Genomic DNA, 57,671 nt, shown 5'->3' with positions numbered 1-57,671 from the left:
GGTAATGCCGCTGTAATCATCAATTCTTTATCATCGACGCGACGCTGTAATTCGGTTTGTTCTTCCTGCGTGGCGACAAACCAACTTCCGCGTCCCGACAATTGTAGCGCATCGCCGTCAACAACTTGATTAAAGTCTGTTTTTTTCAAGCGTTCACTGACTATCTGATTAAACAACGCGCTACGGGCCGCCGACAACCAAAAACTGCGCTTATTGCGATCGCGCACCGGCGCATCGCTTTGCGCCCAACGCAGCGCCCCTTGCAGGTTGCTGCCGCCAATACCAAAACGCTGAGCGCCAAAATAGTTCGGTACGCCGCGCTCGCTAATCGCCTGCAAACGCGCTTCAACGTCCTCTCGCTGGCTCACTTCACGCAGCACCAGCGTAAATTCGTTACCTTTCAACGCCCCTAAACGCAGCTTACGCTTGTGGCGCGCGTACTCCAGCACTTTACAGCCTTCGAGTTCAAATTTGCTTAAATCAGGCATTGCATTGCCCGGCACGCGCGCGCACAGCCACTGTTCCGTGACTGCATGCTTGTCTTTCTGGCCAGCAAAGCTCACTTCACGGGCGTGAATTTTCAGGAACTTCGCCAGCGCGTCAGCCACAAAACGGGTATTACAGCCGTTTTTCAGGATACGCACCAAAATGTGCTCGCCTTCGCCATCCGGTTCGAAGCCTAAATCTTCGACGACGACAAAGTCTTCCGGATTCGCTTTCAGAACGCCATGGCCTTGTGGTTTGCCATGGAGATACGTCAGATCTTCAAACGCAGTCATTTCGTTGCCTTAATGAGTAACGCCACCGCTTCACAGGCAATCCCTTCCCCACGCCCGGTAAAACCGAGTTTTTCCGTGGTGGTCGCTTTCACGTTAACATCATCCATATGGCAGCCGAGATCTTCGGCAATAAACACGCGCATTTGCGGAATGTGCGGCAGCATCTTCGGCGCCTGAGCAATAATCGTCACATCCACATTACCAAGCGTATAGCCTTTGGCCTGAATACGCCGCCAGGCTTCACGCAATAATTCACGACTATCTGCACCTTTAAAGGCCGGGTCGGTGTCCGGGAAGAGTTTACCGATATCCCCCAGCGCAGCCGCGCCCAGCAGAGCATCGGTTAACGCGTGTAACGCCACGTCGCCATCAGAATGCGCCAGCAATCCTTTTTCATACGGGATGCGCACACCACCAATGATAATTGGGCCAACTCCGCCAAAAGCGTGTACGTCGAAACCGTGTCCAATTCGCATTATGCCTTCTCCTGATATACACAACATCCTCCAGGCAGCCTGAAGAATGATGTATCTAGATAGTTCGGGTCAGATAAAATTCCGCCAGCGCCAGGTCTTCCGGGCGGGTGACTTTGATGTTGTCAGCGCGTCCTTCGACCAGCAGCGGATGAAAACCGCAATATTCCAGCGCCGAGGCTTCGTCCGTAATGGTTGCGCCTTCGTTTAGCGCACGGGTCAGACAGTCATGCAACAGCTCGCGAGGGAAAAACTGCGGCGTCAACGCATGCCATAAATCGGTGCGATCGACCGTATGGGCGATGTCTGTTCGGCCCGGCTCCGCGCGTTTCATCGTGTCGCGCACCGGCGCGGCAAGGATCCCGCCGATGCGGCTGGTTTCACTTATTGCCAGCAAACGAGATAAATCTTCCTGATGCAGGCACGGACGCGCGGCATCATGCACCAGTACCCAACTGGCCTCACCTGCGGCTTGCAAACCGGCCAGGACAGAATCGGCACGCTCGTTGCCACCATCCACCACGGTAATTTGCGGGTGCGCTGCGAGTGGAAGTTGGGCAAAGCGACTGTCGCCTGGGCTAATAGCGATGACGACTCGCGTCACCCGGGGATGAGCCAGCAGCGCATCAACCGAGTGTTCGAGAATGGTTTTATTGCCAATAGAGAGGTACTGCTTAGGACACTCTGTTTGCATTCGGCGGCCAAACCCGGCAGCCGGCACCACGGCGCAAACGTCCATTAAAGTGGCTGCCATGTTAAATCCCTGGACGGTTTATCGATTGTTTTGCCCTGCAGTCTGAGCGCGTTTAGACGCGTCAGGCACCAGACGATAAAAGGTTTCGCCTGGCTTAGTCATACTGAGTTCGTTACGCGCGCGCTCTTCGATAGCCTCTTGCCCGCCATTGAGATCGTCAATTTCGGCAAAAAGCTGATCGTTACGCGCTTTCAGTTTCGCGTTTGTAGCTTGCTGCGCCGCAACATCATCGTTGACGCGACTATAGTCATGTATGCCGTTCTTACCGAACCACAGCGAATACTGTAGCCAGACTAATAAAGCCAGCAACAGCAACGTAAGTTTACCCATCCTGCCCCCTGAAAAACGGCATCAACATCCCATAAACTCCGCTGACAACTTTACATCAACGGACGGGAATGCCGCGACAACGCGGGCAAATGTACCACATTTGCTCGTTGTTACGTATACCCCGTGTAAGGAGAACATAATCTCATTGTTGGTTACGGTTTGAATTATGGCCAGACAGTGAACAACAGCGGCGATCGCGTGGAAGGACGTATGCCTAACCCAGTAGCCACAGAAACAGTGCGCCAAACATTGCGCCAACCACCAGCAGGGTACAGGCAATACTCAGCAGCAATCTCCCCTTCAATAGCGAATGCAGGGCAATACCCGCGACAATCGCCACGGGCAACAACGCGAGGAAAAAGGGCCAGGTATAGAGGAAGAAAAACAGTGTGTTAGGGCCATACATCAGACACGGGAATCCCAGCGCCAGCAACCACGCGACAAAACCGACCACGGCTCCTGGGAGTGACCAGGTAGTTTCGTCGTCGGCAGCGAAGGTATCTGATTCTGTAATAGTAATGTTATGGCTGTTACGCATATCTAATCCTGTGACTGTGACTGACCGGGCATGCAAGCTCGGGTGTCTCAGGATCTGATAATATCTTCCTGCCTCAGCAGGTCTAATAATTGAGGAACCAAATTTGTTACCAATTGTTCACCATCAAGATGAATCTCTGGCGATTCAGGCGCTTCGTAAACCGAGTCAATTCCGGTGAAATTGCGCAATTCCCCCGCTCGCGCTTTTTTATACAGCCCTTTTGGATCGCGTGCTTCACACGTTGCTAATGGCGTATCGACAAAAACCTCAATAAAACGCCCTTCGCCCACGCGCTCGCGAACCATTTTTCGCTCGGCGCGATGTGGAGAGATAAACGCAGTCAACACCACCAGGCCGGCGTCTACCATTAGATTAGCCACTTCACCAACCCGACGAATATTCTCCTTGCGATCGGCATCGCTAAACCCAAGATCGCTGCACAGACCGTGACGCACGTTATCGCCATCCAGCAGATAGGTACTCACCCCTAGCTTATGCAGCGCCTCTTCCAGCGCCCCTGCTACCGTGGATTTACCAGAACCTGACAGCCCGGTAAACCACAGCACAACACCACGATGACCGTGGCGTTGTTCCCGCTGTTGCGGTGTAACAGGATGGGCATGCCAGACGACGTTTTCGTCATGCAGCGCCATTATTTTCCTCCCAGCAGATCGCGCGCACCCCAGTGTGGGAAGTGGCGACGCACCAGTGCATTAAGCTCCAGCTCAAACGCGCTGAACTGAGAAGTGGTGGCAAGCTCCTGGACGATTGGCTCACGCACCAGCCCCGCGCCAACGGTAACGTTAGTCAGGCGATCAATGATAATCAGCCCGCCCGTAACCGGATTCTGCTGATAGGTATCCAGCACCAGCGGCTCATCAAAAGTCAGATTAACCAGACCGATGCCGTTCAGCGGTAGCGCTTCAACGTCACGCTGGGTCAGGTTGTTTATATCGACCTGATACTGCACGCTATCAATGCGTGCACGGGTCTTCTTGCCTGCCACTTTGATGTCGTAGCTCTGCCCTGGCGACAACGGTTGTTCCGCCATCCACACCACATCAACGGCAGCGCTTTGTACTGTCGGCAGCGTTTCACCGGCATCCAGTAACAGGTCACCCCGGCTGATATCGATCTCATCTTTCAGCACCAGGGTAATCGCTTCACCTGCATGCGCTTCCTGTAAATCGCCATCAAAGGTCACAATCCGCGCCACGCTCGACTCAACGCCGGACGGCAGCACTTTGACGCGCTGCCCGACCTTCACGCTACCAGAGGCCAGCGTTCCGGCATAACCACGGAAATCCAGATTCGGTCGGTTCACATACTGCACCGGGAAGCGCATCGGCTGAGTATCAACAATGCGCTGGATCTCAACGGTTTCCAGCACTTCCAGCAGCGTCGGACCGCTGTACCACGGCATACTGGCGCTTTGCGAAGCCACGTTATCGCCTTCCAGTGCAGAGAGCGGCACAAACCGGATATCCAGGTTGCCCGGCAGTTGTTCAGCAAAAGTAAGATAGTCTTCGCGAATGCGGTTAAATGTCTCTTCGCTAAAGTCCACCAGATCCATTTTGTTGATCGCCACCACCAGGTGTTTGATCCCAAGCAGCGTGGAGATAAAGCTATGACGACGAGTCTGATCCAGCACGCCTTTACGCGCATCGATCAATAGGATCGCCAGATCGCAGGTCGACGCACCGGTCGCCATATTACGGGTGTACTGCTCATGTCCGGGAGTGTCCGCAATAATAAATTTACGCTTCTCGGTAGAGAAATAACGGTACGCCACGTCGATGGTGATGCCCTGCTCGCGCTCGGCCTGCAAGCCGTCAACCAATAACGCCAGGTCAAGCTTTTCGCCCTGAGTACCGTGACGTTTACTGTCGTTGTGCAGCGATGAAAGCTGGTCTTCATAAATCTGACGCGTGTCGTGCAGCAGACGGCCAATCAGGGTACTTTTCCCGTCATCCACGCTACCGCAGGTTAAAAAACGCAGCAGACTTTTGTGTTGCTGGGCAACCATCCAGGCTTCAACGCCGCCTTCATTAGCAATTTGTTGTGCAAGTGTCGTATTCATGGCGGCTCCTTAGAAATACCCCTGACGTTTCTTCAGCTCCATGGAGCCCGCCTGGTCGCGGTCAATCACGCGGCCCTGACGTTCACTGGTGGTTGAGACCAGCATCTCTTCGATAATTTCCGGCAGCGTCTGCGCATTCGACTCCACCGCGCCTGTCAGCGGCCAGCAGCCGAGCGTACGGAAACGCACCATGCGTTTTTTAATCACTTCCCCGGGCTGCAGATCGATTCTGTCGTCATCAATCATCATCAGCATGCCGTCGCGTTCCAGCACCGGACGCTCCGCCGCCAGATACAGCGGCACGATGTCGATATTTTCCAGCCAGATGTATTGCCAGATATCCTGTTCAGTCCAGTTAGAGAGCGGGAAGACGCGAATGCTTTCGCCTTTGTTAATCTGCCCGTTGTAGTTATGCCACAGCTCCGGGCGCTGGTTTTTCGGGTCCCAGCGATGAAAACGATCGCGGAAAGAGTAAATGCGCTCTTTGGCACGTGATTTCTCTTCGTCACGACGAGCACCACCAAACGCGGCATCGAAACCGTATTTATTCAGTGCCTGCTTCAGCCCTTCGGTTTTCATAATGTCGGTATGCTTGGCGCTGCCGTGGACGAACGGGTTGATGCCCATCGCCACCCCTTCCGGGTTTTTATGCACCAGCAGTTCACAGCCGTAGGCTTTCGCCGTGCGGTCACGAAACTCGTACATTTCGCTGAATTTCCAGCCGGTATCAACGTGCAGCAATGGGAACGGCAGCGTGCCCGGATAAAACGCTTTACGCGCCAGATGCAGCATTACGCTGGAATCTTTGCCGATGGAATACATCATCACCGGATTAGAAAACTCGGCGGCCACCTCACGAATGATATGGATGCTCTCCGCTTCCAGTTGCCGCAGGTGGGTAAGTCGTTTTTGATCCATAACCGTTCCTATGTAATGCCGTTATTTTGCTAACGATGCTCAGATAACCTGACTATAGGGAGGGCAAGAGGGCGAATGAAATTACGAATTGGAATGAGTAGTTCCTCAAAGGAATAACGATCCGGAAAAGCAAATATCAAAAAGTGCTTAAGCTACCGGAATTCGGGCATTTAGGAGCAAATGAAATTGTTTTACCTCGATCACGGTTTCATACTAGCGGCTAAAAATTTCTGCTTGGTATTTAAGGACTCATCATGTTTCTCGCATCGCGCCACCTTCTTGCAGCCATGGCGCTCGGCGCGTGCTTCATCCTTCCCGCACAGGCAACATCTTCGAAGCCCGGAGATATCGCAAATACCCAGGCTCGATATATCGCAACGTTTTTCCCTGGCCGCGTGACGGGATCTCCGGCTGAAATGTTGTCTGCTGATTATATACGTCAACAATTTCAGCAGATGGGCTATAGCAGCGATATTCGGACGTTTAATAGCCGTTATGTTTATACCGCCAAAGATAACCGTAAAAACTGGCATAACGTAACGGGAAGCACCGTTATTGCAGCACATGAAGGTAAAGCGCCGCAGCAGATTATTATTATGGCGCACCTCGACACCTACGCCGCACAAAGCGACGCCGATTCCGATGCCAATCTGGGTGGATTAACCCTGCAAGGTATCGATGACAACGCCGCAGGTGTTGGCGTAATGCTGGAACTGGCAGAAAAACTCAAAAACGTGCCGACGCAGTACGGTATTCGATTTATCGCCACCAGCGGCGAGGAAGAAGGAAAACTGGGCGCGGAGAACATCCTGAAGCGAATGAGCGCCGCCGAGAAGAAAAACACGCTGCTGGTTATCAACCTCGATAATCTGATCGTCGGCGATAAGCTCTATTTCAATAGCGGTAAGAAAACCCCGGAAGCGGTGCGAAAACTGACGCGCGACCGGGCACTGGCTATCGCGCACAGCCGCGGTATCGTTGCCAGCACCAATCCAGGTCTGAACAAAGGCTATCCGAAAGGCACTGGATGTTGTAACGATGCAGAGGTCTTCGACAACGCGGGGATTGCCGTTCTCTCCGTTGAAGCGACCAACTGGAACCTGGGCAAGAAAGATGGCTATCAGCAGCGCGCCAAAAGCGCCTCATTCCCGGCAGGCAACAGCTGGCACGATGTGCGACTGGATAACCAGCAGCATATCGATAAAGCGTTACCGGGCCGGATAGAGCACCGTAGCCGCGACGTGGTACGCATTATGCTGCCACTGGTAAAAGAACTGGCAAAAGCGGGTAAATCCTGAAGAAGGGATCCGGTAGGATGTAAATCTTACCGGCCCCCTTTCCTGTTACCCTTCGTGCAGTCCGCACTCGCGCTTCAATCCGAAGAAACGCGTCTCTTCTTCCGCCATACCCGGCTCCCATTTACGGGTGGTGTGGGTATCACCTACCGACAGATAGCCCTGATCCCACAACGGATGGTATTTCAGGCCATGTTTTTGCAGATATTGATAAACCGTACGGTTATCCCAGTCGATGATCGGCAGAACTTTAAACACGCCGCGCTGGATAGCCAGCACCGGCAAATGCGCACGACTGCCCGATTGCTCACGGCGCAGACCGGCAAACCAGGTCTGCGCGTTCAACTCCTGCAGTGCCCGGTTCATCGGCTCGACTTTGTTGATGTCATTGTATTTTTCAATGCCCTCAACGCCCTGCTCCCAAAGTTTGCCGTAGCGCGCTTCCTGCCAGGCCGCGCTCTCCTGCGCCCGATAGACCTTCAGGTTCAGGTTGAGCTTGTCCGTTAACTCATCAATAAACTGGTAGGTTTCCGGGAACAGATAACCAGTATCGGTGAGGATCACCGGGATATCCGGGCGAACCTGATTTACCAGATGCAGGCTCACTGCCGCCTGGATACCAAAACTTGATGACAGTACATATTCACCAGGCAGGTTTTCCAGCGCCCACGCTACGCGATCCTCGGCGCTCAATTTTTCCAGCTGGGCGTTGGTTTCGGCCAGCGCTAATACGCGATCCACTTTTGGCAGTTCGTTTAGCTTGTTTAGATCGAGTTGGGACATAAGTTCCTCACTGTATGCCTTGCCTGATGGCGCTTCGCTTATCAGGCCTACGCAGGCTGTAGGCCGGATAAGGCATTTATGCCGCCATCCGGCAATTCAGGTTATTCCCAGAAATCACGCGCTGGATCGAGCACCGGGCGAATAATGCCCGCACGCACCGTAAAGTCGCCGAAGCCTTCACCCGCTTCGCGCTCTTTCGCCCAGCGCCCAACCAGTTCGTCGACGGATGCCAGAATTTCCGTTTCCGTAATATTCTCGCGATACATACGCGGAATGCGCGTTCCCATACGGTTACCGCCCAGATGCACGTTGTAGCGGCCCGGCGCTTTCCCCACCAGCCCCAGCTCGGCCAGCATCGCACGGCCACAGCCGTTCGGGCAGCCGGTCACGCGCATCACGATGTGCTCTTCAGGAATGCCGTGTTTTTCCAGAATCGATTCCACTTTGTCAGTGAATGACGGCAGGAAACGTTCGGCTTCCGCCATCGCCAGCGGACAGGTCGGGAACGAGACGCAGGCCATCGAGTTTTCACGCTGCGGAGTAACCGCGTTCATTAAGCCACTCTTCTGCGCAATCTTTTCGATCTTCGCCTTTTCACTCTCAGGAACACCGGCAATGATCAGGTTCTGGTTCGCGGTAATGCGGAACTCACCTTTGTGGATCTTCGCGATCTCAAGCAGACCGGTTTTCAGCGGTCGGCCCGGATAATCGAGGATACGGCCGTTTTCAATAAACAACGTCAGGTGCCATTTATTGTCGATCCCTTTCACCCAGCCGATACGATCGCCGCGACCGGTAAACTCGTACGGGCGGATCGGCTCAAATTTGATCCCCGCGCGGCGCTCAACTTCAGCTTTAAAGGTCTCAACGCCTACGCGTTCCAGCGTGTATTTGGTTTTCGCGTTTTTACGATCGGTACGGTTACCCCAGTCACGCTGCGTGGTCACCACCGCCTCAGCCACGGCCAGCGTATGCTCAAGCGGCAGATAACCAAACTCGCTTGCCGTACGGGCATAGGTTTTCTTATTGCCGTGCTCAATCGACAAACCACCGCCCACCAGCAGATTAAAGCCCACCAGCTTGCCGTTTTCCGCAATCGCCACGAAGTTCATGTCGTTGGCGTGCAGATCGATGTCGTTCTGCGGTGGGATCACGACCGTGGTTTTAAACTTACGCGGCAGATAGGTTTGACCGAGGATCGGCTCTTCGTCGGTGGTCGCGACTTTTTCCTGATCCAGCCAGATCTCTGCATAGGCGCGGGTTCGCGGCAGCAGATGTTCGGAGATCTTTTTCGCCCACTCGTAGGCTTCCGCGTGCAGCTCAGATTCATACGGGTTGGAGGTGCACAGCACGTTACGGTTCATGTCGTTGGCGGTCGCCAAAGCGTCAAGCCCGACGGAATGCAGCATCTGGTGTACCGGCTTAACGTTCTTCTTCAGAATGCCGTGAAACTGGAAGGTCTGACGGTTGGTCAGACGAATGCTGCCGTAAATGGTGTTGTCATGGGCGAACTTATCGATCGCCTGCCACTGCTTGGTGGTGATCACCCCACCCGGCAGACGACAGCGCAGCAGCATCGCGTGACGCGGCTCCAGCTTTTGCTCGGCACGTTCGGCGCGGATATCACGGTCGTCCTGCTGGTACATACCGTGAAAACGGATCAGCAGGAAGTTGTCGCCTTTAAACCCGCCGGTCAGGCCGTCGTTTAAATCTTCGGCAATGGTACCGCGCAGATAGTTGCTTTCCAGCTTCATACGCTCAGCGTCGGACAGTTTGCCTTCGACCACCAATGGTCCTGGATGTTTTTCGCTCATTAGTAGACATCTCGCTGATAACGGCGCTCAATGCGCAGCTCACTTAAAAATTCATCCGCCGCTTCGATATCCATACCACCGAATTCGGCAATCACTTCCAACAACGCCTGCTCAACGTCTTTCGCCATGCGATTGGCGTCGCCGCAGACATAAATGTGCGCACCGTCGTTAATCCAGCGCCACAGTTCCGCGCCCTGTTGGCGCAGTTTATCTTGTACGTAGACTTTTTCTTTTTGATCGCGGGACCAGGCGAGATCGATACGGCTCAGTACGCCCTCTTTGACGTAACGCTGCCATTCCACCTGATACAGGAAATCTTCGGTAAAGTGTGGGTTACCAAAAAACAGCCAGTTTTTGCCTTCGGCTCCGTCAGCCGCACGTTGCTGCATGAATGCACGGAACGGCGCAATCCCCGTACCCGGTCCAATCATAATTACCGGCGTCTGCGGGTTCGCCGGCAGACGGAAGTTGTCGTTGTGTTCAATGAACACGCGAACTTCACCTTCTTCTTCTACGCGGTCGGCAAGGAAACTGGAAGCACCACCAGCACGGGCGCGACCTTCGATCTCATAACGCACCACACCCACGGTAACGTGCACTTCGCTTTCCACTTCCGCCTGGGAAGAAGCAATGGAGTACAAACGCGGCGTCAGCGGACGCAGAAGATCAACTAACGCCTGAGCATCCAGTTGCGCCGGAGAGAAGCGCACCATATCGACGATGGGCGTGGTTGCGGCGTAATGCTGCAACTGTGCTTTGTCACCCACTAACGGCAGCAAAGTTTCGCTGCGGGTTAAGGTGGCATAGTTTTCTACGATATTGCCGGTGTTAACCGTCAGCTCGAAATGCCACTGCAACGCTTCAGCAAGCGACAGGGTTTTGCCTTCAACCGTGACCGGCTCATCACCTTTCAGCCACAGCAGTTCAACCAGTTCTTTAACCAGAGCCGGGTCATTCTGATACCAGACGCCCAATGCATCTCCCGGCTGATAACGCAGGCCGGAATCGCCGAGATCGATTTCGATATGGCGGACATCTTTTTGCGAGTCACGGCCGGTGATTTTTTGATTCACCGCAAGCGACGCCGTCAGTGGCGCTTCTTTGGTGTATGGGCTGGTGTGTACTTCATTTACAGCACCGCTCGCGGCAACTTGCACAGACGGTGCCGCAGGCGCACGCGCTTTCAGGACATCAACCAAACGGGCACGCCACTGCGCAGCCGCGGCCTGGTATTCGACATCGGCATCTACACGATCGAGCAGACGTTCACCGCCCAGCTCAGCCAATTTGGTATCGAAGTCTTTTCCTGCCTGGCAGAAAAACTCATAAGAGGTGTCGCCAAGACCAAACACGGCAAAAGCAGTGTTATCAAGCTTTGGCGCTTTTTTCGAGAACAGGAATTTATGCAACGCCACGGCTTCTTCCGCCGGCTCACCTTCCCCTTGCGTTGATGCCACCACGATCAGCAGTTTTTCATTGGCGATTTGTTTGAATTTATAGTCGCCAGCGTTGATGAGAGTGACGTTGAGCTTCGCGGCGATCAGATCATCGCGCAGGGCTTCCGCCACACGGCGCGCATTACCGGTTTGTGAGGCGGAGATAAGCGTAATGCCTGGCATTTCAGCGACAGGCGCAGGCGCCACCGCGTTGCTGCCAGGCTGCTGATTCAGCACGCCCCAAAAATAGCCAGAAACCCACGCAAGCTGTGCGGGAGTGAAATCGGTCGTGGCCGCCTGAAGGCGTGCCAGTTGCTCCGGGTTTAGCGGTAGCAAAGCAGAAGGTGGGGCCTGTGTCGTCATGCGTTGTCATGTTCCAGTAAGCAAAGCGGATTTCAGCAATAAAACCCAAACTGAAGATAAGGTTAACGGCGGGGATAGTAACAACTAAAGAAGGGATGGAAATAACAAATAACCAAATGGACTAACCTGTTTTAGTTATAGTTATTAACTGCAAAACAGATTATATAAGCATTTGATATATAAAAAATTACCAAATATTAACGTCATGAATGAATCGTTCTGATACTCAGCACCCTTTTAAATAATGATAAAATTTCCTCTTTACGGTACCCTACCGCGGTTTTTCGCATTCTTGAGAGTAAATAATGTCCACCACCTTGTTTAAAGATTTCACCTTCGAAGCCGCTCACCACCTGCCGCATGTACCGGAAGGGCATAAGTGTGGCCGCCTGCATGGTCACTCATTTATGGTGCGTCTTGAAATTACCGGTGAAGTCGATCCGCATACCGGTTGGATCATGGATTTTGCTGAGTTAAAAGCCGCGTTTAAGCCGACTTACGACAGACTCGATCACTACTATTTGAACGATATTCCTGGCTTAGAAAATCCAACCAGCGAAGTGCTGGCCAAATGGATTTGGGATCAGGTTAAACCTGTGGTCCCTCTGCTGAGTGCTGTAATGGTGAAAGAGACCTGCACAGCGGGCTGCGTTTATCGCGGCGAGTGATTGTAGGCTTGCCGGATGGCAAAGCATCTTCTCCGGCCTGCATTGAGCAATAAACTATGGCCGGGTAAGCGAAACGCCCCCGGCACAGTTATCAGGCAATATTCAGATACTTATGGGTTTGCATCGACAGACGCCAGTTTCGCGCAATACAGGTATCAATGCACAAACGCGTCGCATCCTCTTTCTGGCTGATTGGCTGTAAGGCGATGATTCGCGGTTTATCGTCACTCAACGTCGCCAGCAGTTCATCCAGCGCTTCAATATCGCGGACACGGCCAACCGGATGCTTGATTTCATTCGCGCGCTCCAGTGCCTGTGACAGCACATCATAGCCACCGCGCATATTCACCTTCGGCGATACGGTCACCCAGGTATTCGGCGTACAGCGTACTTCGTGCGTGCCGCTGGTCTCAATCTGGCAGCTAAAGCCGTTCTTTTCCAGCAGGTCAGTCAGCGGCATCAGGTCATGAATGCAGGGCTCACCACCAGTGATCACCACGTGACGGGCGGTATAGCCCTGACGCGAAATGACCGCCAGCAGATCTTCGCTGCTCGCAGCGCCCCATTTATCGCTTTCTTTGGTCTTGGCCAGGATGCTGTACAGGGAGACTTCCCGATCCTCAAGCTTATCCCAGGTGTGTTTGGTATCGCACCAGGCACAGCCAACCGGGCATCCCTGTAAACGAATAAAAATGGCGGGGACGCCGGTAAAGTAACCCTCACCTTGCAGGGTCTGGAACATCTCGTTAATCGGGTACTGCATAGCGCTCTCAATATGGGGATAAACGATAATTATCGCAGATCCCCGCCAAAGTATCATGCCCCATCGATGCTTTACGAGGCGATCGCCGCGACAAAGCGTGCCGTTATCTGCTGCGGGCGCGTGATAGCTCCACCAACCACCACGGTATGAGCGCCTAATGCCAGGCATCGTGCAGCACGTTCAGGGGTATCAACGTTCCCTTCCGCCACAACCGGGACGCTGACCGCAGCCAACACATCACGTAAAAAACCGCAGTCGTTTTCCGCCAGCACATGCCCGGCAGTGTCAGCGGTATAACCGTAGAGCGTGGTGCCCACACAGTCAAAACCCAGGCGCTCGGCGGTCGCCGCTTCGTCTACGGTGGCAATATCCGCCATCAGCAGTACGGACGGATAGCGAGCGCGGATTTGCGTGACCAGTTCTTCCAGCGATTGCCCACCGGGGCGCGGGCGCGCTGTCGCATCCAGAGCAATAATTTCCGGCTCAACGGTCATCAGTTCATCGACTTCCTGTAAAGTGGCCGTGATAAACACATCGCTACCCGGATAATCACGCTTGATAATCCCAATCACCGGCAGGGAGACGCTCTCTTTGATCGCGCGAATGTCCACCACGCTGTTCGCACGAATACCTACCGCACCACCCTGCGCTGCCGCCAGCGCCATACGTGACATAATAAATGGGCTATGCAGGGGCTCATTTTCCAGCGCCTGACAGGAGACAATTAATTTACCTTTCAGGGAATCCAGTACAGTTTTCATTACGATAAGATCTCTTCGACTTCGTTTTTAATGATGGTGACATGCGGGCCATAAATCACCTGAACCCCGTTGCCGCGAATAATTACGCCACGGGCTCCGGTCGCTTTCAGCGCCGCTTCATCGACCTTGCTGCTCTCTTTCACCGTCACGCGCAGGCGTGTGGCGCAACAATCCACCTCTTCCAGATTCTCTTTGCCTCCCAGCCCGGCGATCACTGCCGCTGCTCGCTCACTCTGCGGCAGGCCGGATTCAGTCGGCGCTGCGTTTTCACGACCTGGTGTCAACCAGTTAAAGCGGTTAATCAAATAGCGGAAGGTGAAGTAGTAAAGGAAGAACCACGGGATCCCCACCATGGGGACGTACATCCAGTTGGTTTTAGCTTCCCCCTGTAGCACGCCGAAAAGGAGGAAATCGATAAGCCCACCCGAAAAGGTTTGCCCGATGGTGATATGTAAAATATGCGCCATCATAAACGCCAGACCATCGAAGAAGGCGTGAATGACGTATAACACGGGTGCGACAAACAGGAAGGAGAACTCGATAGGCTCAGTGATACCTGTCAGGAAAGAGGTCAGGGCCGCTGACAACAGCAGACCAGCGACAAGTTTTCTGTTCTCAGGCCTGGCGGTGTGGTACATCGCCAGACATGCGCCAAGCAGGCCAAACATCATGGTGATGAAGCGCCCGGACATAAAGCGCGAGGTGCCCGCATAGAACTGCTGCGTATTCGGATCGGCAAGTTGCGCGAAGAAAATACGCTGAGTACCTTCAACTAACTGGCCGTTGACGATTTCACTTCCGCCAAGCGCTGTCGTCCAGAACGGCAAATAAAAGATATGGTGTAAACCCAGTGGGCCAAGCATACGCAGGATGAAGCCATACAACAGCGTCCCCAGATAGCCTGTCGCATCCACCAGACCACCCAGTCCAAAAATGAGTTTCTGGAAATGCGGCCAAACCACCGTCATGACCGCACCCACGACAATCGCGGCAAGGGAGCTAATAATCGGTACAAAGCGCGAACCGCTGAAGAAACCAAGGAACTGAGGTAATGAGACTTTATTGAAACGGCTATGCAGCGCGCAGGTGACAAGCCCAATCACCACCCCACCGAACACACCCGTTTCCAGTGTCTGAATACCCAGCGTCATCCCCTGGCCTACGGCACCGGGATTCTCGTGCGCCAGCGTTCCGTTGAGCGTCAATAAAGCGTTGATGGTGGCGTTCATCACCAGAAATGCCAGCAATGCCGCAAGCCCGGCGGTGCCTTTATCCGTTTTCGCCAGTCCTACTGCGACACCTACCGCAAAAAGCACCGACAGGTTGGCAAACACAATAGAACCTGCGCTGGTCATGATCGTGAAAATTGCCTGTAACCAGTCAACGTCCAAAAATGGATAAGCAGTCAATGTGTTTGGATTCGACAGCGCGCCGCCAATCCCTAACAACAGCCCCGCAGCGGGCAGTACCGCAATCGGCAGCATGAACGATTTGCCGAACCGCTGTGCCTTTTCGAACCATGCGCCCGATGAGGCACCGCTAAACATTTGCATCATTTTTTCATCTCCCCGATTAATGATGAAAATTTTTACCATATTTAATATTGATAGTGAAAATTATCATCAAAATCCAGGAAGCCGATCATACTTTTTTAAAATGACTGGCATCTCTCCCCTGCTTTCCGCCACACTATCAACAGAGAAACGCATTAAGGATTTTGCATGTCAGAAAATGAAAACCTGCTGCTGAGATTGCGCCAGGGCGTTGACGGATATAGCCGAACACAGCAAAAGTTGGGAGAGTTTGTGCTCAGCGATCCGGCAAAAGTTGTCTACCTGACGATTACCGAACTGGCGCGTGAAAGCGACACCAGCGAGGCGAGCGTCACACGTCTGTGCCGCGCACTTGGGTGTAAGGGTTATAACGAATTCAAAATGGCGCTGGCACTCGATCTCCAGCAAGGACAGCCGGTAGAGCACAGCGGGGATGAAATTGACAATGTGGTCAATGAATCCGTACAAGCGTTGCAGGACACAGCAAAATTACTCGACAGGACATTACTGGAATCCGCCGCTTTGGCACTGCATCAGGCCCAGTCGGTACAGATTTATGGCGTAGCGGCCAGCGCTATTCTGGGGGAGTATTTACATTACAAACTCCTGCGCCTCGGCAAACCTGCACAATTGTTCAGTGACATGCATCGTGCAGCCATGAACGCCACAACGCTTAACAAAGACACGCTGGTGGTAGCGATTTCCAGTTCAGGTTCGACGCGCGATCTACTGCATGTCGTTAAACTGGCGCGTAAGCAAGGCGTGCGCGTACTGGCGTTAAGTAATACGCCGCGCAGCCCGTTGGCTTCGCTGAGCGATATTCAACTGGTCGCAGCCAAACCAGAAGGTCCGTTGAGTGCTGGCGCGCTAAACGCCAAGGTGGGAGTGATGCTGTTGGTAGAGCTACTGACTACGTCGCTGATTGCTCTGGATGAAAAGTACAGTGATGTGAGCCAGCAAACCGCCAGCGCAACCCTTCCTCTACTGCTTTAAGGGCATAAAAAAACCCGCCGCAGCGGGTTTTTACGTTAAGAGTTAAAGAACAGGATTACGCCTGACCTTTGATCTCTTTACGACCGTTGTACGGTGCTTGTTCACCCAGAGCTTCTTCGATACGAATCAGCTGGTTGTACTTAGCAACGCGGTCAGAACGGCTCATAGAACCAGTTTTGATCTGGCCTGCAGCGGTACCAACAGCCAGGTCAGCGATGGTAGCGTCTTCAGTTTCGCCAGAACGGTGAGAGATGACAGCGGTGTAGCCAGCGTCTTTCGCCATTTTGATCGCAGCCAGAGTTTCGGTCAGAGAACCGATCTGGTTGAATTTGATCAGGATGGAGTTAACGATGCCTTTTTCGATGCCTTCTTTCAGGATCTTGGTGTTAGTTACGAACAGATCGTCACCAACCAGCTGGATTTTGTCGCCCAGTACTTTAGTCTGGTATGCGAAACCGTCCCAGTCAGACTCGTCCAGACCATCTTCGATGGACACGATCGGGTACTGTTTGGTCAGTTCTTCCAGGAAGTGAGTGAATTCTTCGGAGGTGAATGCTTTGTTGCCTTCGCCAGCCAGAACGTATTTACCGTCTTTGTAGAATTCAGAAGCTGCACAGTCCATCGCCAGGGTGATGTCTTTGCCCAGCTCGTAGCCAGCTGCTTTAACCGCTTCAGCGATTACAGCCAGAGCTTCAGCGTTGGAACCCAGGTTCGGCGCGTAGCCACCTTCGTCACCAACTGCAGTGTTCATACCTTTAGCTTTCAGAACTTTAGCCAGGTTGTGGAACACTTCAGAACCCATACGAACGGCTTCTTTCAGAGTCTTAGCGCCAACCGGCTGAATCATGAATTCCTGGATGTCGACGTTGTTGTCAGCGTGCTCACCACCGTTGATGATGTTCATCATCGGAACCGGCATGGAGTATTTACCCGGAGTACCGTTCAGTTCAGCGATGTGTGCATACAGCGGCAGGCCTTTTGCAGCTGCTGCTGCTTTGGCGTTCGCCAGGGACACAGCCAGGATGGCGTTTGCACCGAAGTTGGATTTGTTTTCAGTACCGTCCAGATCGATCATGATCTTGTCGATGCCAGCCTGATCTTTAGCATCTTTACCCAGCAGAGCCTGAGCAATTGGGCCGTTAACAGCTGCAACAGCTTTCAGTACGCCTTTACCCATGAAACGGGATTTGTCGCCATCGCGCAGTTCCAGTGCTTCGCGGGAACCAGTAGAAGCACCTGACGGAGCTGCTGCCATACCAACGAAACCACCTTCCAGGTGTACTTCGGCTTCAACAGTCGGGTTACCACGGGAGTCGATGATTTCACGACCGATGATTTTAACGATTTTGGACATTAGATTTTCCTCAGTACAAGTTAAACTAAAACTCCAGACAAACAATGCACCCTAATGGGTGCATTGCCGTTCTAACTTATTTACTTCTTACTTCGCCTGACGCTTCTGATGTTCACTGGCGGCTTTCACAAAGCCGGCAAACAGCGGGTGCCCATCACGTGGCGTGGAAGTAAATTCCGGGTGGAACTGACAGGCCACGAACCACGGATGATTCGGTACCTCAATGATCTCGACCAACTGATCATCACCGGAACGGCCTGCAATACGCAGACCCGCAGCTTCAATCTGTTTCAACAGCATATTGTTGACTTCATAACGGTGGCGATGGCGTTCAACAATTGTCGGCGCGCCGTACAGTTGACGAACCAGGCTATCGTCGCTCAACTGACACTGCTGCGCGCCAAGGCGCATTGTGCCGCCCAGATCGCTCTTCTCTGTACGGACTTCGACGTTGCCGTCTTCATCGCGCCATTCGGTAATCAGGGCCACCACCGGGTACTTACAGTCTGGCACAAATTCCGTGGAGTTGGCGTTGTCCATACCCACTACGTTACGTGCAAACTCAATCAACGCAACCTGCATACCCAGGCAAATGCCCAGATAAGGAATATTGTTCTCACGCGCAAAACGCGCCGTCGCGATTTTACCTTCAACACCGCGGTAGCCGAAGCCGCCAGGGATCAGGATTGCATCAAGACCTTTCAGGATCTCAACGCCACGCGTTTCGACATCTTGCGAATCGATCAGCTTGATGTTGACGGTGACACGATTCTTCAGACCACCGTGCTTCAGCGCTTCGATAACTGACTTATAGGCATCCGGCAGTTCAATGTACTTGCCGACCATACCGATAGTCACTTCGCCTGCCGGATTCGCTTCTTCGTAGATAACCTGTTCCCATTCTGACAGATTAGCTTCCGGACAGTTCAAGCTGAATCGTTTACAAATATAATCGTCAAGGCCCTGAGATTTCAACAGGCCCGGGATTTTATAGATGGAATCGACATCTTTCAGAGAAATCACCGCTTTTTCCGGAACGTTACAGAACAATGCAATTTTTGCACGTTCATTAGCCGGAACTGCGCGATCGGAGCGGCAAATCAGGATATCTGGCTGAATACCGATAGAAAGCAGCTCTTTTACAGAGTGCTGAGTCGGTTTAGTTTTGACTTCACCTGCCGCCGCCATGTACGGAACCAGCGTCAGATGCATAAACAGCGTGTGCTCACGGCCAATTTCTACGGCCATCTGGCGAATCGCTTCAAGGAACGGCAGAGATTCGATATCCCCAACGGTTCCGCCGATTTCGACCAGAACAACATCATGACCTTCACCGCCTTCCAGAACGCGCTCTTTAATGGCATTCGTGATGTGCGGGATAACCTGAACTGTTGCGCCCAGGTAGTCGCCACGGCGTTCTTTACGCAGAACGTCGGAGTAGATACGACCCGTAGTGAAGTTGTTGCGGCGGCTCATTTTGGTACGAATGAAACGCTCATAGTGACCCAGGTCCAGGTCGGTTTCAGCGCCGTCTTCGGTAACGAACACTTCCCCGTGTTGGATTGGGCTCATAGTACCTGGATCGACGTTGATGTACGGATCCAGTTTCATCATGGTTACATTGAGGCCACGGGCTTCAAGAATGGCTGCCAGGGAGGCTGCGGCAATGCCTTTTCCCAGAGAGGATACGACCCCGCCGGTCACAAAAATATAGTTCGTTGTCATGCTGGACCTGAGAAGTTAGGGTGAAACGATGGAATTACCAAGACGGGAAAGTAGTATACCCGAACATGACGAGCGCCACAAACTTTCATTATTCCTCCTCTTCACCAGGCTCACATTAACATCGGGAGTGAGAAAATAGCCCCTTTGGGGTAAATGTTTTTGACGTAAATCAAGCGCTTGTTATTTAAAAAATCACACAAATCGCCCTTGACCGACGAAATCCCTTAGAGATCAATTTCCTGCCGTTTTACCTGTTGCCAGACTTCTTCCATAGTTTCCAGATCAACACCAGTCATTTCCAGACCGCGCGAAGCCACAATTCGCTCAACTTCACGAAAACGCCGCTCAAACTTCTCGTTCGCTTTCTGCAATGCGGTCTCTGCTTTAGTGCCTAAATGCCGGGCCATATTGACCGTAGCAAACAGCAGATCGCCCATTTCCTCCTCCAGTTTAGCCTGGTCGACAACAGCCTGCTTAGCCTCAAACATGACTTCGTCGATCTCTTCGTAAACCTTGTCGACAACCGGTCCTAATGTTTTCCAGTCGAAGCCAACATTTGAGCAGCGTTTCTGGATTTTTTGGGCGCGCATTAATGCCGGTAAACTGCGGGGAATATCGTCGAGTGCGGAATGCTGTGCCTTCTGGGCACGTTCTTCACTTTTGATTTTTTCCCAGCGGGTCAAAACCTCAGTACTGTTACTGGCAGAAACATCAGCAAAAACATGTGGATGACGGCGTTCAAGCTTATCGCTTATCGCAGCACAAATATCATCAAAGTTGAAGCGTCCTTCTTCCTGCGCCATCTGGGCGTAAAACACCACCTGGAACAGCAGGTCGCCCAGCTCTCCGCGCAGGTCGTCAAAGTCTTCACGCGCAATCGCGTCCAGCACTTCATAGGTTTCTTCGAGAGTGTAAGGAGCAATAGTGGAGAATGTCTGCTCTTTGTCCCACGGACAGCCGTTTTCCGGGTCGCGCAGGCGCTGCATAATACCGAGCAGTCGGTCGATTTGATTCATTGGAATGTCCTGAAATTTCAATATAGTAGACCGGATAACGCGACAACCGACACCCAGCAACATAGCAATGCCTGATGGCAACGCTAACGCGTCTTATCAGGCCTACAAGGTTATCCGGCCTACAAAATCATTAATTACCGTGCAAGCGACGTGCGTCGATCACATCCGGTACCTGGTTCAGCTTGCCGAGCACGCGCCCGAGCACCTGCAGGTTATAAATTTCGATGGTCATATCGATGGTGGCCAGCTGTTGTTTGGTATCACTTCGGCTGGCAACTCCCAGCACGTTCACCTTCTCGTTGGCGAGGATCGTGGTGATATCACGTAACAAGCCGCTGCGATCGTTGGCCTGGACGCGAACCACCAGCGAATACCCTGCCGAGTAGCTTTCGCCCCAGACCGCATCAACAATACGTTCCGGCGCATGGGAGCGCAGCTCAGCCAGCTGTTCACAATCCGCCCGGTGCACGGAAATACCGCGTCCCTGGGTAATAAACCCGACAATCTCATCGCCTGGAATCGGCTGGCAGCAGCGGGCGATGTGGTGCATCAGGTTACCTACCCCTTCCACCACCACACGACCGTCGTCTTTACGACGACTCTGCGGTGCCTGCGTTTTCTGCTGAAGCTGTTTCAGTGCGGCGGCATCCTGTTCGGCAGCGCTTGGCTTATTAAACTGCGCCTGCAGGAAGTTCACCATTTGGTTGAGGCGGATGTCTCCCCCACCAATCGCCGCCAGCAACTCGTCCAGCTCATTGAAGCTGTAGCGCGGTAGCAGGTGTTTTTCCGCCTCTTTCAGGCTGATGCCTAAATGCGCCAGCTCATCGTCGAGGATCTGGCGACCTGCAAGGATGTTCTTATCGCGGTCCTGTTTACGGAACCAGGCGTGGATCTTCGAACGCCCACGACTGGTGGTTACGTAGCCAAGGTTAGGGTTCAACCAGTCGCGGCTTGGGTTTGGCTGTTTCTGGGTGATAATTTCAATTTGATCGCCCATCTGCAGCTGGTAGGTAAACGGTACAATGCGCCCACCAATTTTCGCGCCAATGCATCGATGCCCCACATCGCTATGAATGTGGTAAGCAAAATCGAGCGGCGTGGAGCCCGCAGGTAAGTCTACAACGTCGCCTTTTGGCGTAAAGACGTACACGCGGTCATCAAAGACCTGGCTACGGACTTCATCCAGCATTTCACCGGAATCCGCCATCTCTTCCTGCCAGGCAATCAGCTTACGCAGCCACGCAATGCGATCTTCATGACCAGAACGCGCCGCGCCTGAAGCGGTACCCTCTTTGTACTTCCAGTGCGCCGCGACGCCCAGTTCGGCATCTTCGTGCATCTGTTTGGTACGGATCTGAATTTCGATGGTTTTCCCGCCCGGCCCCAGCACAACCGTATGGATTGACTGGTAGCCATTGGGTTTCGGATTAGCAACGTAATCATCGAACTCATCCGGCAGATGGCGATAGTGAGTATGTACTATCCCGAGTGCGGCATAGCAGTCCTGTAAACGCTCTGCCACGATACGCACTGCGCGTACATCGAACAGTTCATCGAAGGCTAACTGCTTTTTCTGCATTTTGCGCCAGATACTGTAGATATGCTTCGGACGTCCGTACACTTCAGCTTTGACGCCTTCCGTTTTCATCTCTGAGCGCAAATGACCGACGAACTCATCAATGTAATGTTCCCTGTCGATACGTCGTTCATGCAGCAGCTTGGCTATGCGTTTGTATTCAGCCGGGTGCAGATAACGAAAGCAATAATCTTCCAGCTCCCATTTTAATTGCCCGATTCCCAAACGGTTGGCCAGCGGTGCATAAATATTGGTGCACTCTTTTGCCGCCAGAACGCGTTCATCTTCCGGCGCGTCTTTCACTTCACGCAGATGGGCAATCCGCTCTGCCAGCTTGATGACCACACAGCGGAAGTCATCTACCATTGCCAGCAGCATGCGGCGGACGTTATCGACCTGCTCGGAAGAAACTGAATCGGTATGCGTGGCTTTAAGCTGGCGTATCGCCGCCATATCACGCACACCGTGGATAAGATGAACAATAGATTTGCCCACGCTCTCGCGCAGGATGTCTTCACTGACCACGTTGGCATCAGCCAGAGGGAACAGCATTGCTGCACGCAGCGTGTCGATATCCATGCTCAACATAGAGAGAATTTCTACCATCTCCACGCCACGCCACAGCAGCAGATCCGCATCCGGATGCCCCTGTGTCTGCTGGAGGCAGTACGCCCAGGTTTCGGCTAAGCGTTCACACGACTGCTGGCTGGAGATCCCCAGACTCGCGATCCATTTCTTTGGATCAAACTCACCAGCTTTATTTATATGTGCACTTCTTACCGCAACCATTGTCCTCTCCTTAAGGGGCCAGGCCTGTCGAAGTCGACAAGCCCTACCCATTGTCTTTCATGCTGCATTACAACCCGAAATCCAATGGGTACAAAATTCATTACAAACGCTCAAACAGGACCATTGATTCCAGGTGTCCAGTGTGCGGAAACATATCGAGCATCGCCAGTCGCCGTATGGCGTATCCAGCGTTGAGCAAAGCATCGCTGTCACGAGCCAGCGTTGCTGGGTTACAGGATACATAAACAACGCGTATAGGTTCTAATTTTATAATATGTTGCATCACACCTGCAGCCCCCGCACGCGCAGGATCGAGCAATACTTTGTCGAATCCGTTTTTCGCCCACGGCTGTCGGGTAACATCTTCCTCAAGGTTTTCATGAAAGAATGTCACATTGTGTAATCCGTTATTCAGCGCGTTTTCTCGGCCTTTTTCCACCAACGCAGGAACACCTTCCACACCAACCACGCTTGCTGCCCGAGTTGCCAGCGGTAGGGTAAAATTGCCCATGCCACAGAACAGATCGAGTACACGATCTTCAGGTTGTACATCGAGCCATTCCAGCGCACGGGCGACCATTTGTTGGTTTACCCCTTCATTGACCTGAATAAAATCGCGCGGGCTGAAGGTTAACCGTAGTCCATTTGAGTCATACCAGGGCGATTCTTCTGATATTGATTCCAGTATCTCGCTTTGCGGGGCCAGAAACAAAGACAGCCCCTGAGAATGCGAAAAGCATTCCAGTTTTTCTTTATCCGCAGCACTCAATGGCGCCGTGTGGCGCAAAATCATCAGGGTTCCGCTTCCCACCTGTACCAGCTCAACATGGCCTAGATGGCGTAACCCTTGCAGACTTTCCAGACACGCTCTGAGATGGGGCAATAACGCCTCAAGCTGGGGCACCAAAATAGGGCATTGTTTGACATCGATAATGTCGCTGGAACCGGATTTGCGAAACCCCATCTGCAATTTTTGTTCTTTTGGCCGATAGTTCAGGCTCAAACGTGCGCGACGACGATAGCCCCACGGGGCATCAGCTATAACATCCGACACCTCACATTTCATTAAACGCGACAACGCCGCGCTTTTGCTACGCTGCTGCAATGAGATGCTGGCATGCTGCTGCTGGCAACCGCCGCACACGCCAAAATGCGGGCAACGTGGCACTTCACGCTGTGGGCTGTCGTTTAAACGTCGTTTTACTTGCGCGCGGGCAAACTGTTTTTTATCTTCGGTAATCACCACCTCGGCGCTTTCCTGGGGTAGCAATTCCGGTATAAACAACGCCTTTCCGTTATGGCGAGCGACGCCCTGACCAAAAGGATCGAGGTCATTGACGGTAACGGTTATGATCTGACGCGTCGTCACGCGTCGTTTTGCAGAGTAGAATTGCGCCATCGACGAGATATTTCTCTATTTAACAGTGTGACCCTAATTGTCCCATAACGGAACTCCATGACCAACTACAGCCTGCGCGCACGCATGATGATTCTGATCCTGGCCCCGACCGTCCTGATAGGTTTGTTGCTCAGTATCTTTTTTGTTGTGCATCGCTATAACGACTTGCAGCGTCAACTGGAAGATGCTGGTGCCAGCATCATTGAACCACTCGCGGTCTCCAGCGAATATGGCATGAACCTGCAAAACAGGGAATCCATCGGCCAGCTTATCAGCGTGCTGCATCGTCGCCATTCCGATATCGTGCGGGCAATTTCTGTTTATGACGAAAATAACCGACTGTTCGTCACCTCTAATTTTCATCTCGATCCGTCTGAAATGCAGTTGGCGACCGGTTCACCGTTTCCCCGTAAGCTGAGCGTCACCCGGCACGGGGATATCATGATCCTGCGAACCCCTATTATATCGGAAAGCTATTCACCGGATGAATCCGCCGTAAGCGACGCCAAAAACACCAAAAATATGCTGGGGTATGTGGCGCTTGAGCTGGACCTTAAGTCCGTACGATTGCAGCAGTACAAAGAGATCTTTATCTCCAGCGTAATGATGCTGTTTTGTATTGGTATCGCGTTAATTTTCGGCTGGCGTCTTATGCGCGACGTGACCGGCCCGATTCGCAATATGGTGAATACCGTTGACCGAATACGTAGAGGACAGCTCGACAGCCGCGTGGAAGGTTTCATGCTGGGCGAGCTGGATATGCTTAAAAATGGCATCAACTCGATGGCAATGTCTCTCGCGGCTTACCATGAAGAGATGCAGCACAACATCGATCAGGCCACCTCTGACCTGCGCGAAACGCTGGAGCAGATGGAAATCCAGAACGTCGAGCTGGATCTGGCGAAGAAACGCGCCCAGGAAGCGGCACGTATTAAGTCTGAGTTTCTGGCAAACATGTCCCACGAGCTGCGAACACCGCTGAATGGCGTGATTGGCTTCACCCGTCTGACGCTAAAAACCGAACTCAACACCACACAGCGCGATCATCTGAATACCATTGAACGCTCGGCCAACAATCTGTTAGCCATCATCAATGATGTACTCGACTTCTCCAAACTTGAGGCGGGCAAGCTGATTCTGGAAAGCATTCCATTCCCACTGCGCAGCACGCTGGATGACGTCGTTACGCTGTTAGCACATTCATCCCATGATAAAGGGCTTGAGCTGACGCTGAATATTAAGAATGACGTACCGGACAACGTCATCGGTGACCCGTTGCGTTTACAGCAGGTGATCACCAATCTGGTCGGCAATGCCATCAAATTTACCGAAGGCGGCAACATCGACATCCTGGTCGAGAAGCGAGCCCTTAGTAACACGAAAGTGCAAATTGAAGTACAAATCCGCGATACCGGGATCGGTATTCCTGAGCGCGATCAATCCCGTCTGTTCCAGGCCTTCCGCCAGGCGGATGCCAGTATTTCCCGGCGTCATGGCGGAACCGGGCTAGGCCTGGTCATTACGCAAAAACTGGTCAACGAAATGGGTGGGGATATATCCTTCCACAGCCAGCCGAACCGGGGCTCCACGTTCTGGTTCCATATCAGCCTCGATCTTAACCCTAATGTTCTCGTTGACCGCTCAACCACGCTCTGCCTGGCCGGTAAACGACTGGCCTACGTCGAACCTAACGCCACCGCCGCACAATGCACGTTAGATATATTGAGTGAAACACCGCTGGAGGTGATTTACAGCCCTTCATTCTCCGGGCTGCCGAAGGATCACTACGATATTCTGCTGCTCGGCATTCCGGTCACTTTACGCGAACCGCTCACCATGCAGCATGAGCGGCTGGCAAGCGCAGCGGCGATGACCGACTTTTTGTTACTGGCCCTCCCTTGCCATGCGCAGATTAACGCCGAGAAGTTAAAACAGGGCGGCGCGGCGGCGTGTCTGTTGAAACCTCTCACCTCAACCCGCTTACTGCCTGCGCTGACAGAGTATTGTCAGCTGAACCACAGCGCGGATCCGCTGCTGTTAGACGAGAGCAAAATCGCGATGACCGTCATGGCGGTAGACGACAACCCGGCGAACCTCAAGCTGATTGGCGCATTGCTGGAAGATAAGGTACAGCACGTCGTGCTCTGCGACAGCGGGCATCAGGCGGTGGATCGCGCCAGACAAATGCAATTTGATCTGATCCTGATGGATATTCAGATGCCTGATATGGACGGCATTCGCGCTTGTGAACTTATCCACCAGCTTCCTCATCAACAGCAGACACCTGTCATTGCGGTCACCGCACACGCGATGGCCGGGCAGAAAGAGAAGCTGCTCAGCGCCGGGATGAACGATTACCTTGCGAAGCCTATCGAGGAAGATAAGCTACATAATCTGCTGTTACGTTACAAACCGGGTGCAAGCACATCGCTGCGGGCACTCACCGCAGAACCTCTTGAGCCAGTCGTCAATCCGAACACGACGCTCGACTGGCAACTGGCATTAAGGCAAGCCGCGGGTAAGAACGATTTGGCGCGGGATATGCTGCAAATGCTGATCGATTTTCTGCCTGAGGTGCGTAACAAAATCGAAGAGCAACTGGTCGGAGAGAACCCCGAAGGGCTAGTGGATATGATTCACAAGCTGCACGGCAGTTGTGGTTATAGTGGTGTCCCCCGCATGAAAAACCTGTGTCAGCTCATTGAACAACAGCTACGCAGTGGAACCAAAGAAGAAGAGCTGGAACCTGAGTTTTTAGAGCTTCTGGATGAGATGGACAACGTTGCACGCGAAGCGAAGAAGTTGTTAGGGTAATATTCGCCGGATGCGGCGTAAACGCCTTATCCGGCCTACAGTTTTCACTGTTTACCGTAGAGCCGATAAGCGTCGTGCATCGGTCAGTAAACGCCTTCTCCGGCCTACAGGTTTCGCTGTTTACCGTAGGCCCGATAAGCGTCGCGCATCGGGCACATCGCCGAATGCGGCTAACAACTCAGCGTAATTGCTGCCCTGCTTTAAGCGTTGCGGCTACGTTTCGCGCCGTCATTCGTACGTTGTCGCTCGCGTTCTTCAGCGCCTCATCCAGGGTACAAATGGAGTAGATGACGCTGAAAACCGCATCCAGCCCATGCTCATGGACCACACCGACATCCGCCGTCAGGCTACCGGCAATGCCAATAACCGGTTTGTTGTAACGCTTTGCGACTTTCGCCACGCCAACCGGAACCTTACCGTGAATAGTCTGGCTGTCGATTCGCCCTTCACCCGTCACCACCAAATCCGCATCCTCAACGCAGGCGTCGAGGTGTAACGCATCCGTTACTATCTCAATACCGCAGCGTAGCTGTGCGCCGCAAAACGCATAGAGTGCCGCCCCCATACCACCAGCAGCGCCACCGCCGGCCAGATCCAGCACGTTGACGTCCAGATCGCGAACAATGAGTTGCGCATAGTGCGTGAGTGCCCGATCCAGGCGGGTAATCATCTCCGGCGTCGCCCCTTTTTGCGGGCCAAAAACCGCAGAAGCGCCCTCTTTTCCAGTCAACGGGTTGGTCACATCGCAGGCTACTTCAATACGACACGCGGCAAGTCGCTGGTCTAAATGAGAAATATCAATTCGGGCGAGCGATTCGAGGCCAGCCCCGCCATGGGCAATATCGTTATTTTGCGCATCCAGCAATTTTGCTCCCAGCGCTTGCACCATCCCGGCACCGCCATCATTGGTGGCGCTTCCGCCAATTCCAATGATGATATGCTCAACGCCTGCGTCCAACGCATGACGGATTAACTCCCCGGTTCCCCAGGATGTCGTTTTCAGCGGATCGCGTAATCCCGCAGGAACCTGTTCCAGTCCGCTGGCGGCCGCCATTTCGATAAACGCCGAGCGCTCATCACCGGATAAACCATAAAATGCCTGAATTGTGTTGCCCAAAGGGCCGGTAACATCAACATGCACAAGGTGACCTTGCGTTGCGGCAACCATCGCTTCGACCGTTCCTTCACCGCCATCTGCAACCGGAATCTTCACGTAATCCGCATCGGGCCAGATCTCACGAAACCCCTGCTCTATAGCCGTTGCCACCTCAAGCGCACTCAAACTTTCCTTATAGGAATCTGGTGCGATTACTATTTTCATAAAGCATCCTTACGCATGTTGACTATGTTAAGCATACACCAGGAGCAAAACCGCTCACTCTATAGGAGCGGTCCTGGATCACTTAGCGAACCATGCACGGACGCTTATTATCAAACGTCCAGTTCGGGATAAGATACTGCATACCCATCGCATCATCACGCGCACCCAGTCCATGTTGCTGGTACAGTTCATGCGCTTTCATGACCTGATCCATATCCAGCTCCACGCCCAGACCCGGTTTTGCCGGAACCTGCACCATGCCGCCTTTGATTTCAAACGGCTCTTTGGTCAAGCGCTGATTGCCTTCCTGCCAGATCCAGTGGGTATCGATAGCGGTTATTTTACCCGGAGCCGCCGCCGCAACATGCGTAAACATCGCCAGCGAAATATCAAAGTGGTTGTTAGAGTGCGATCCCCAGGTCAGCCCGAACTCATGGCACATCTGCGCCACACGGACAGAACCCTGCATGGTCCAGAAGTGCGGGTCCGCCAGTGGGATATCAACAGACTGCAACGACAGCGTATGCCCCATCTGACGCCAGTCGGTGGCGATCATGTTGGTGGCGGTCGGCAGACCGGTGGCGCGACGGAATTCCGCCATCACTTCACGACCTGAGAAGCCCTGCTCGGCACCGCACGGATCTTCCGCATAGGCCAGAGAACCCTTCAGATATTTGCCGATCTTAATCGCTTCATTTAGCGACCACGCGCCGTTCGGATCCAGCGTGACGCGGGCCTGCGGGAAGCGCTTCGCCAGCGCAACGATAGATTCTGCTTCCTCTTCCCCGGCCAGCACGCCGCCTTTCAGTTTAAAATCATTAAAACCATACTTCTCATATGCGGCTTCCGCCAGGCGCACTACCGCATCCGGGGTCATCGCTTCTTCATGACGCAGACGATACCAGTCGCATTTCTCATCCGGCTGACTCTGGTACGGCAGCGGCGTTGCCTTACGGTTACCCACGAAGAACAGGTAACCCAACATTTCAACTTCGCTACGCTGCTGGCCATCACCCAGTAAAGAGGCGACGTTTACGCCCAGATGCTGACCTAACAGATCCAACATCGCCGCTTCGATCCCAGTAACCACATGAATAGTGGTACGTAAATCGAAGGTCTGCAAACCGCGGCCGCCCGCATCACGATCGGCAAAAGTATTACGTACCGCATTCAGCACGTTTTTGTATTCACCTAACGTTTTACCTACCACCAGCGGGATCGCATCCTCCAGCGTTTTGCGAATTTTTTCGCCGCCGGGAATTTCACCCACACCGGTATGACCGGAGTTATCTTTAATAATCACAATATTGCGCGTGAAGAACGGAGCATGTGCGCCGCTCAGGTTCATCAGCATGCTGTCATGACCCGCAACCGGAATAACCTGCATAGAGGTAACCAATGGGGTAGAAAATTGTGCGCTCATAATTAAGTCCTTATTCAAAATTAGTGGCGGCCGAAAACGGGACGTTTACGGTCAAAAGTCCATCCGGGGATCAGATACTGCATTGGGCCTGCGTCATTACGTGCGCCGCCGGGCAGCGCCTTATAGGCTTCATGCGCTTTCTGTACCTGATCCCAATCCAGTTCCACGCCCAGACCGGGCGCATCGGGTACCGCAATTTTTCCGTTTTTAATCTCCAGCGGATTTTTGGTCAGGCGGCAATCGCCCTCCTGCCAGATCCAGTGGGTATCGATAGCCGTTGGATTACCCGGTGCAGCAGCGCCGACGTGGGTAAACATTGCCAGGGAAATATCAAAATGATTGTTAGAATGGCAGCCCCAGGTCAGGCCCCAGTCATCGCATAACTGTGCCACGCGTACCGCGCCAGAAAGGGTCCAGAAGTGCGGATCGGCCAGCGGAATATCTACTGAGTTCAGCATCACCGCATGGCCCATTTCACGCCAGTTGGTGGCTATCATGTTCGTTGCTACCGGCAGACCGGTTGCACGGCGGAACTCGGCCATCACTTCGCGGCCAGAAAAACCCTGTTCAGCGCCACATGGATCTTCGGCGTAGGTCAGAACATCGTTCAGCCCTTTACACAGGGAGATGGCTTCATCCAGCAGCCAGGCACCGTTGGGATCAACCGTAATACGTGCATCCGGGAAGCATTTTTTCAGCGCGCGAGCGGTGTCGATTTCCTGTTCGCCAGGCAGTACACCGCCCTTGAGTTTGAAATCTTTAAAGCCGTAGCGATCCTGCGAAGCCTGAGCCAGACGTACCACCGCCTCACTGTTCATCGCCTGCTGATGACGCAGGTGATACCACTCATGGTTTCCCGGCGTGCTTTCCAGATACGGTAAATCGGTCTTTGTGCGATCGCCCACGTAGAACAGATAGCCGAGTACGGTGACCGCATCGCGCTGCTTGCCCGGCCCTAACAGTTCACAAACCGGCACGTTCAGCGCCTTACCCAACAGGTCGAGCAATGCGGCTTCCAGCGCCGCTACCGCATTGACCCGCAGTTCAAAGGTCCAGGCGCCTTTGCCAAAAGTGTCAAAATCAGCGGCCTGGTTGCCTTTATGCACCTGCTGCACCACCTTATTAAGGCGCGCGACTTCCTGGCCCAACACCTGTGGAATCGCATCCACCAGCGTCTGATAAATCACTTCGCCACCAGGCGCTTCACCGACACCGGTATTTCCGGCGTTATCGGTGAGCACCACGATATTACGAGTAAAGTATGCGTTATGCGCCCCACCAATATTGAGCAGCATGCTGTCATGACCGGCCACCGGGATGACCTTCATATCGGTAATAACGGGACTCGATTGTGTTGTCATCATCATTGTCCTGCGATAGGTTTCAATTCGATACGTTTAATATCGCCCACCAGCACTAGGTAGCTCACCACCGCAATCAGCGCATGTACCCCGACGTAAATCAACGCGCCGTTAAACGAGCCGGTGGTCCCTACGATGTAGCCGATAGCAATTGGCGTGACGATGCCGGAGATGTTGCCAAACATGTTGAACAAACCGCCGCTCAGACCGCTGATCTCTTTAGGTGCAGTATCAGCCATCACCGCCCATCCCAGCGCACCGATACCTTTGCCGAAGAAGGCCAGCGCCATAAAGCCGATGATCATCCACTCCACATTGACGTAGTTACAGAACACCATCACCATCGACAGCAGCATACCGAGTACGATTGGCGTTTTACGGGCGATATTCAGCGAACCGGTACGGCGCATCAACCAGTCGGAAATAATGCCGCCGAGCACGCCGCCGGCGAATCCGCAAATGGCCGGAACCGAAGCAACAAAGCCAGCTTTCAAAATCGACATACCGCGAGCCTGCACCAGATAAACCGGGAACCAGGTGATAAAGAAGTAGGTCAGCGCGTTAATGCAGTACTGGCCGATGTAAATCCCGATCATCATCCGTGAACCCAGCAGCTGTTTGATTTGCCCCCACTTCACGCTAAACGGCACTTTAGTTTTGGCTGCCGCCTGATCCATGTTGATCAGCGCCCCACCTTCGGCAATGTACTCCAGCTCTTTTTGGTTTACGCCCGGGTGCTGGTTCGGTTCATGAATCACCTTCAGCCAGACGAAGCTGATAATGATCCCGAGGCCGCCCATAAAAAAGAACACATGCGACCAGCCCACTTCATGGGTCAGCCAACCCATGATTGGCGCGAAGATAACGGTGGCAAAGTATTGCGCAGAGTTAAAGATAGCGACCGCCGTGCCCCTTTCCTGTGCCGGGAACCACGCCGCCACAATACGACTGTTGCCGGGGAAGGAGGGCGCTTCAGCTAAACCGACGAGGAAACGCAGAGTAAACAGCGCAACGATAATGCCGAAACCACTGAAGATATCGACAAAACCCTGCAACAGGGTAAACATGGACCAAATAAAGATGGACCAGAAATAAACGCGTTTTGAACCAAAGCGGTCGAGCAACCAGCCGCCGGGGATCTGGCCGATAACATAGGCCCATGAGAAAGCGGAGAATACATACCCCATCCCTACCGCATCCAGACCAATGTCTTTGGCCATCTCCGAACCGGCAATGGATAAGGTGGCGCGATCGCCGTAGTTGAAGGATGTGACGATAAACAGCATCACCACTATCCAGTAGCGAGCGTTAGTGCGTTTTTCCGCGCTGCTCGCCGCCTGACTTAATGAACTCATTGTTGCACTCCTGAATCCTGGCTTTCGCCAGTTCATTCTGTACAGCACCTGTAGGGTGATCAGAATGAGAGGTTAGTGTGTGGCAGTGTTGGTACAGCTCAGGGCCGTTTTATTCTGACTCGCTGCCATTCCGGGAACTGACGGGAAAAGTATATGAAGGAGTGCCACTTGCCCTCACCGTGCATGAACACAACATTAGGGAGGCAGTGAGAAGTTGTTTGGGGCATAAGCCCAAAGTAGTGGAAGTTAGTTCACGTAATTGGGGTTTTATTGCCGGGTGGCGGCTTCGCCTGGCCCGGCTTGCGGTTCAAATGGGGGTTGCAGCCCGTACGGGCGAGGGAGTTATTTAAGCAAGGTTCCCCAGTTTTCTACCCAGGGATTGGATTCGCTTTCCGGTTCAGGATGCTCGCTGGCATCAATCAGCAGCATTTCTCCTACACGGTGGGCGCTTTGTTCCTGCAACAAGGCATCGAACTGTTTGCCGCCATTGCAGAAATTAACGTAGCTACTGTCGCCCAGCGCAATGACCCCGTAATGCAGATTTGGCTGGAAACCGAGATTATCTTTGATCCCTTGAAACAGCGGCACGATGCTATCCGGCAGATCGCCCTGCCCGGTCGTGGAAGTCACCACCAGTACATATTTATCCTGATATGCCTGCCAGTCGCTAAGCTCCGGATCTTCGAACACCGTAGCTTTATGACCATGCGCCGTCAAAATAGCTTCGGCCTCTTCGGCAACCAGCAGCGCGTTTCCGTACATCGTGCCGACAAAAATTCCAATTTCCGCCATAACCGTAATCTCCTGGGACTTAAGAATCTATCTGCTCATCCTGACCTGACAGCCCGCTGAACTCAACCCTTTCATTCTCAGAGAGAAGTCCACGCCAGCCAAACTGTGATAACGCCTGCATCCAGACGTCATCCAGCCCGGCGCGAATAACCAGCGGTTCGCCGGTGAAAGGATGGGTCAGCGCAAGCTGGCTGGCATGCAGCATCAATCTCTGGCAACCGAAATGCTCCGCGGCGCTGCGGTTTTGCCGCAAATCACCATGCTTGCTGTCGCCGATAATCGGATGGCGCAAGTGCGCCAGATGGCGTCTGAGCTGGTGCTTGCGACCGGTTTTAGGGTCCAGCTCCACCAGCCCGTAACGGGTAGTCGGATAACGCCCGGTCGCTACCGGCATTTCTACCGTTGCCAGGCCACGATAATGGGTGACAGCAGGCTGCGGGCCTTTATCATCGCGGGCAAACTTATCGGCAATCTTATCCAGCTCTTCGACCAGCGGGTAATCCAGCACGGCATCATCCATCAGCCAGCCACGCACAATCGCATGATAGCGTTTCTGAATTTGATGATGTTCAAACTGCTGGGACAGTAAACGCCCGGCTTCGCTGGACAGCCCCATCAGCAGCACGCCGGAGGTTGGCCTGTCGAGTCGATGGGCGGTAAATACGTGCTGACCAATTTGGTCGCGCACCGTTTGCATCACCACCACTTTCTCATCCCGGTCGAGCCAACTGCGGTGAACCAACCAGCCCGAAGGTTTATTGACGGCGACCAGCCATTCGTCCTGATAAAGAATTTCCAGCATCAGGCGTTATCACTTGTAAACAGCGCATCCAGCTCCTGCAACGCCGCCAGGAGAATGTCGCGTTGCGGGTGATCGGCTGCCAGCGCCATTTCGTAATACGGAGCGACGGCAAATGCCTGCGGAAGCGGCTGCGCGTTATCAATCAACGTATGCATGCGGGGAATCAACACCCACTGCAGCCACTCGACGGGCTCCATGGTATCCATACAAAAAGGCTGCGTACTGGTAAACAGATGCTCTGCTGGCTCATCCATCCGCCAGTGATGATGTTCACGCAGTAGCGCTTCAAGTGCGTGCAACTGCTGGCGCACACGGTCATGAGTCGTCATGAAATTAACCTCAATGATGAAAAAATCTGGCGCGAAGAATAGCACTAGTGGAGGGAAATAAAAAAAGGGAGCACTGTAAAAACAGTGCTCCCGGTTCGTTTCGCAGCATTCCAGCTACTTTTAGTGCTCCCTGCTCATCCGTGACAACTTTTCCTGTGGTCTTGCGACCGTGTTCATCCTGAACTTTTGCATCCTGCTCACATCACCCCGATGTGAAAACTTCATCCTGAAGTATCCTGGCCATCCAGACCCGCCGAACATCCTGACCGGCTCTCATTCTCCATCCTGGAGGTGTCCTTTAACGCATCCAGCGTCTTCCTCTTTGCTTCGTCCTGAAGCCTGTCCTTGCAACACCGTCCTGGTGTGTCCTGGCGAAGAGCCATCATCCTGATGTTCTCTTCGTTGTGCGACTCCTTGTCGACAGATATAGAATCGCCTGTTTCGCTTTGTCTTACAAGATGCTTACAGGCTTACTCTTACGATTATTTTCGTATGAAAGTTGACAATAAAACACTAACCAGTTGAATAATAATAAATTATTATTTTATCAATTCATTAAGTCTTTACTTATCACCTGGCAATGTCCTACAGGGCTTGTAAGAGATCTCTCACAAGATTCAGGGCAAACTGGATTACAGAACTGGCTTAAGTTGAATGAGGAATTCCGCAAGTGAGGCCGCCAGCACCGTTCGTTTACGGGTGCCCAGCGTTTCTTTGCACACTTCACCGGACAGATTGCAAACCGAAATGACGTCAAGCTCATTATCTTGTGTGGCAATAAAAAGCGTAGGCGAAAGCTTAAGTCGCTTTTGCGTAACCAGATGACCAATCAGGTTTTCCTGAACGCGCCTGAAGTCATCTTCACTCCAGGTTTGCAGCAGCGTCAGCTTTTCATCCGCAAACTGCGCGTGCATATCCCCGGCAAACTGGGTGGTGTAAAAAGCGTGAACAGCGGGTTGTACCACAATATCAAAGGCCCGTTCAACCGCATTGAGGTTATTTTCGCCGACAAAAGGTTGAGGCCGCCAAAATACGGCATCGTCTGTGGAAGAAATGATACACGGAGAAGGTACGCCATACAGCTCTTCGCTGAGCGGCCAACTGTTGTTTTTTTCATGCCATGCGTCGCAATAACGCGTCGTAAAGGCTATCAACGCCTGCGCTGTCAATTCGTCCACTGATTTCTCTCTTCACAAAAGCCAGGATACACTTGTCGCATAGTGTATCTGGTTTATGACGGTGAAACATGTCCTCTTATGAAAATCATCAGGCGCTTAACGGCCTGACTCTTGGTAAATCAACGGATTACCGAGACAATTACGATGCAAGTCTGTTGCAGGGCGTTCCGCGCAGCCTGAATCGCGACCCGCTGGATTTAAAGGCCGATAACTTGCCTTTTCACGGTGCGGATATCTGGACGCTATATGAACTGTCGTGGCTGAATGCCAACGGCTTACCGCAAGTCGCGGTCGGTCACGTGGAACTGGATTACACCAGCGTAAATCTGATTGAGTCGAAAAGCTTTAAGCTTTACCTGAACAGTTTTAACCAGACGCGTTTTGATTCCTGGGACGCGGTACGCCAGATACTGGAAAACGATCTTCGCGCCTGCGCTCAAGGTGATGTCAGCGTGGCGCTGTACCGCCTTGACGAACTGGAAGGGCAGCCGATAGCCCACTTTAATGGGACCTGTATCGACAATCAGGATATCGTCATCGACAACTACCAGTTCAGCACTGCGTATCTGGAAAATGCCGTGAGCGGTGAAAAAGCAGTGGAAGAGACGCTGGTCAGCCACCTGCTGAAATCCAACTGTCTGATTACCCATCAACCCGACTGGGGCTCCATACAAATTCAGTATCGTGGACGGAAAATCGACAGAGAGAAGCTGCTGCGTTATCTGGTCTCCTTCCGCCACCATAATGAATTTCATGAGCAGTGCGTGGAACGTATTTTCAATGACATTCTGCGCTTCTGCCAGCCAGAGAAACTGAGCGTCTACGCACGCTACACGCGACGTGGCGGCCTGGACATTAACCCATGGCGCACCAACACCGATTTCACTCCGGCAACCGGTCGTCTGGTACGTCAGTAATCTTTTTTCTCAATTTTGCGTGTCGGATTCCGCGCGCAAGGTTGTGAAAGGTCATAAGCCAGGGCTATTGTAATCAATAGGGAATGACGTGTTGCGTCCCATAAGGAGTTTACTTGATTACACATATTAGCCCGCTTGGCTCAATGGACATGTTGTCGCAGCTGGAAGTCGATATGCTTAAACGCACGGCCAGCAGCGACCTGTATCAACTGTTTCGTAACTGTTCGCTTGCCGTTCTGAACTCCGGCAGTTTGACCGACAACAGCAAAGAACTGCTGTCACGCTTTGAAAGTTTCGATATTAACGTACTGCGCCGCGAACGGGGCGTGAAGCTGGAACTGATCAACCCACCTGAAGATGCGTTTGTTGACGGACGCATTATTCGTGCGCTACAGGCAAACCTGTTTGCCGTGCTGCGTGACATTCTGTTCGTCAATGGCCAGATCCATAACGCTGGTCGTTTTCAGCATTTGGATCTCGAAAGCTCGGTGCATATTACCAACCTCGTATTCTCGATCCTGCGTAATGCACGGGCGCTGCACGTTGGTGAAGCGCCGAACATGGTCGTCTGCTGGGGCGGTCACTCAATCAACGAGAATGAATACCTGTACGCCCGTCGCGTCGGCACCCAACTGGGCCTGCGCGAACTAAACATCTGTACCGGCTGCGGTCCGGGGGCGATGGAAGCGCCAATGAAAGGCGCTGCGGTCGGCCACGCCCAGCAGCGATACAAAGACAGCCGCTTTATTGGCATGACCGAACCGTCAATCATCGCCGCTGAACCGCCTAACCCGCTGGTAAACGAACTGATCATCATGCCGGACATTGAAAAACGTCTGGAAGCGTTCGTGCGTATCGCCCACGGTATTATCATCTTCCCGGGTGGCGTAGGGACAGCAGAAGAGCTGCTGTATCTGCTGGGGATCCTGATGAATCCTGCCAACAAAGATCAGGTTCTACCGCTGATCCTGACCGGACCAAAAGAGAGTGCGGATTACTTCCGCGTGCTGGACGAATTTATCGTGCACACGCTGGGGGAAGATGCGCGTCGCCACTATCGCATCATCATTGACGATGCGGCAGAAGTGGCGCGTCTGATGAAAAAAGCGATGCCGCTGGTGAAAGAAAACCGTCGCGACACAGGAGATGCTTACAGCTTTAACTGGTCGATTCGTATCGCGCCCGATCTGCAGATGCCGTTCGAGCCGTCCCATGAAAACATGGCCAACCTGAAGCTGTACCCGGATCAACCCGTTGAAGTATTGGCCGCCGATTTACGGCGTGCATTCTCCGGTATTGTGGCAGGTAACGTGAAGGAAGTCGGGATCCGCGCTATTGAAGAGTTTGGCCCGTACAAAATCCACGGTGACCGCGAAATGATGCGCCGCATGGACGATCTCCTGCAGGGCTTTGTTGCACAACATCGTATGAAGTTACCGGGCACTGCGTATATCCCTTGTTACGAGATCTGCGCCTAACCTTCAACACCCGCTAGCAGCGCTATAGCGGTGACAGTTTTGTCCATATCAAAGCCGGGTTTGGCGCACTTGCCTCCCGGCTTTTTTTAGTGATACCAGTCACATAGCTCCGACAATCATATAAATGCCAGTGATGATTCATAAAAAACAGCGAGCACCGCAAACGATTACCTTGAAAAACCAACCGTGATTTATCTTAGAAAATTATTATTAGTCGCCGAAATCATCTAAAAACAACAGTTTTTACAGCTGAACACGCCTATCTTCGCGCCTTCGCTTTCATGAGATATGTCGTTAATGTTAGCCTTCGCGCCCGTAAATTCGCTTTGACTATTTTTTAACAGATTAATGGCCCAAATTTATCCACATAAAAGGTGGATTATTGCATTTGGGATCCCGATCACTGATACATTCATTACTAAAATGTATCTTTCCGCCCGAAAATTATTACGGCGAAAAATTATATAAAAATCGCTCAACGAATTTCGATTTACAGTCGGGTACTTTCTCATTGGATTGACCCCAAACCCGACTTTTTAAGCTTCCTCCAGGAGAAATAGATGGAAAACACTCAAACCAGCACTATCGTTACGGGCCAGACCCGCAGCGCATGGCGCAAAACAGACACCATGTGGATGCTGGGCCTTTACGGCACGGCGATTGGGGCGGGTGTATTGTTCCTGCCGATTAACGCAGGCGTAGGCGGTATGATCCCGCTGATCATCATGGCGATCCTTGCCTTCCCAATGACCTTCTTTGCACACCGTGGCCTGACTCGCTTTGTGCTGTCCGGTAAAAATCCGGGTGAAGACATCACCGAAGTTGTAGAAGAACACTTTGGTGTTGGTGCAGGTAAACTGATTACCCTGCTCTACTTCTTCGCTATCTACCCGATTCTGTTGGTTTACAGCGTAGCCATCACCAACACGGTTGAAAGCTTTCTGACCCACCAGCTGGCGATTACGCCGCCGCCGCGCGCAATCCTGTCACTGATCCTGATTGTCGGCATGATGACCATCGTGCGCTTCGGTGAGCAGATGATCGTTAAGGCGATGAGCATCCTGGTATTCCCGTTCGTTGCGGCGCTGATGCTGCTGGCGCTGTACCTGATCCCTCAGTGGAGCGGTGCGATTCTGGAAACCATGTCTTTTGACTCTGCGGCAACCACCGGCAACGGCCTGCTGTTGACCCTGTGGCTGGCAATTCCGGTAATGGTGTTCTCCTTCAACCACTCCCCGATCATCTCCTCCTTCGCCGTGGCGAAGCGTGAAGAGTACGGTGATGAAGCAGAGAAAAAATGCTCCAAGATTCTGGCATTCGCTCACATCATGATGGTACTGACCGTTATGTTCTTCGTCTTCAGCTGCGTATTCAGCCTGACTCCGGCAGACCTGGCAGCAGCGAAAGAGCAGAACATCTCGATTCTGTCTTACCTGGCGAACCACTTTAACGCGCCGATTATTGCCTGGATGGCACCGATCATCGCGATTATCGCTATCACCAAATCCTTCCTGGGCCACTACCTGGGCGCACGTGAAGGCTTCAATGGTATGGTGATTAAGTCTCTGCGCGGCAAAGGCAAATCCATCGAAATCAACAAACTGAACAAAATCACTGCGCTGTTCATGCTGGTAACCACCTGGATTGTGGCGACGCTGAACCCAAGCATCCTCGGCATGATTGAGACCCTGGGTGGCCCAATCATCGCGATGATTCTGTTCCTGATGCCGATGTATGCCATTCAGAAAGTACCGGCAATGCGTAAGTACAGCGGCCATATCAGCAACGTCTTCGTTGTGATTATGGGCCTGATCGCTATCTCCGCTATTTTCTACTCTCTGTTCAGTTAATTCCCCTGCGCCGCTCCTCGGGGCGGCGCACCTCGATACACAATGGACGCCTCATGATTAGCGTATTCGATATTTTCAAAATCGGCATTGGCCCTTCCAGCTCCCACACTGTTGGCCCGATGAAAGCAGGCAAACAATTCACGGATGACCTGATTGCACGCGGAATTCTCACTGACGTAACCCGCGTAGTGGTTGATGTCTATGGCTCTTTATCTCTGACGGGGAAAGGTCACCATACCGACATCGCGATTATTATGGGCCTGGCGGGTAATCTGCCGGATACCGTAGACATTGATGCCATTCCGTCCTTTATCCAGGATGTGAATACTCATGGGCGTTTGCTGCTGGCAGACGGTCAACATGAGGTCGAGTTCCCGGTCGATAAGTGCATGAATTTCCATGCGGACAATCTGTCCCTGCACGAAAACGGGATGCGCATTACCGCACTGGCGGGCGAAAAGGCCATTTACAGCCAGACTTACTATTCCATTGGCGGTGGGTTCATCGTTGATGAAGAACATTTTGGTTTACCGAACAACTCTCCGGTAAACGTGCCATATCCGTATAAATCCGCAGCTGATTTGCAACGTCATTGCCAGGAAACCGGCCTGTCGCTTTCCGGTCTGATGATGCAAAACGAACTGGCGCTGCACAGCAAAGAAGAGCTGGAACAGCACTTTGCTAACGTCTGGGAAGTGATGCGTAGCGGGATTGAACGCGGCATCACCACCGAAGGTGTATTGCCGGGCAAACTGCGCGTTCCGCGTCGTGCTGCTGCGCTGCGTCGCATGCTGGTCAGCAGCGACAAAACCACCACCGACCCGATGGCGGTTGTTGACTGGATCAACATGTTCGCGCTGGCCGTGAACGAAGAAAACGCAGCCGGTGGACGCGTGGTGACTGCACCAACCAACGGTGCATGCGGGATTGTTCCTGCCGTACTGGCGTATTACGACAAGTTTATCCGTGAAGTGAACGCTAACTCGCTGGCACGCTACATGCTGGTCGCGAGCGCCATTGGTTCACTGTACAAGATGAACGCCTCTATCTCTGGTGCCGAAGTCGGCTGTCAGGGTGAAGTTGGCGTCGCCTGCTCCATGGCAGCGGCTGGTCTGGCTGAACTGCTGGGCGGTAGCCCAATGCAGGTATGCATCGCGGCAGAAATCGGTATGGAACACAACCTGGGTCTGACCTGCGACCCGGTTGCCGGCCAGGTTCAGGTACCGTGCATTGAGCGTAATGCCATTGCTTCGGTTAAAGCGGTGAACGCTGCACGTATGGCGCTGCGCCGTACCAGTGAACCACGCGTGTGCCTCGATAAAGTTATCGAGACCATGTACGAAACCGGTAAAGACATGAATGCCAAATACCGCGAAACCTCTCGTGGTGGTCTGGCGATGAAGATTGTCACCTGCGATTAATTCTCAGCACATTTTCGTATCTGTAGGCCGGATAAGGCGCTCGCCGTATCCGGCTTTTATTGCCTGCTGGCGCTTCGCTTATCAGGCTTTCGGATAGCGCTCTTTCGCAATGCTCGTCTCCACTCGTCGTGAATGTTACCCTACAGACTAATTTGTTAGGGAGAACACCGTGGCCGTCCACCTGCTCATTGTTGATGCACTGAATCTCATCCGCCGTATTCACGCCGTACAGGGCTCCCCCTGCGTGGAGACATGCCAGCACGCGCTCGATCAGCTGATTGTGCACAGTCAACCCACGCACGCCGTGGCGGTATTTGATGACGAAGCGCGTAACAGCGGCTGGCGTCACCAACGGTTACCTGACTACAAAGCCGGTCGCCCGCCGATGCCTGACGATTTACACCAGGAAATGTCCGCCTTACGCGCCGCTTTTGAACAGCGCGGCGTCTGCTGCTGGGTATCCAGCGGGAATGAAGCCGATGATTTAGCCGCCACTCTGGCGGTGAAAGTTAGCCAGGCGGGACACCAGGCGACTATCGTCTCAACCGATAAAGGCTACTGTCAGCTACTCTCCCCGACGCTGCGTATTCGCGATTATTTCCAGAAACGCTGGCTGGATGCGCCATTCATCGAAAAAGAGTTCGGCGTGCTGCCGCAACAGTTGCCTGATTACTGGGGACTGGCCGGGATCAGCAGTTCTAAAATACCGGGGGTTGCCGGTATTGGTCCTAAAAGCGCCACACAACTGCTGGCACAGTTTCCAACGCTGGAGGCGCTGTATGAACATCTGGATGACGTACCGGAGAAATGGCGCAAGAAACTCGAAGAACATCGGGAGATGGCGTTTTTGTGCCGCGATATCGCGCGGCTGCAAACGGACTTACATATCGACGGAAACCTACAGCAGCTACGGCTGGCGCGGTAGTCTTATTTCCGGATGGCGCTGCGCTTATCCGGCCTACTTATCGTACAACCCTGTAGGCCGGATAAGCGCCAGGTGATTACCAGGCAGTATGGTACAGCTCAACGATATCCCCAAGGCTCGCTTCACGCGGATTTCCCCCGGTACAAACATCGTCAAATGCGGCTTGCGCCAGCGCAGGAATATCCTCTTTACGGACGCCAACATCGCGTAGATGCAGTGGGATACCTACATCGCGATTAAGGGCGAAAACGGCATCCACCGCCGCTTTGCGTGCATCTGCCAGCGTCAGTCCTTCAACCTTAACCCCCATTACCCGGGCAATATCGCGGAATTTTTCCCCGGTGAATTCGGCGTTATAGTGCATCACGTGCGGCAGCAAAATGGCATTCGCGACGCCGTGCGGCGTGTTGTAGAACGCGCCTAACGGGTGTGCCATACCATGCACTAATCCCAGACCTACGTTGGAGAAACCCATCCCGGCAACGTACTGGCCCAGAGCCATCGCTTCCCCCGCCTGGCTGTCGCCCGCAACGGAACCGCGTAATGACCCGGCAATAATTTCGATGGCTTTAATGTGCAGCGCATCGGTAAGCGCCCACGCAGCCCGCGTGATGTAGCCTTCAATGGCATGAGTCAGTGCATCTACGCCAGTAGCCGCTTTTAATGCAGCAGGCATGCCGTCCATCATGTCAGCATCAATGAACGCCACCTGCGGGATGTCATGTGGATCGACACAAACAAACTTACGCCGATTCTCTTCGTCAGTGATCACGTAGTTAATGGTCACTTCCGCCGCCGTTCCCGCAGTGGTTGGGATAGCCATAACTGGCACGCTCGGGAAGCGTGTCGGCGATAACCCTTCAAGGCTGCGTACATCCGCAAACTCTGGGTTATTGTTAATAATGCCAATCGCTTTACAGGTATCCTGCGGGGAGCCTCCACCAATGGCGACCAGATAGTCTGCGCCGCTTTGCTGAAAGACACTCAATCCTTCCTGCACTACCGCAATGGTTGGATTAGGAATAACGCCTGAATAGATTTCCCATGCCAGACCTGCAGCATCCATTCGGGAAGTCACCTTCTCAACAACGCCGCACTGCACCAGATTTTTATCAGTCACAATCAACGCTTTGCGATAACCACGACGAATAACTTCATCGGTTAATGCGCCAACAGCGCCCCGGCCAAACCATGCCGTTTCGTTCAGAATCATTCTGTTCGCCATCGTTTTATCTCCTATTCCTCAATACGCAATCCGTATGTTTTGAATTTTTCCAGCACAATAGCGATAGCCTCATCATCCAGTACCGGAACCGGATCGGTAATCGCCAGCGTGCTGAGATAAAGCTGCGCCAGCACTTCCACTTCATGCGCTAACCACAGGGCTTTTTCCAGATTTTCTTCGCAGGCGATCAGCCCATGATGCTGCAACAGCGTTGCTTTTCGGTTTTTCAGCGCTACCGCAACGTGCTCGGAAAGCTCACGCGTGCCAAACGTCGCATATGGCGCACAGGGAATTGAGTTACCGCCAGCCGCCGCAATCATGTAATGGATTGCCGGGATTGGCCGGTTGAGAATAGAAACAGCAGTACAATGCACGGCATGATTATGGACCACCGCCTGAGCATCGGGACGCGTCTGATAAGCGGCCATATGGAACCGCCACTCGCTGGAAGGTAATTTCCCTTCTTCGTGCTGTCCCTCAGCATTGATGTACACTATGTGGGATTCGGTGAGTTTGTCATAGGGAATACCCGTCGGGGTAATTAACATCCCGTCCTGGTAACGCACACTTACATTACCCGCAGTCCCCTGATTCAGCCCCAGACGGGTCATTTCCAGGCAGGTATTGATAATCTGCCGTGCCAGCGTATTTCGTTCCATTACTTACCTCTCTCAGTGAGTCAAAATGCGACAACAGAACATTGCTAATACCTCGACGCTCTGTTGATTTAAGCGGGTATTTGCTAACTATCATCATGCTGAATAAAGAGAAGGGAATTTTTAGCACTGGATTTTGTGATGTTCATCAACTAATAACGATGAATAAAAACATGCAAGCATAATATTACAATTGCAAAATGTCCGTTCTTAATAAAACCATTGTAAAACGGTCATTTGCGAATAAATTGTTACCATTGCCCGTTTTCCACTTAACTAATTAATTCGGGCATTATCCCTGTGGCTTTTTAATTTATTTTCCTCAAACGGTCATTATTTTAAAGAAATTAAAGTGATGATAATCACATAAACCCACACCCTGAGCATAAATGTGACCACCATCATATTAATGGCCGGTTTTTATTTGAAAATGAATTCATGAGTTCATTCATGAAGGCCAATTTTATCTGGCAGGTTACCGGAACTCACCTGGATTAGCAGGTTGGTAAAAATCACCAATCGTACTCTTAAGCTGTTGAACATGCTTATGAACTGATGAGGATGCTATGGGAAACACATCAATACAAACACAAAGTTTTCATGCGGTAGAGCGGGGGCAGACAAAAAATTATGTCATTCCCTTCGCGTTACTCTGTTCACTGTTTTTTCTTTGGGCGGTTGCCAATAATCTTAATGACATTTTATTACCACAATTTCAGCAAGCATTTACATTAACAAACTTTCAGGCTGGTCTGATTCAATCTGCTTTTTATTTTGGTTATTTCGTCATTCCAATCCCAGCCGGGATCCTGATGAAAAAACTAAGTTATAAAGCAGGCATTATTACCGGATTATTCTTATATGCCATCGGTGCAGCATTATTCTGGCCAGCGGCTGAGGTAATGAATTACACCTTATTCCTGATTGGCCTATTTATTATTGCGGCGGGCTTAGGTTGTCTGGAAACGGCTGCCAACCCCTTTGTAACCGTACTGGGCCCGGAAAGCGGCGGTCACTTCCGATTAAATCTCGCGCAAACTTTTAACTCATTTGGTGCCATTATTGCGGTTGTTTTTGGGCAAAGTCTTATTTTGTCTAATGTGCCACATCAATCTCAAGACGTACTCGATAAGATGGCGCCAGAACAGCTAAGCGCCTACAAGCACAGCCTGGTGTTATCGGTTCAAACCCCTTATATGATCATCGTCGCGGTCGTTTTGCTGGTCGCCCTGCTGATCATGTTTACCAAGTTTCCGACCCTGCAAAGTGACGATCACAGTGACAACGCTCAGAGTTCATTCTCCGCGTCCCTTTCCCGCCTGGTGCGCATTCGCCACTGGCGTTGGGCGGTACTGGCGCAGTTCTGCTACGTCGGTGCACAAACTGCCTGCTGGAGCTACCTGATTCGCTACGCAATCGAAGAGATCCCAGGCATGACGCCAGGTTTCGCCGCCAACTACCTGACCGGCACCATGGTGTGCTTCTTTATCGGTCGTTTCTCCGGCACCTGGCTTATCAGTCGCTTTGCGCCGCATAAAGTGCTGGCCGCATATGCCCTGCTTGCCATGATCCTGTGCCTGATTTCCGCCTTCACCGGTGGCCAGATCGGCCTGCTGGCCCTGACGTTGTGCAGCGCATTTATGTCGATTCAGTACCCAACCATTTTTTCTCTGGGGATCAAAAATCTGGGACAAGACACCAAATATGGCTCGTCTTTTATCGTCATGACCATCATTGGCGGCGGCATTGTGACCCCGGTGATGGGCTTTGTCAGCGATGCCGCTGGCAATATCCCGACCGCTGAACTGGTCCCGGCGCTTTGCTTCGCCATCATCTTTATTTTTGCCCGCTTCCGTTCACAAACGGCAGCCAACTGAATATTTATCCGAATAACGTGAGGAATCTGTGATGAAAAAAATCAGCTTACCAAAAATTGGTATTCGCCCGGTTATTGACGGACGTCGTATGGGTGTACGTGAGTCGCTCGAAGAGCAAACCATGAATATGGCTAAAGCTACCGCAGCGCTTATCACTGAAAAACTTCGTCATGCCTGCGGCGCACAAATTGAATGTGTGATTGCCGATACCTGTATCGCCGGCATGTCAGAATCCGCGGCCTGTGAAGAAAAATTCAGCAGCCAGAATGTTGGCGTGACGATTACAGTTACCCCATGTTGGTGCTACGGCAGTGAAACCATCGACATGGATCCGATGCGCCCGAAAGCGATCTGGGGCTTCAACGGCACGGAACGTCCGGGGGCGGTTTACCTGGCCGCCGCATTGGCAGCTCACAGCCAAAAAGGCCTTCCTGCCTTCTCCATCTATGGTCATGACGTACAGGATGCAGACGACACTTCTATCCCTGCCGATGTTGAAGAAAAACTGCTGCGTTTTGCCCGTGCCGGTTTAGCGGTTGCCAGTATGAAAGGGAAAAGCTACCTGTCTGTCGGTGGAGTATCAATGGGCATCGCCGGTTCTATCGTCGACCATAACTTCTTTGAATCCTGGCTGGGTATGAAGGTGCAGGCGGTTGATATGACCGAGCTGCGTCGTCGCATTGACCAGAAAATCTATGATGAAACCGAGCTGGAAATGGCGCTGGCGTGGGCGGACAAAAACTTCCGCTACGGCGAAGATCAGAACGCGCAGCAATATAAGCGTAACGCAGAACAAAGCCGCGCAGTGCTGAAAGAAAGCCTGCTGATGGCTATGTGCATTCGCGACATGATGCAGGGTAACAAAAAGCTGGCAGACAAAGGTCTGGTCGAAGAATCCCTGGGCTATAACGCGATCGCCGCAGGCTTCCAGGGCCAGCGTCACTGGACCGATCAATACCCAAATGGCGATACCGCCGAAGCGTTGCTCAACAGCTCCTTTGACTGGAATGGCGTTCGTGAACCGTTCGTTGTCGCGACAGAAAACGACAGCCTGAACGGCGTGGCGATGCTGTTCGGCCATCAACTCACCGGCACGGCCCAGGTCTTTGCCGATGTGCGCACCTACTGGTCGCCAGAGGCGGTTGAACGCGTCACGGGTAAACCACTGACCGGTCTTGCTGAGCACGGCATTATTCACTTGATTAACTCCGGTTCTGCGGCACTGGACGGTTCCTGCAAACAGCGCGACAGCGAAGGTAAACCGACCATGAAACCACACTGGGAAATCTCGCAGAAAGAGGCGGATGAATGCCTGGAGGCAACCGAATGGTGCCCGGCTATTCACGAATACTTCCGCGGGGGCGGTTACTCATCTCGCTTCCTGACTGAAGGCGGTGTGCCGTTCACCATGAGCCGTATCAACATCATCAAAGGGTTGGGGCCGGTGCTGCAAATCGCGGAAGGCTGGAGCGTGGAGCTGCCGAAAGATATGCACGACCAGCTTGATGCGCGTACCAACTCCACATGGCCAACCACCTGGTTTGCTCCGCGCTTAACCGGCAAGGGCCCGTTCAGCGACGTCTATTCCGTCATGGCTAACTGGGGTGCTAACCACGGGGTGCTGACGATTGGTCACGTAGGTGCGGACTTTATCACTCTGGCTGCCATGCTGCGTATCCCGGTGTGCATGCACAACGTGGAAGACGAGAAAATTTATCGTCCTTCCTCCTGGGCCGCCCACGGTATGGATACGGAAGGTCAGGATTACCGCGCTTGTCAGAACTACGGTCCGCTGTATAAGCGTTAAACATCGAGCGATTGCCTGATGGCGGCGCGGCCTACGAAGCACACGGTTTTGTAGGCCGGATAAGGCGAAGCCGCCATCCGGAAATAGGTAATCTCCCAGGAGCAATTATGAAACAAGAGGTTATTCTGGTTCTCGACTGTGGCGCGACCAACGTGCGGGCCATTGCCGTTGACCGACAGGGAAAGATTGTCGCCCGCGCAGCGACCCCGAACGCCAGTGACATCGCCGCAGAAAACAGTGCCTGGCACCAATGGTCGCTGGAGGCCATTCTGCAACGCTTTGCCGACTGCTGTCAGCGGCTTTCCTTACAACTGGCCGCCTGCCAAATTCGCGGGATCGCCGTCACCACCTTCGGCGTGGATGGCGCGCTGGTGGATAAGAACGGAAAACAACTGTATCCGGTGATCAGCTGGAAATGCCCACGTACCGCAGCGGTTATGGAGAATATCCATCGCTACATGTCACCGCAGCAACTGCAGGAAATCTCCGGCGTTGGGGCGTTTAGCTTCAATACGCTGTACAAACTGGTATGGCTGAAAGAGAACCACCCGCAATTACTGGAACAGGCGCACGCCTGGCTGTTTATCTCGTCGCTTATCAACCAACGTTTAACCGGCGAGTTCACAACTGACATCACCATGGCGGGAACCAGCCAGATGCTGGATATCCAGCAACGTGATTTCAGCCAGGACATTTTGCAGGCAACAGGCATACCGCGTCGCCTGTTTCCGCGCCTGGTTGAAGCAGGCGAACAAATTGGAGTACTGCAACGCGAGGCCGCCAACCAGCTCGGACTTCCAGAGGGTATTCCGGTCATCTCTGCCGGACACGACACACAGTTTGCGCTATTTGGCGCAGGCGCCCAACAGGATGAACCGGTACTCTCTTCCGGCACATGGGAAATTCTGATGGTGCGCAGTGCGCAGGTAAATACCTCCCTGCTCAGCCATTATGCGGGCTCCACCTGTGAGCTGGATAGTCAGGCTGGGCTTAACAATCCCGGAATGCAGTGGCTGGCCTCCGGCGTGCTTGAATGGGTTCGAAAGCTGTTATGGACTGCGGACACGCCCTGGCAAACGTTGATTGATGAAGCTCGGGATATTCCCGCTGGTGCCGAAGGGGTGAAGATGCACTGCGACCTGCTGGCCTGTCAGAATGCGGGCTGGCAAGGGGTTACCCTCAATACTACCCGTGGACACTTTTATCGCGCCGCGCTGGAAGGACTGACAGAACAGCTGCAGCGGAATCTGCAAACGCTGGAAAAAATCGGTCATTTCCAGGCCACTGAACTGCTATTAGTTGGCGGGGGCAGCCGCAACATCTTGTGGAACCAAATCAAAGCGAACGTACTCGGGATCCCAGTCAAAGTGCTGGATGATGCCGAAACTACCGTGGCAGGCGCCGCAATGTTTGCCTGGTCAGGCATCGGGGAATTTACCTCCCCGGAGCAGGCGCGCGAACAGGTGCGCTATCAGTACCGTTACTTCTATCCGCAAACCGAATCCGAACTCACAGGAGTCGAGTAACATGCTTAAAACGATATCTCCCTTAATTTCCCCCGACTTACTGAAAGTGCTGGCCGAAATGGGACACGGCGATGAGATTATCTTTTCCGATGCCCACTTCCCGGCCAACAGCATGGGGCCGCAGGTCATCCGCGCTGACGGTCTGCTGGTCAGCGATCTGCTGCGGGCGCTTATTCCGCTATTTGAACTGGACAGCTACGCCCCACCGCTGGTGATGATGGCTGCGGTTGAAGGTGACACTCTCGATCCTGACGTTGAGGCTCGCTATCGTCAGGCACTTTCATTACAGACCCCCTGCCCGGACATCACGCGTATTGACCGCTATGCCTTTTACGAACGAGCACAAAAGGCGTTTGCGATCGTTATCACAGGAGAGCGGGCAAAGTACGGGAATATTCTTTTAAAAAAAGGGGTAACGCCGTAATCTCTGGTCAGAATGCCCGTCAGGTACGGGCATTCATCATTAGATGAGGATCAGAACATGAAAGCGGCGCGCCAGCAGGCAATCGTAGATCTGCTTACTAACCACAAAAGCCTGACAACCGAAGCCCTGGCTTTGCAGCTTAACGTCAGCAAAGAGACCATCCGCCGCGATCTCAGCGAGTTACAGACCCAGGGAAAAGTGTTACGCAACCACGGTCGGGCCAAAGTTATTCACCGGGAAAATCAGGACAGCGGTGACCCATTTCATATTCGACTCAAAAGCCACTATGCACACAAAGCGGATATCGCCCGTGAAGCGTTGGCATGGATCGAAGAAGGTATGGTAATTGCCTTAGACGCCAGCTCTACCTGCTGGTATCTGGCGCGACAGTTACCGGACATCAACATTCACGTTTTTACCAACAGCCAGCCCATCTGCCAGGAATTGGCTAAACGTGAACACATTCAGCTTATCAGCTCCGGCGGTCGTCTTGAGCGCAAATACGGTTGCTACGTTAATCCCTCGCTTATCTCGCAGCTAAAACCACTCGAGATTGACCTGTTTATTTTTTCCTGCGAAGGGATCGACAGCGACGGTGCGCTCTGGGACTCAAATGCAACCAACGCAGACTTCAAATCCATTCTGCTTAAGCGTGCATCGCAGTCTTTATTACTGATCGATAAAAGTAAATTTAATCGTTCGGGAGAGGCCAGAATTGGGCATCTGGATGATGTGACGCATATTGTTTCAGATACACAGCTGATTGAAGCAATCCAGGCCGAATAGGGCGATTACGCCGCCATCCGACCTGGGTTGTAGCCTTATCGCTCGTCGCGACGACCGCCGACGGCAGCCCACAGACGACGTACGTGAACGGTTACTTCTTCACGGTCATGATACAACTGACGCGCCTGAATCTGGGCATTTACACCATGTTCATCAAGCTGGGCCTGAATGTAAGCCAGGTTCTGTGACACCTCTTCGTAGCGTTTTTTCATCGGCAGTTTGAGGTTGAAGATCGTCTCACGACACCAGCCGTTGACCAGCCATTGTGCCATCAGCGCGGCAACCTTCGCCGGCTTCTCCACCATGTCACAGACCATCCACGAAATGTTGTTGCGATTCGGACGGTACTTAAATCCGTCTTCACGCAGCCAGGTGACCTGTCCGGTATCCATCAGGCTTTGCGCCATCGGGCCGTTATCCACGGAGTAAACCCACATGTTGCGTTTAACCAGCTGATAGGTCCATCCGCCCGGGCAGGCGCCTAAATCCACCGCATACATCCCGTTCGCCAGACGCTCATCCCATTCATCGGCAGGGATAAACACGTGCAGCGCTTCTTCCAGCTTGAGCGTTGAACGGCTCGGCGCATCGGCTGGAAACTTCAGACGCGGAATCCCCATGTAAAACGGTGAGTTATTGTCAGGCCAGGAATAGCCGGTATAACAACAGCCAGGGGCGATAAAGAAGACGTGAACCACCGGACGCTTTGGCGTTTCATACTTTGCCAGTACGCCCGCTTCGCGCAGCGCTGCACGCAACGGTACGGTAAATTTACGGCAAAATTTAACCAGCTCTTTGCTTTCATTGGTGTCGGCAACTTCTACTCGCAGATCGCCACCCTTTTCCACCACGCCCTGCAACATGCCAACGATCGGTGTAATACGATCTTCCGGCGGTAAGTATTGCAGCAGCTCGCCCACCACAAACATTTGACGAGCAAAAATCAGCGAACTAAACGGCAGCTCTTTCACTAACTTTTCAGCATCGTCCTGCTGATAGCATTCGAAGATGACGTAACCCGCATTGTCTTTCACGCGGGCAAAACCGAAGATTTCCCGGCGTCCTGCTTTATCCGTAATTTCTGCGGCGCACTCTTTTTCAAAACCTGGGCGACACAACAATACAACCTTATTCATGGCTAACGCCCTTACGTTTCAATCGAATAGCGCCCACTAACATCAGCGCCCAGCCTACGAGGAAGCTGAAGCCGCCGACAGGGGTAACAAACGCCCACAGGCGTAAATGAGAGAGCGCGAGACAATACAGGCTGCCGCTAAACAGCACTGTACCTAATGCCAGAAACACGCTACTCCAGTAAAACCAAATACTAATGCGCCGTTGCATGGCGACGGCCAGACCAAAGATAGCCAGCGTATGAAACGCCTGATACTCAAGGCCGGTCTGAATCCACCCCATTTCAACAACACCGAGGGTTTTGCTCAGAACATGTGCCCCAAAGGCGCCCAACGCCACAAAAATAAAGCCACTTACGGCGGCAAAAATCAGCATAAAACGGCTGGTCATTTGAATACCCTACGTAAATTATTGTTCATAACGAAAGCGGAATTTTTCTTGTTCCGTGGCCGCTTTCGCCAGAATCCACTGACGGAAGGCGGCTATTTTACCCAGTTCTGCCTGACTGTCATGACAAACCAGATAAAATGCGTTTTTGCTGACCAGAACATCGTTAAACGGACAGACCAGACGTCCGGCTTCAATTTCGGACTGCGCCATGACGTTGTTAGCCAGCGCGATCCCCTGTCCATGGATTGCAGCCTGTAGCACCATGGCGCTATGGCTGAAGATAGGTCCTTGCTGTACGTTGATATGATTCAGGCCAAGCTGGCGCGTATAGGCTTGCCAGTCTCGTCGCGACGCATCATGCAATAAAGTGTGTTTTGCCAGGTCGTCCGGTGTCTTTAGCGGTTTATCACCGGTAAGCAACAGCGGAGAGCAGACCGGCAATAAATATTCTGCGTACAATTTTTCCACGCGCAGACCCGGCCAGTTGCCACGTCCGTAGAAAATCGCCACATCAACATCATCAGCCAGTTTGTCTTCCTGACGGTCCACCGCCTGGATCCTGACATCGATTCCCGGATAAGCTGAGTTAAAGCTAGAGAGTCTGGGCACCAGCCATTGGATCGCAAAACTGGGCAATAAACTCACGGTAAGCGCACCTTTTGCACTGCGTGCCTGAAGTTTACGCGTCGCGTCGGTTAATTGCGAAAAAATCTCTTTAATGTCGAGAAAGTAGCTTTGACCTTCTTCCGTTAACAGCAAAGATCGATTGCGTCGACGAAACAGTTTTAGCCCCAAAAAATCCTCAAGTGACTTGATTTGGTGACTTACTGCGGCCTGCGTCACAAAAAGCTCTTCTGCTGCGCGAGTAAAGCTTAAATGACGCGCTGCAGCATCAAAAACACGTAACGCATTTAAGGGTGGTAATCGTTTTGACATGACTTTTAGGCTTTGATGTTAAATTAATTTAACAATTAGCTAACAGGCTGTAACCTATTAGTTTTTTTTATCTGAGCCATTATAAATTGTCCGTTGAGGTTCTACCAGCAAATACCTATAGTGGCGGCACTTCCTGAAGCCGGAACGAAAAGTTTTATCGGAATGCGTGTTCTGGTGGGCTTTTGGCTTACGGTTGTGATGTTGTGTTGTTGTGTTTGCAATTGGTCTGCGATTCAGACCATGGTAGCAAAGCTACCCTTTTTCACTTCCTGTACATTTACCCTGTCTGTCCATAGTGATTAATGTAGCACCGCCAAATTGCGGTGCTTTTTTTTGTCCACGTTTCGTCGATGGCCGACCTGCTATTATTGCTCCAGTTCTACCATCTCTTTCACGTCAGTACGGTTAATCTGCTGTTTGTTGCCGTTAGCGTCTTTATACGAAATCATCCCCGTCTCATTATCGGTCTGTGGTTTACCATCAGCTACGATTGATCGGCCATCATTGGTGTGCATCACGTAATTCGAACCAGAACAGGCGCTCAGGGCAAAAGTCAGCATACAGGCAGAAATTATGGCGGCAGTCTTTTTCATCTTCTTCTCCTTAAAGCGATTTATGCTATTAAAAACATACTCCGTAACAGGCAAAATTGTTCGCCTAACGCTATTTAGCATAAGACACTGAACGGGCTTTGCCAGGATATCCAGAGTATTCCGATGGTTAGCACAACCCTTGTATCAATGCCCTTTTTGCGCCACGATCGGTTTACTGAACTGAGGAATACCATGAACGCTTTTAACCCCGCGCAGTTTCGCGCACAATTTCCCGCACTCAACGATGCTGGCGTTTATCTCGACAGCGCTGCTACGGCGCTGAAGCCGCAGGCGGTCATTGAGGCAACCCATCAGTTTTATAGCCTGAGTGCCGGGAACGTCCATCGCAGCCAGTTTGCTGAAGCCCAGCGCCTGACCGCACGCTATGAAGCCGCGCGGGAAAAAGTCGCACACTTGATTAATGCGTCGGATGACAAAACCATCGTCTGGACCCGCGGCACAACGGAAGCGATCAACATGGTTGCCCAAAGCTATGCGCGTCCACGCCTACAACCGGGTGATGAGATTATCGTCAGCGCAGCGGAACATCACGCCAACCTCGTTCCCTGGCTGATGGTCGCGGAGCAAACGGGGGCTAAGGTCGTCAAACTCCCACTCAACCCCCATTTATTGCCAGACGTTGAGCGCCTCACGCAGCTCATTACCCCGCGCAGCCGCATTCTGGCGCTCGGGCAAATGTCGAACGTCACCGGTGGCTGCCCGGATCTGGCCCGCGCCATTACGCTCGCCCATGCGGCTGGCATGGTGGTGATGGTTGATGGTGCCCAGGGGATTGTGCATTACCCTGCCGATGTACAGCAGTTGGATATTGATTTCTATGCGTTTTCAGGCCACAAGCTATATGGCCCCACCGGTATTGGCGTGCTGTACTGTAAGCCGGAACTGCTGGAAGCCATGTCTCCCTGGCTTGGGGGCGGTAAGATGATTAGCGAAGTCAGTTTTGACGGTTTCACCACTCAGCCCGCACCATGGAAGCTGGAAGCCGGTACGCCTAACGTTGCAGGCGTTATCGGGCTAAGCGCGGCGCTCGAATGGCTGGCGGACGTTGATGTGGCGCAAGCCGAAAACTGGAGCCGGGGTCTGGCGACGCTGGCAGAAGATGTCCTGGCGAAACGCTCTGGCTTTCGTTCCTTCCGCTGCCAGGACTCCAGTCTGTTAGCCTTTGATTTCGCGGGTGTTCATCACAGCGATATGGTCACTCTGCTGGCCGAATATGGCATTGCGCTGCGCGCGGGGCAACACTGTGCACAGCCGCTGCTGGCGGAACTTGGGGTATCCGGAACACTACGCGCCTCATTTGCCCCTTATAATACCCAAAGCGATGTGGATGCGTTGGTCGCAGCCGTCGACCGCGCGCTGGAAATATTGGTGGATTAATGACAAGCCCTCTGTTCGCCGGACACCCGTTTGGCACAAACGTAACCGAAGAGACGTTACGCAATACCTTTATCCCGCTTACTCAGTGGGAAGATAAATATCGCCAGCTGATTCTGCTGGGTAAGCAGTTGCCGGCGCTTCCGGATACGCTAAAGGCGCAGGCCAAAGAAATTTCGGGCTGCGAAAACCGCGTCTGGCTGGGGCATACTCTTCATGAGAATGGCACTCTGCATTTCTTCGGCGACAGCGAAGGTCGAATAGTACGCGGGCTGTTGGCGGTATTACTCACCGCGGTCGAAGGTAAAACCGCAGCCGAGTTACTGGCGCGTTCGCCGATGGCGTTATTTGACGAACTGGGTTTACGCGCGCAGCTCAGCGCCTCGCGTAGCCAGGGGCTGCATGCTCTAAACGAGGCGATTCTCGAGGCGGCCCAGAAAGCCGGATGACGACGCAGATACGTCTTATCCGGCCTACAACACTGCACTAACCGTAGGTCGGATAAGCATAGCGCCATCCGACACAATCAGACCTGACGCGCGGCCTTCGCCATCATCTTCTTCAGCGCATGGGAGACAGCAACAAAGCCAAAGGTGGCTGTCACCATGGTAGCCGCGCCAAACCCGGACGCGCAATCCATACGCTTCGGCCCTTCCGCCGTCGCTTTCATCGCACATACCGAGCCATCCGCCTGCGGGTAAACCAGCGATTCGGTCGAGAACACGCAGTCCACGCCCAGCTTGCCTTTGCTGTTTTTCACCACGCCAAAATCGCTTTTCAGCCGCTCACGCAGCTTGGCCGCCAGCGGATCCTGGATGGTTTTTGCCAAATCAACGACCTGAATCTGCGTAGGATCGATCTGTCCACCCGCACCACCGGTGGTCACCAGCGGAATTTTGTTACGCCGACAGTACGCGATCAGTGCCGCTTTTGGGCGCACGCTATCAATCGCATCGATGACGTACGAAAATCCTGCATTCATATATTCAGCAACGTTATCTGGCGTAACAAAATCATCGACCACGTTCACCCGGCACTCCGGGTTAATTTGTCGGATACGCTCCGCCATCACTTCAGCTTTTGCCAGACCGACGTTATCACGCAGCGCATGGATCTGGCGGTTTGTATTGGTGACGCACACATCATCCATATCAATGAGTGTGATAGCGCCAATACCGGTTCTCGCCAGCGCTTCCGCCGCCCATGACCCTACTCCGCCAATCCCAACCACGCAAACGTGCGATTGGGCAAACAGCTGCAACGCATTTTCGCCATACAGACGTGCCGTACCGCCAAAACGTTGGCGCCAGGCATCGCTAATAACCACAGACATAGAACCTCAAATTCATTAATACCGAGCAGTCTGACTACCTGATGTCGGCTACGCCTCATCAGGCGTACTCAATAATGTAGGCTTGATAAGCGAAGCGCCATCCGGCAATTAACCGCTGAACACGTTACCCGCACCCGGCGCTGTTTTTAGTACCCATACGCGACCGTAGTGATTATACCACCCGGCACGGTGTCCGGCGTCAGCGCCAATACCCTGATAGATGTCGAAGTGTTGCCCTTTAATAGCCCCCCCCACATCTAACGCCACCATCAGGCGCAGTTCGTACTGGCCGGTAAACTTGCCGTTATTGTCCAGTAACGGGACTTCCGCCAGTAACGTTGTGCCCGCAGGAATGATACTACGGTCAGAAGCTACGGACGCGCGGCCAATCAGCGGCACCGCGCTGGCCCCTTTCACCGGAGCAAAAGATTGCGGTTTAAAGAAGACAAACGATGGGTTCTGCTCCAGCAGCTCACGCACTTCGGCTTCGCTGTGCGTCTCACCCCAGTGGCGAATAGCCTGCATCGACATATCTTCTTTTTTCACTTCGCCACGGTCGATAAGCACTTTACCGATACTGCGATAGGCGTGGCCATTTTTCCCGGCATAGCTAAAGAAGTTGAGCGGGCTGCCATCGCCAAAATCGATGTAGCCACTGCCCTGAACATCCATAATGAAGTTATCCATCAGGGAGTTGCTGTATGCCAGAATATAATTGTCGCTTAGCGCGCCCGCGTAGATCTCGGCACGAGAGGGTAAGCGCCCACGTTTTGGCGGCATGCGATAGATAGGATACTGAAACTCGCCCTGGCGCGTATGGCGCGCCTGGATAACCGGTGTGTAGTAACCGGTAAACTGGACGTTACCGTAGTTGTCCGCCCCTTCCATTTGCCAGGCATCAATACCAAACTGGCGCATACTGCGCGTATCACCGCCCGCACGTAACCATTGCTGGATAGCGTTGTAGACGTCGCTCTGGTTGCCGTACAAACGTGGCGAAGCGCTGCGAATTTGATTAACCTGCTCGGCGAAATCACCGGCATTGATTGGCGCGCCAACCGCATCAGGCTGGTTCACCAGTGAGAAAGGCTGGGTAAATTTCCCGTCTTTATACTGCTGCCCACGATCGGTGGGTTTTGAGGAACACGCGGCGAGCATCGCGACTACAGCTCCCGCCAGAAGATATTTTGCCCAACGTCCTTTCATTGTTCTCGTCTTATGTTGCCTGAATGCGAGACGAAGATAACAAACCCCCGAACCTAATGAAATGCGTATACATACCCGAACGCAAATTTTGAGCAAAAAATAATCCAGAATGCGTTGTTTTTGTTCATTTTCAGCCTAAAAACGTGATCAAGGTGAAAAAAGGGTTGCATGAAAATGCGAGCAGAGTATAGTGCGCATCCACGGACGCGGGGTGGAGCAGCCTGGTAGCTCGTCGGGCTCATAACCCGAAGGTCGTC

General features: G+C 52.8%; 51 protein-coding genes (1 of these 51 running past the window's edge). 16 read left to right on the top strand and 35 right to left on the bottom strand.

The genetic code is table 11. The annotated features are described in order from the left end of the window. The 8 genes from truD to cysD all read right to left on the bottom strand — a co-directional run. Positions 1-779 carry the 5' portion of a tRNA pseudouridine(13) synthase TruD gene (gene truD / locus OGY37_RS09145; protein WP_003825726.1) on the bottom strand. The gene continues 271 nt to the left of window position 1, outside the view, so 779 of the gene's 1,050 nt are visible here — the first part of the coding sequence; it begins with the start codon at positions 777-779; its stop codon lies beyond the left edge, outside the window. Further along, positions 776-1,255 carry a 2-C-methyl-D-erythritol 2,4-cyclodiphosphate synthase gene (gene ispF, locus OGY37_RS09140; RefSeq protein ID WP_003034167.1) on the bottom strand — a complete coding sequence of 160 codons (480 nt, stop codon included), beginning with the start codon at positions 1,253-1,255 and terminating at the stop codon, positions 776-778. The genes truD and ispF overlap by 4 nt, the downstream gene beginning before the upstream one ends. A gap of 55 nt (positions 1,256-1,310) precedes the next feature. Then, positions 1,311-2,006: a 2-C-methyl-D-erythritol 4-phosphate cytidylyltransferase gene (gene ispD, locus OGY37_RS09135; RefSeq protein WP_003825722.1), complete on the bottom strand. Its 696-nt coding sequence runs from the start codon at positions 2,004-2,006 to the stop codon at positions 1,311-1,313. An 18-nt stretch (positions 2,007-2,024) separates the two neighbouring features. Further along, complete coding sequence (gene ftsB / locus OGY37_RS09130) at positions 2,025-2,336, bottom strand: cell division protein FtsB (protein ID WP_003034163.1); 312 nt, start codon at positions 2,334-2,336, stop codon at positions 2,025-2,027. Positions 2,337-2,550: 214 nt separating this feature from the next. After that, a complete protein-coding gene (locus tag OGY37_RS09125; RefSeq protein WP_020996298.1) occupies positions 2,551-2,874 on the bottom strand; it encodes a DUF3561 family protein in 324 nt (107 codons plus the stop codon). A 47-nt stretch (positions 2,875-2,921) separates the two neighbouring features. Continuing rightward, positions 2,922-3,527, bottom strand: coding sequence for an adenylyl-sulfate kinase (gene cysC / locus OGY37_RS09120; protein ID WP_003034157.1), 606 nt, complete (start codon positions 3,525-3,527; stop codon positions 2,922-2,924). Beyond that, positions 3,527-4,954, bottom strand: coding sequence for a sulfate adenylyltransferase subunit CysN (cysN, locus tag OGY37_RS09115; RefSeq protein ID WP_148361529.1), 1,428 nt, complete (start codon positions 4,952-4,954; stop codon positions 3,527-3,529). The genes cysC and cysN overlap by 1 nt, the downstream gene beginning before the upstream one ends. 9 nt (positions 4,955-4,963) lie before the next feature. Continuing rightward, on the bottom strand, positions 4,964-5,872 hold the full coding sequence (gene cysD / locus OGY37_RS09110) for a sulfate adenylyltransferase subunit CysD (protein ID WP_003034152.1): 909 nt from the start codon (positions 5,870-5,872) through the stop codon (positions 4,964-4,966). 254 nt (positions 5,873-6,126) lie between these two features. Here cysD and OGY37_RS09105 point away from each other — a divergent pair, with 254 nt between their 5' ends. Next, complete coding sequence (locus tag OGY37_RS09105; RefSeq protein ID WP_149384697.1) at positions 6,127-7,170, top strand: aminopeptidase; 1,044 nt, start codon at positions 6,127-6,129, stop codon at positions 7,168-7,170. A 45-nt stretch (positions 7,171-7,215) separates the two neighbouring features. Here the strand turns inward: OGY37_RS09105 and cysH are convergent, their stop codons facing one another. The 3 genes from cysH to cysJ form a co-directional block, all read right to left on the bottom strand. After that, positions 7,216-7,950: a phosphoadenosine phosphosulfate reductase gene (cysH, locus tag OGY37_RS09100; RefSeq protein ID WP_286620628.1), complete on the bottom strand. Its 735-nt coding sequence runs from the start codon at positions 7,948-7,950 to the stop codon at positions 7,216-7,218. 101 nt (positions 7,951-8,051) lie between these two features. Next, positions 8,052-9,764 (bottom strand): assimilatory sulfite reductase (NADPH) hemoprotein subunit, encoded by a 1,713-nt coding sequence (gene cysI / locus OGY37_RS09095; RefSeq protein WP_148361527.1) that lies wholly within the window; start codon positions 9,762-9,764, stop codon positions 8,052-8,054. Beyond that, positions 9,764-11,563 carry an NADPH-dependent assimilatory sulfite reductase flavoprotein subunit gene (gene cysJ / locus OGY37_RS09090; protein ID WP_286620626.1) on the bottom strand — a complete coding sequence of 600 codons (1,800 nt, stop codon included), beginning with the start codon at positions 11,561-11,563 and terminating at the stop codon, positions 9,764-9,766. The genes cysI and cysJ overlap by 1 nt, the downstream gene beginning before the upstream one ends. Positions 11,564-11,868: 305 nt before the next feature. On the opposite strand from cysJ, the gene queD reads away from it, so the two are divergent. Beyond that, positions 11,869-12,231, top strand: a complete 363-nt coding sequence (gene queD / locus OGY37_RS09085; protein ID WP_003825707.1) for a 6-carboxytetrahydropterin synthase QueD — start codon at positions 11,869-11,871, stop codon at positions 12,229-12,231. Positions 12,232-12,322: 91 nt separating this feature from the next. On the opposite strand, the gene queE is transcribed toward queD, so the two are convergent. From queE to OGY37_RS09070, 3 genes are all read right to left on the bottom strand, one after another. Then, on the bottom strand, positions 12,323-12,994 hold the full coding sequence (gene queE / locus OGY37_RS09080; protein WP_003034139.1) for a 7-carboxy-7-deazaguanine synthase QueE: 672 nt from the start codon (positions 12,992-12,994) through the stop codon (positions 12,323-12,325). A gap of 71 nt (positions 12,995-13,065) precedes the next feature. Beyond that, positions 13,066-13,755 (bottom strand): N-acetylmannosamine-6-phosphate 2-epimerase, encoded by a 690-nt coding sequence (locus OGY37_RS09075; RefSeq protein WP_126317481.1) that lies wholly within the window; start codon positions 13,753-13,755, stop codon positions 13,066-13,068. Next, entirely contained in the window at positions 13,755-15,311 is a 1,557-nt protein-coding gene (locus OGY37_RS09070; RefSeq protein WP_003825703.1) for a maltose/glucose-specific PTS transporter subunit IIC, read from the bottom strand. Before OGY37_RS09070 ends, OGY37_RS09075 begins: the two co-directional genes overlap by 1 nt. A 165-nt stretch (positions 15,312-15,476) precedes the next feature. On the opposite strand from OGY37_RS09070, the gene OGY37_RS09065 reads away from it, so the two are divergent. Then, complete coding sequence (locus OGY37_RS09065) at positions 15,477-16,301, top strand: MurR/RpiR family transcriptional regulator (protein ID WP_063940947.1); 825 nt, start codon at positions 15,477-15,479, stop codon at positions 16,299-16,301. Positions 16,302-16,356: 55 nt separating this feature from the next. Here the strand turns inward: OGY37_RS09065 and eno are convergent, their stop codons facing one another. The 5 genes from eno to rlmD all read right to left on the bottom strand — a co-directional run bounded on the left by eno (position 16,357) and on the right by rlmD (position 24,160). After that, the gene (eno, locus tag OGY37_RS09060; protein WP_003034129.1) at positions 16,357-17,655 is read right to left on the bottom strand and encodes a phosphopyruvate hydratase; all 1,299 of its coding nucleotides are present in this window, start codon (positions 17,653-17,655) and stop codon (positions 16,357-16,359) included. Between the two features lie 87 nt (positions 17,656-17,742). Then, positions 17,743-19,380, bottom strand: a complete 1,638-nt coding sequence (gene pyrG, locus OGY37_RS09055; RefSeq protein ID WP_003034127.1) for a glutamine hydrolyzing CTP synthase — start codon at positions 19,378-19,380, stop codon at positions 17,743-17,745. A gap of 224 nt (positions 19,381-19,604) precedes the next feature. Next, positions 19,605-20,396: a nucleoside triphosphate pyrophosphohydrolase gene (gene mazG / locus OGY37_RS09050; protein ID WP_003825693.1), complete on the bottom strand. Its 792-nt coding sequence runs from the start codon at positions 20,394-20,396 to the stop codon at positions 19,605-19,607. Between the two features lie 130 nt (positions 20,397-20,526). Then, complete coding sequence (gene relA, locus OGY37_RS09045) at positions 20,527-22,761, bottom strand: GTP diphosphokinase (protein WP_003825690.1); 2,235 nt, start codon at positions 22,759-22,761, stop codon at positions 20,527-20,529. A gap of 100 nt (positions 22,762-22,861) precedes the next feature. Beyond that, positions 22,862-24,160 (bottom strand): 23S rRNA (uracil(1939)-C(5))-methyltransferase RlmD, encoded by a 1,299-nt coding sequence (gene rlmD / locus OGY37_RS09040; protein ID WP_286620624.1) that lies wholly within the window; start codon positions 24,158-24,160, stop codon positions 22,862-22,864. A gap of 57 nt (positions 24,161-24,217) precedes the next feature. Here rlmD and barA point away from each other — a divergent pair, with 57 nt between their 5' ends. Continuing rightward, entirely contained in the window at positions 24,218-26,974 is a 2,757-nt protein-coding gene (gene barA, locus OGY37_RS09035; protein WP_126317476.1) for a two-component sensor histidine kinase BarA, read from the top strand. A gap of 178 nt (positions 26,975-27,152) precedes the next feature. On the opposite strand, the gene OGY37_RS09030 is transcribed toward barA, so the two are convergent. The 8 genes from OGY37_RS09030 to syd all read right to left on the bottom strand — a co-directional run bounded on the left by OGY37_RS09030 (position 27,153) and on the right by syd (position 35,535). Continuing rightward, a complete protein-coding gene (locus OGY37_RS09030; protein WP_286553138.1) occupies positions 27,153-28,295 on the bottom strand; it encodes a glycerate kinase in 1,143 nt (380 codons plus the stop codon). An 82-nt stretch (positions 28,296-28,377) separates the two neighbouring features. Then, positions 28,378-29,718, bottom strand: a complete 1,341-nt coding sequence (gene gudD / locus OGY37_RS09025; RefSeq protein ID WP_003034111.1) for a glucarate dehydratase — start codon at positions 29,716-29,718, stop codon at positions 28,378-28,380. Positions 29,719-29,738: 20 nt separating this feature from the next. Beyond that, entirely contained in the window at positions 29,739-31,079 is a 1,341-nt protein-coding gene (locus OGY37_RS09020) for an enolase C-terminal domain-like protein (protein ID WP_048215648.1), read from the bottom strand. 2 nt (positions 31,080-31,081) lie between these two features. Then, the gene (gene gudP, locus OGY37_RS09015; RefSeq protein WP_286620622.1) at positions 31,082-32,434 is read right to left on the bottom strand and encodes a galactarate/glucarate/glycerate transporter GudP; all 1,353 of its coding nucleotides are present in this window, start codon (positions 32,432-32,434) and stop codon (positions 31,082-31,084) included. A gap of 342 nt (positions 32,435-32,776) precedes the next feature. Continuing rightward, complete coding sequence (locus OGY37_RS09010) at positions 32,777-33,226, bottom strand: flavodoxin (protein WP_286620620.1); 450 nt, start codon at positions 33,224-33,226, stop codon at positions 32,777-32,779. Between the two features lie 19 nt (positions 33,227-33,245). Next, entirely contained in the window at positions 33,246-34,028 is a 783-nt protein-coding gene (gene truC / locus OGY37_RS09005) for a tRNA pseudouridine(65) synthase TruC (protein WP_126317471.1), read from the bottom strand. Further along, positions 34,028-34,357: a YqcC family protein gene (locus OGY37_RS09000; RefSeq protein WP_003825670.1), complete on the bottom strand. Its 330-nt coding sequence runs from the start codon at positions 34,355-34,357 to the stop codon at positions 34,028-34,030. The genes truC and OGY37_RS09000 overlap by 1 nt, the downstream gene beginning before the upstream one ends. A 632-nt stretch (positions 34,358-34,989) precedes the next feature. After that, positions 34,990-35,535 (bottom strand): SecY-interacting protein, encoded by a 546-nt coding sequence (gene syd / locus OGY37_RS08995; RefSeq protein WP_149384703.1) that lies wholly within the window; start codon positions 35,533-35,535, stop codon positions 34,990-34,992. 68 nt (positions 35,536-35,603) lie between these two features. Between syd and queF the strand changes: the two genes are divergently transcribed. The 5 genes from queF to xni all read left to right on the top strand — a co-directional run bounded on the left by queF (position 35,604) and on the right by xni (position 42,126). After that, positions 35,604-36,452, top strand: coding sequence for an NADPH-dependent 7-cyano-7-deazaguanine reductase QueF (queF, locus tag OGY37_RS08990; RefSeq protein WP_286620618.1), 849 nt, complete (start codon positions 35,604-35,606; stop codon positions 36,450-36,452). A 113-nt stretch (positions 36,453-36,565) separates the two neighbouring features. After that, positions 36,566-37,930 (top strand): nucleotide 5'-monophosphate nucleosidase PpnN, encoded by a 1,365-nt coding sequence (ppnN, locus tag OGY37_RS08985; RefSeq protein WP_003034076.1) that lies wholly within the window; start codon positions 36,566-36,568, stop codon positions 37,928-37,930. Positions 37,931-38,490: 560 nt separating this feature from the next. After that, the gene (locus OGY37_RS08980) at positions 38,491-39,780 is read left to right on the top strand and encodes an HAAAP family serine/threonine permease (RefSeq protein ID WP_003034073.1); all 1,290 of its coding nucleotides are present in this window, start codon (positions 38,491-38,493) and stop codon (positions 39,778-39,780) included. A 53-nt stretch (positions 39,781-39,833) separates the two neighbouring features. Then, positions 39,834-41,201, top strand: coding sequence for an L-serine ammonia-lyase (locus OGY37_RS08975; protein ID WP_003034070.1), 1,368 nt, complete (start codon positions 39,834-39,836; stop codon positions 41,199-41,201). A gap of 169 nt (positions 41,202-41,370) precedes the next feature. Beyond that, positions 41,371-42,126 carry a flap endonuclease Xni gene (xni, locus tag OGY37_RS08970; protein WP_063940943.1) on the top strand — a complete coding sequence of 252 codons (756 nt, stop codon included), beginning with the start codon at positions 41,371-41,373 and terminating at the stop codon, positions 42,124-42,126. A gap of 76 nt (positions 42,127-42,202) precedes the next feature. Here the strand turns inward: xni and fucO are convergent, their stop codons facing one another. Both fucO and fucA read right to left on the bottom strand, forming a co-directional pair. Next, positions 42,203-43,351 carry a lactaldehyde reductase gene (gene fucO / locus OGY37_RS08965; RefSeq protein ID WP_149281289.1) on the bottom strand — a complete coding sequence of 383 codons (1,149 nt, stop codon included), beginning with the start codon at positions 43,349-43,351 and terminating at the stop codon, positions 42,203-42,205. Positions 43,352-43,362: 11 nt separating this feature from the next. Beyond that, positions 43,363-44,010: an L-fuculose-phosphate aldolase gene (gene fucA / locus OGY37_RS08960; RefSeq protein WP_003825656.1), complete on the bottom strand. Its 648-nt coding sequence runs from the start codon at positions 44,008-44,010 to the stop codon at positions 43,363-43,365. Positions 44,011-44,573: 563 nt separating this feature from the next. Between fucA and fucP the strand changes: the two genes are divergently transcribed. The 5 genes from fucP to fucR all read left to right on the top strand — a co-directional run bounded on the left by fucP (position 44,574) and on the right by fucR (position 50,427). After that, positions 44,574-45,884: an L-fucose:H+ symporter permease gene (gene fucP / locus OGY37_RS08955; protein ID WP_008785696.1), complete on the top strand. Its 1,311-nt coding sequence runs from the start codon at positions 44,574-44,576 to the stop codon at positions 45,882-45,884. Between the two features lie 31 nt (positions 45,885-45,915). Further along, positions 45,916-47,691, top strand: a complete 1,776-nt coding sequence (gene fucI / locus OGY37_RS08950; protein ID WP_286620616.1) for an L-fucose isomerase — start codon at positions 45,916-45,918, stop codon at positions 47,689-47,691. Positions 47,692-47,798: 107 nt separating this feature from the next. Further along, on the top strand, positions 47,799-49,217 hold the full coding sequence (gene fucK, locus OGY37_RS08945) for an L-fuculokinase (protein ID WP_279275522.1): 1,419 nt from the start codon (positions 47,799-47,801) through the stop codon (positions 49,215-49,217). 1 nt (position 49,218) lies between these two features. Further along, positions 49,219-49,641 (top strand): L-fucose mutarotase, encoded by a 423-nt coding sequence (gene fucU / locus OGY37_RS08940; protein ID WP_048215640.1) that lies wholly within the window; start codon positions 49,219-49,221, stop codon positions 49,639-49,641. Between the two features lie 57 nt (positions 49,642-49,698). Next, a complete protein-coding gene (fucR, locus tag OGY37_RS08935; RefSeq protein ID WP_003825642.1) occupies positions 49,699-50,427 on the top strand; it encodes an L-fucose operon activator in 729 nt (242 codons plus the stop codon). Between the two features lie 35 nt (positions 50,428-50,462). Here the strand turns inward: fucR and rlmM are convergent, their stop codons facing one another. From rlmM to OGY37_RS08915, 4 genes are all read right to left on the bottom strand, one after another. After that, the gene (gene rlmM, locus OGY37_RS08930; protein WP_003034040.1) at positions 50,463-51,563 is read right to left on the bottom strand and encodes a 23S rRNA (cytidine(2498)-2'-O)-methyltransferase RlmM; all 1,101 of its coding nucleotides are present in this window, start codon (positions 51,561-51,563) and stop codon (positions 50,463-50,465) included. Continuing rightward, positions 51,556-51,951 carry a DUF423 domain-containing protein gene (locus OGY37_RS08925; protein WP_003034037.1) on the bottom strand — a complete coding sequence of 132 codons (396 nt, stop codon included), beginning with the start codon at positions 51,949-51,951 and terminating at the stop codon, positions 51,556-51,558. The genes rlmM and OGY37_RS08925 overlap by 8 nt, the downstream gene beginning before the upstream one ends. Positions 51,952-51,969: 18 nt before the next feature. After that, positions 51,970-52,887 carry a glycine cleavage system transcriptional regulator GcvA gene (gene gcvA / locus OGY37_RS08920; RefSeq protein ID WP_003034035.1) on the bottom strand — a complete coding sequence of 306 codons (918 nt, stop codon included), beginning with the start codon at positions 52,885-52,887 and terminating at the stop codon, positions 51,970-51,972. A gap of 365 nt (positions 52,888-53,252) precedes the next feature. Next, the gene (locus tag OGY37_RS08915; RefSeq protein WP_003825635.1) at positions 53,253-53,480 is read right to left on the bottom strand and encodes a YgdI/YgdR family lipoprotein; all 228 of its coding nucleotides are present in this window, start codon (positions 53,478-53,480) and stop codon (positions 53,253-53,255) included. 192 nt (positions 53,481-53,672) lie between these two features. Between OGY37_RS08915 and csdA the strand changes: the two genes are divergently transcribed. Then, a complete protein-coding gene (gene csdA, locus OGY37_RS08910) occupies positions 53,673-54,878 on the top strand; it encodes a cysteine desulfurase CsdA (protein ID WP_286620613.1) in 1,206 nt (401 codons plus the stop codon). Then, positions 54,878-55,324, top strand: a complete 447-nt coding sequence (csdE, locus tag OGY37_RS08905; protein WP_286620611.1) for a cysteine desulfurase sulfur acceptor subunit CsdE — start codon at positions 54,878-54,880, stop codon at positions 55,322-55,324. The genes csdA and csdE overlap by 1 nt, the downstream gene beginning before the upstream one ends. Positions 55,325-55,401: 77 nt before the next feature. Here csdE and tcdA read toward each other — a convergent pair whose 3' ends face one another. Together tcdA and mltA are read right to left on the bottom strand one after the other, a co-directional pair. Beyond that, a complete protein-coding gene (gene tcdA / locus OGY37_RS08900; RefSeq protein WP_286620609.1) occupies positions 55,402-56,208 on the bottom strand; it encodes a tRNA cyclic N6-threonylcarbamoyladenosine(37) synthase TcdA in 807 nt (268 codons plus the stop codon). Between the two features lie 108 nt (positions 56,209-56,316). Next, positions 56,317-57,414: a murein transglycosylase A gene (mltA, locus tag OGY37_RS08895; RefSeq protein ID WP_008785702.1), complete on the bottom strand. Its 1,098-nt coding sequence runs from the start codon at positions 57,412-57,414 to the stop codon at positions 56,317-56,319. Positions 57,415-57,671: the final 257 nt, after the last annotated feature.

It is taken from the genome of Citrobacter sp. Cpo030, from assembly GCF_030333005.1.
Lineage (GTDB): Bacteria > Pseudomonadota > Gammaproteobacteria > Enterobacterales > Enterobacteriaceae > Citrobacter > Citrobacter portucalensis.
Note: the sequence above shows the minus strand (reverse complement) of the source record. Positions and strands in the feature narration are given on the sequence as shown.

Coding starts and splice junctions, on each gene's coding strand:
- ispF (WP_003034167.1), bottom strand. CDS start 1,255: ATGCGAATTGGACACGGTTTCGACGTACACGCTTTTGGCGGAGTTGGC.
- ispD (WP_003825722.1), bottom strand. CDS start 2,006: ATGGCAGCCACTTTAATGGACGTTTGCGCCGTGGTGCCGGCTGCCGGG.
- ftsB (WP_003034163.1), bottom strand. CDS start 2,336: ATGGGTAAACTTACGTTGCTGTTGCTGGCTTTATTAGTCTGGCTACAG.
- OGY37_RS09125 (WP_020996298.1), bottom strand. CDS start 2,874: ATGCGTAACAGCCATAACATTACTATTACAGAATCAGATACCTTCGCT.
- cysC (WP_003034157.1), bottom strand. CDS start 3,527: ATGGCGCTGCATGACGAAAACGTCGTCTGGCATGCCCATCCTGTTACA.
- cysN (WP_148361529.1), bottom strand. CDS start 4,954: ATGAATACGACACTTGCACAACAAATTGCTAATGAAGGCGGCGTTGAA.
- cysD (WP_003034152.1), bottom strand. CDS start 5,872: ATGGATCAAAAACGACTTACCCACCTGCGGCAACTGGAAGCGGAGAGC.
- OGY37_RS09105 (WP_149384697.1), top strand. CDS start 6,127: ATGTTTCTCGCATCGCGCCACCTTCTTGCAGCCATGGCGCTCGGCGCG.
- cysH (WP_286620628.1), bottom strand. CDS start 7,950: ATGTCCCAACTCGATCTAAACAAGCTAAACGAACTGCCAAAAGTGGAT.
- cysI (WP_148361527.1), bottom strand. CDS start 9,764: ATGAGCGAAAAACATCCAGGACCATTGGTGGTCGAAGGCAAACTGTCC.
- cysJ (WP_286620626.1), bottom strand. CDS start 11,563: ATGACGACACAGGCCCCACCTTCTGCTTTGCTACCGCTAAACCCGGAG.
- queD (WP_003825707.1), top strand. CDS start 11,869: ATGTCCACCACCTTGTTTAAAGATTTCACCTTCGAAGCCGCTCACCAC.
- queE (WP_003034139.1), bottom strand. CDS start 12,994: ATGCAGTACCCGATTAACGAGATGTTCCAGACCCTGCAAGGTGAGGGT.
- OGY37_RS09075 (WP_126317481.1), bottom strand. CDS start 13,755: ATGAAAACTGTACTGGATTCCCTGAAAGGTAAATTAATTGTCTCCTGT.
- OGY37_RS09070 (WP_003825703.1), bottom strand. CDS start 15,311: ATGATGCAAATGTTTAGCGGTGCCTCATCGGGCGCATGGTTCGAAAAG.
- OGY37_RS09065 (WP_063940947.1), top strand. CDS start 15,477: ATGTCAGAAAATGAAAACCTGCTGCTGAGATTGCGCCAGGGCGTTGAC.
- eno (WP_003034129.1), bottom strand. CDS start 17,655: ATGTCCAAAATCGTTAAAATCATCGGTCGTGAAATCATCGACTCCCGT.
- pyrG (WP_003034127.1), bottom strand. CDS start 19,380: ATGACAACGAACTATATTTTTGTGACCGGCGGGGTCGTATCCTCTCTG.
- mazG (WP_003825693.1), bottom strand. CDS start 20,396: ATGAATCAAATCGACCGACTGCTCGGTATTATGCAGCGCCTGCGCGAC.
- relA (WP_003825690.1), bottom strand. CDS start 22,761: ATGGTTGCGGTAAGAAGTGCACATATAAATAAAGCTGGTGAGTTTGAT.
- rlmD (WP_286620624.1), bottom strand. CDS start 24,160: ATGGCGCAATTCTACTCTGCAAAACGACGCGTGACGACGCGTCAGATC.
- barA (WP_126317476.1), top strand. CDS start 24,218: ATGACCAACTACAGCCTGCGCGCACGCATGATGATTCTGATCCTGGCC.
- OGY37_RS09030 (WP_286553138.1), bottom strand. CDS start 28,295: ATGAAAATAGTAATCGCACCAGATTCCTATAAGGAAAGTTTGAGTGCG.
- gudD (WP_003034111.1), bottom strand. CDS start 29,718: ATGAGCGCACAATTTTCTACCCCATTGGTTACCTCTATGCAGGTTATT.
- OGY37_RS09020 (WP_048215648.1), bottom strand. CDS start 31,079: ATGACAACACAATCGAGTCCCGTTATTACCGATATGAAGGTCATCCCG.
- gudP (WP_286620622.1), bottom strand. CDS start 32,434: ATGAGTTCATTAAGTCAGGCGGCGAGCAGCGCGGAAAAACGCACTAAC.
- OGY37_RS09010 (WP_286620620.1), bottom strand. CDS start 33,226: ATGGCGGAAATTGGAATTTTTGTCGGCACGATGTACGGAAACGCGCTG.
- truC (WP_126317471.1), bottom strand. CDS start 34,028: ATGCTGGAAATTCTTTATCAGGACGAATGGCTGGTCGCCGTCAATAAA.
- OGY37_RS09000 (WP_003825670.1), bottom strand. CDS start 34,357: ATGACGACTCATGACCGTGTGCGCCAGCAGTTGCACGCACTTGAAGCG.
- queF (WP_286620618.1), top strand. CDS start 35,604: ATGTCCTCTTATGAAAATCATCAGGCGCTTAACGGCCTGACTCTTGGT.
- OGY37_RS08980 (WP_003034073.1), top strand. CDS start 38,491: ATGGAAAACACTCAAACCAGCACTATCGTTACGGGCCAGACCCGCAGC.
- OGY37_RS08975 (WP_003034070.1), top strand. CDS start 39,834: ATGATTAGCGTATTCGATATTTTCAAAATCGGCATTGGCCCTTCCAGC.
- fucO (WP_149281289.1), bottom strand. CDS start 43,351: ATGGCGAACAGAATGATTCTGAACGAAACGGCATGGTTTGGCCGGGGC.
- fucA (WP_003825656.1), bottom strand. CDS start 44,010: ATGGAACGAAATACGCTGGCACGGCAGATTATCAATACCTGCCTGGAA.
- fucP (WP_008785696.1), top strand. CDS start 44,574: ATGGGAAACACATCAATACAAACACAAAGTTTTCATGCGGTAGAGCGG.
- fucI (WP_286620616.1), top strand. CDS start 45,916: ATGAAAAAAATCAGCTTACCAAAAATTGGTATTCGCCCGGTTATTGAC.
- fucK (WP_279275522.1), top strand. CDS start 47,799: ATGAAACAAGAGGTTATTCTGGTTCTCGACTGTGGCGCGACCAACGTG.
- fucU (WP_048215640.1), top strand. CDS start 49,219: ATGCTTAAAACGATATCTCCCTTAATTTCCCCCGACTTACTGAAAGTG.
- fucR (WP_003825642.1), top strand. CDS start 49,699: ATGAAAGCGGCGCGCCAGCAGGCAATCGTAGATCTGCTTACTAACCAC.
- rlmM (WP_003034040.1), bottom strand. CDS start 51,563: ATGAATAAGGTTGTATTGTTGTGTCGCCCAGGTTTTGAAAAAGAGTGC.
- OGY37_RS08925 (WP_003034037.1), bottom strand. CDS start 51,951: ATGACCAGCCGTTTTATGCTGATTTTTGCCGCCGTAAGTGGCTTTATT.
- gcvA (WP_003034035.1), bottom strand. CDS start 52,887: ATGTCAAAACGATTACCACCCTTAAATGCGTTACGTGTTTTTGATGCT.
- OGY37_RS08915 (WP_003825635.1), bottom strand. CDS start 53,480: ATGAAAAAGACTGCCGCCATAATTTCTGCCTGTATGCTGACTTTTGCC.
- csdA (WP_286620613.1), top strand. CDS start 53,673: ATGAACGCTTTTAACCCCGCGCAGTTTCGCGCACAATTTCCCGCACTC.
- csdE (WP_286620611.1), top strand. CDS start 54,878: ATGACAAGCCCTCTGTTCGCCGGACACCCGTTTGGCACAAACGTAACC.
- tcdA (WP_286620609.1), bottom strand. CDS start 56,208: ATGTCTGTGGTTATTAGCGATGCCTGGCGCCAACGTTTTGGCGGTACG.
- mltA (WP_008785702.1), bottom strand. CDS start 57,414: ATGAAAGGACGTTGGGCAAAATATCTTCTGGCGGGAGCTGTAGTCGCG.